This is a genomic window from Pedobacter jeongneungensis (genome assembly GCF_000633455.1).
GTDB classification, from domain to species: domain Bacteria; phylum Bacteroidota; class Bacteroidia; order Sphingobacteriales; family Sphingobacteriaceae; genus Pedobacter; species Pedobacter jeongneungensis_A.
Genome location: NZ_AYMG01000020.1, coordinates 1 through 57,671, shown reverse-complemented (window position 1 = coordinate 57,671; position 57,671 = coordinate 1). Strand labels below are relative to the sequence as shown.

46 protein-coding genes (1 of these 46 running past the window's edge) are annotated in these 57,671 nt (G+C 38.8%); 19 read left to right on the top strand and 27 right to left on the bottom strand.

Annotated features, from left to right (window positions below; translation table 11 throughout):
• From U859_RS0118790 to U859_RS0118760, 6 genes are all read right to left on the bottom strand, one after another.
• Nucleotides 1-593, bottom strand: partial view of a metallophosphoesterase gene (locus tag U859_RS0118790; RefSeq protein WP_025144868.1) — the 5' portion only. 163 nt of this gene lie to the left of the window's left edge; 593 of the gene's 756 nt are visible here — the first part of the coding sequence; the start codon lies at nt 591-593; its stop codon lies off the left edge, out of view.
• A gap of 120 nt (nt 594-713) precedes the next feature.
• On the bottom strand, nt 714-1,280 hold the full coding sequence (locus U859_RS0118785; protein WP_025144867.1) for a hypothetical protein: 567 nt from the start codon (nt 1,278-1,280) through the stop codon (nt 714-716).
• Between the two features lie 195 nt (nt 1,281-1,475).
• Nucleotides 1,476-3,416, bottom strand: a complete 1,941-nt coding sequence (locus tag U859_RS0118780; RefSeq protein ID WP_025144866.1) for a site-specific DNA-methyltransferase — start codon at nt 3,414-3,416, stop codon at nt 1,476-1,478.
• 4 nt (nt 3,417-3,420) lie between these two features.
• Nucleotides 3,421-6,342, bottom strand: coding sequence for a DEAD/DEAH box helicase family protein (locus tag U859_RS0118775; RefSeq protein WP_025144865.1), 2,922 nt, complete (start codon nt 6,340-6,342; stop codon nt 3,421-3,423).
• Nucleotides 6,343-6,608: 266 nt separating this feature from the next.
• Nucleotides 6,609-7,538, bottom strand: coding sequence for an HNH endonuclease (locus U859_RS31230; protein ID WP_025144864.1), 930 nt, complete (start codon nt 7,536-7,538; stop codon nt 6,609-6,611).
• The gene (locus tag U859_RS0118760) at nt 7,535-9,220 is read right to left on the bottom strand and encodes an AAA family ATPase (protein ID WP_025144863.1); all 1,686 of its coding nucleotides are present in this window, start codon (nt 9,218-9,220) and stop codon (nt 7,535-7,537) included. Before U859_RS0118760 ends, U859_RS31230 begins: the two co-directional genes overlap by 4 nt.
• Nucleotides 9,221-9,901: 681 nt before the next feature.
• On the opposite strand from U859_RS0118760, the gene U859_RS0118750 reads away from it, so the two are divergent.
• Nucleotides 9,902-10,174, top strand: a complete 273-nt coding sequence (locus tag U859_RS0118750; protein WP_025144861.1) for a hypothetical protein — start codon at nt 9,902-9,904, stop codon at nt 10,172-10,174.
• A 71-nt stretch (nt 10,175-10,245) separates the two neighbouring features.
• Here U859_RS0118750 and U859_RS0118745 read toward each other — a convergent pair whose 3' ends face one another.
• From U859_RS0118745 to U859_RS0118725, 4 genes are all read right to left on the bottom strand, one after another.
• Nucleotides 10,246-10,854, bottom strand: a complete 609-nt coding sequence (locus U859_RS0118745) for a hypothetical protein (protein ID WP_025144860.1) — start codon at nt 10,852-10,854, stop codon at nt 10,246-10,248.
• Nucleotides 10,847-11,785, bottom strand: a complete 939-nt coding sequence (locus U859_RS0118740; protein WP_025144859.1) for a RimK family alpha-L-glutamate ligase — start codon at nt 11,783-11,785, stop codon at nt 10,847-10,849. Before U859_RS0118740 ends, U859_RS0118745 begins: the two co-directional genes overlap by 8 nt.
• 770 nt (nt 11,786-12,555) lie before the next feature.
• Nucleotides 12,556-13,491: a DUF3078 domain-containing protein gene (locus U859_RS0118730; RefSeq protein ID WP_025144857.1), complete on the bottom strand. Its 936-nt coding sequence runs from the start codon at nt 13,489-13,491 to the stop codon at nt 12,556-12,558.
• A 291-nt stretch (nt 13,492-13,782) separates the two neighbouring features.
• Nucleotides 13,783-14,658 (bottom strand): LysR family transcriptional regulator, encoded by an 876-nt coding sequence (locus U859_RS0118725; RefSeq protein WP_025144856.1) that lies wholly within the window; start codon nt 14,656-14,658, stop codon nt 13,783-13,785.
• An 87-nt stretch (nt 14,659-14,745) separates the two neighbouring features.
• Here U859_RS0118725 and U859_RS0118720 point away from each other — a divergent pair, with 87 nt between their 5' ends.
• Both U859_RS0118720 and U859_RS0118715 read left to right on the top strand, forming a co-directional pair.
• Nucleotides 14,746-15,708: an alpha/beta fold hydrolase gene (locus U859_RS0118720; protein ID WP_025144855.1), complete on the top strand. Its 963-nt coding sequence runs from the start codon at nt 14,746-14,748 to the stop codon at nt 15,706-15,708.
• Nucleotides 15,709-15,786: 78 nt separating this feature from the next.
• Nucleotides 15,787-16,197 (top strand): DUF1348 family protein, encoded by a 411-nt coding sequence (locus U859_RS0118715; RefSeq protein WP_025144854.1) that lies wholly within the window; start codon nt 15,787-15,789, stop codon nt 16,195-16,197.
• An 84-nt stretch (nt 16,198-16,281) separates the two neighbouring features.
• Here U859_RS0118715 and U859_RS0118710 read toward each other — a convergent pair whose 3' ends face one another.
• The 10 genes from U859_RS0118710 to U859_RS0118665 all read right to left on the bottom strand — a co-directional run bounded on the left by U859_RS0118710 (nt 16,282) and on the right by U859_RS0118665 (nt 31,760).
• The gene (locus tag U859_RS0118710; protein ID WP_025144853.1) at nt 16,282-17,259 is read right to left on the bottom strand and encodes a YeiH family protein; all 978 of its coding nucleotides are present in this window, start codon (nt 17,257-17,259) and stop codon (nt 16,282-16,284) included.
• A 100-nt stretch (nt 17,260-17,359) separates the two neighbouring features.
• Entirely contained in the window at nt 17,360-18,256 is an 897-nt protein-coding gene (locus tag U859_RS0118705; protein WP_025144852.1) for a LysR family transcriptional regulator, read from the bottom strand.
• A gap of 205 nt (nt 18,257-18,461) precedes the next feature.
• Complete coding sequence (locus U859_RS0118700; RefSeq protein WP_025144851.1) at nt 18,462-19,655, bottom strand: AGE family epimerase/isomerase; 1,194 nt, start codon at nt 19,653-19,655, stop codon at nt 18,462-18,464.
• 5 nt (nt 19,656-19,660) lie between these two features.
• A complete protein-coding gene (locus tag U859_RS0118695) occupies nt 19,661-21,733 on the bottom strand; it encodes a GDSL-type esterase/lipase family protein (protein ID WP_025144850.1) in 2,073 nt (690 codons plus the stop codon).
• 6 nt (nt 21,734-21,739) lie between these two features.
• On the bottom strand, nt 21,740-23,293 hold the full coding sequence (locus U859_RS0118690) for a sialidase family protein (RefSeq protein WP_025144849.1): 1,554 nt from the start codon (nt 23,291-23,293) through the stop codon (nt 21,740-21,742).
• Nucleotides 23,294-23,307: 14 nt separating this feature from the next.
• On the bottom strand, nt 23,308-24,537 hold the full coding sequence (locus U859_RS0118685; protein WP_025144848.1) for an MFS transporter: 1,230 nt from the start codon (nt 24,535-24,537) through the stop codon (nt 23,308-23,310).
• Nucleotides 24,534-25,688 carry a kelch repeat-containing protein gene (locus tag U859_RS0118680; RefSeq protein WP_025144847.1) on the bottom strand — a complete coding sequence of 385 codons (1,155 nt, stop codon included), beginning with the start codon at nt 25,686-25,688 and terminating at the stop codon, nt 24,534-24,536. The genes U859_RS0118685 and U859_RS0118680 overlap by 4 nt, the downstream gene beginning before the upstream one ends.
• A gap of 127 nt (nt 25,689-25,815) precedes the next feature.
• Nucleotides 25,816-26,763, bottom strand: a complete 948-nt coding sequence (locus tag U859_RS0118675; protein ID WP_025144846.1) for a dihydrodipicolinate synthase family protein — start codon at nt 26,761-26,763, stop codon at nt 25,816-25,818.
• 158 nt (nt 26,764-26,921) lie between these two features.
• Nucleotides 26,922-28,463 (bottom strand): SusD family outer membrane lipoprotein NanU, encoded by a 1,542-nt coding sequence (nanU, locus tag U859_RS0118670; RefSeq protein ID WP_025144845.1) that lies wholly within the window; start codon nt 28,461-28,463, stop codon nt 26,922-26,924.
• An 18-nt stretch (nt 28,464-28,481) separates the two neighbouring features.
• Nucleotides 28,482-31,760, bottom strand: coding sequence for a SusC/RagA family TonB-linked outer membrane protein (locus U859_RS0118665; protein WP_025144844.1), 3,279 nt, complete (start codon nt 31,758-31,760; stop codon nt 28,482-28,484).
• A gap of 178 nt (nt 31,761-31,938) precedes the next feature.
• Between U859_RS0118665 and U859_RS0118660 the strand changes: the two genes are divergently transcribed.
• Entirely contained in the window at nt 31,939-32,643 is a 705-nt protein-coding gene (locus tag U859_RS0118660; protein WP_025144843.1) for a FadR/GntR family transcriptional regulator, read from the top strand.
• 205 nt (nt 32,644-32,848) lie between these two features.
• Nucleotides 32,849-33,358, top strand: coding sequence for a peptide-methionine (R)-S-oxide reductase MsrB (gene msrB / locus U859_RS0118655; protein ID WP_025144842.1), 510 nt, complete (start codon nt 32,849-32,851; stop codon nt 33,356-33,358).
• Between the two features lie 63 nt (nt 33,359-33,421).
• Here msrB and U859_RS0118650 read toward each other — a convergent pair whose 3' ends face one another.
• The gene (locus tag U859_RS0118650) at nt 33,422-33,676 is read right to left on the bottom strand and encodes a hypothetical protein (protein ID WP_025144841.1); all 255 of its coding nucleotides are present in this window, start codon (nt 33,674-33,676) and stop codon (nt 33,422-33,424) included.
• Between the two features lie 308 nt (nt 33,677-33,984).
• Here U859_RS0118650 and U859_RS0118645 point away from each other — a divergent pair, with 308 nt between their 5' ends.
• Nucleotides 33,985-34,347: a PleD family two-component system response regulator gene (locus U859_RS0118645; protein WP_025144840.1), complete on the top strand. Its 363-nt coding sequence runs from the start codon at nt 33,985-33,987 to the stop codon at nt 34,345-34,347.
• Here the strand turns inward: U859_RS0118645 and U859_RS0118640 are convergent.
• Nucleotides 34,344-35,162 (bottom strand): alpha/beta hydrolase, encoded by an 819-nt coding sequence (locus U859_RS0118640; RefSeq protein WP_025144839.1) that lies wholly within the window; start codon nt 35,160-35,162, stop codon nt 34,344-34,346. The two genes, U859_RS0118645 and U859_RS0118640, sit on opposite strands and share 4 nt — an antisense overlap.
• Nucleotides 35,163-35,347: 185 nt before the next feature.
• Between U859_RS0118640 and U859_RS0118635 the strand changes: the two genes are divergently transcribed.
• Nucleotides 35,348-36,439, top strand: coding sequence for an AI-2E family transporter (locus U859_RS0118635; protein ID WP_025144838.1), 1,092 nt, complete (start codon nt 35,348-35,350; stop codon nt 36,437-36,439).
• A 371-nt stretch (nt 36,440-36,810) separates the two neighbouring features.
• Here U859_RS0118635 and U859_RS0118630 read toward each other — a convergent pair whose 3' ends face one another.
• On the bottom strand, nt 36,811-37,356 hold the full coding sequence (locus tag U859_RS0118630) for a peroxiredoxin (RefSeq protein WP_115684167.1): 546 nt from the start codon (nt 37,354-37,356) through the stop codon (nt 36,811-36,813).
• Between the two features lie 602 nt (nt 37,357-37,958).
• On the opposite strand from U859_RS0118630, the gene U859_RS0118620 reads away from it, so the two are divergent.
• The 7 genes from U859_RS0118620 (at nt 37,959) to U859_RS0118590 (ending at nt 47,537) form a co-directional block, all read left to right on the top strand.
• The gene (locus tag U859_RS0118620) at nt 37,959-39,152 is read left to right on the top strand and encodes an SGNH/GDSL hydrolase family protein (RefSeq protein ID WP_025144835.1); all 1,194 of its coding nucleotides are present in this window, start codon (nt 37,959-37,961) and stop codon (nt 39,150-39,152) included.
• A gap of 144 nt (nt 39,153-39,296) precedes the next feature.
• The gene (locus U859_RS0118615) at nt 39,297-39,818 is read left to right on the top strand and encodes a hypothetical protein (RefSeq protein ID WP_025144834.1); all 522 of its coding nucleotides are present in this window, start codon (nt 39,297-39,299) and stop codon (nt 39,816-39,818) included.
• Between the two features lie 210 nt (nt 39,819-40,028).
• Complete coding sequence (locus tag U859_RS0118610; protein ID WP_025144833.1) at nt 40,029-40,448, top strand: SRPBCC family protein; 420 nt, start codon at nt 40,029-40,031, stop codon at nt 40,446-40,448.
• A gap of 322 nt (nt 40,449-40,770) precedes the next feature.
• Entirely contained in the window at nt 40,771-42,159 is a 1,389-nt protein-coding gene (locus U859_RS0118605; RefSeq protein WP_025144832.1) for a TolC family protein, read from the top strand.
• A gap of 13 nt (nt 42,160-42,172) precedes the next feature.
• Complete coding sequence (locus tag U859_RS0118600) at nt 42,173-45,457, top strand: efflux RND transporter permease subunit (protein ID WP_025144831.1); 3,285 nt, start codon at nt 42,173-42,175, stop codon at nt 45,455-45,457.
• A 14-nt stretch (nt 45,458-45,471) separates the two neighbouring features.
• Nucleotides 45,472-46,572, top strand: a complete 1,101-nt coding sequence (locus U859_RS0118595) for an efflux RND transporter periplasmic adaptor subunit (RefSeq protein WP_025144830.1) — start codon at nt 45,472-45,474, stop codon at nt 46,570-46,572.
• A gap of 23 nt (nt 46,573-46,595) precedes the next feature.
• A complete protein-coding gene (locus tag U859_RS0118590) occupies nt 46,596-47,537 on the top strand; it encodes a helix-turn-helix domain-containing protein (protein WP_051584731.1) in 942 nt (313 codons plus the stop codon).
• 205 nt (nt 47,538-47,742) lie between these two features.
• On the opposite strand, the gene U859_RS0118585 is transcribed toward U859_RS0118590, so the two are convergent.
• A complete protein-coding gene (locus tag U859_RS0118585; RefSeq protein WP_025144829.1) occupies nt 47,743-51,261 on the bottom strand; it encodes a M1 family aminopeptidase in 3,519 nt (1,172 codons plus the stop codon).
• Nucleotides 51,258-52,157 carry an ABC transporter ATP-binding protein gene (locus U859_RS0118580; protein WP_025144828.1) on the bottom strand — a complete coding sequence of 300 codons (900 nt, stop codon included), beginning with the start codon at nt 52,155-52,157 and terminating at the stop codon, nt 51,258-51,260. Before U859_RS0118580 ends, U859_RS0118585 begins: the two co-directional genes overlap by 4 nt.
• A 686-nt stretch (nt 52,158-52,843) precedes the next feature.
• Between U859_RS0118580 and U859_RS32045 the strand changes: the two genes are divergently transcribed.
• The 3 genes from U859_RS32045 to U859_RS0118565 are packed head-to-tail and all read left to right on the top strand — an operon-like array spanning nt 52,844 to nt 54,747.
• Nucleotides 52,844-53,125 (top strand): hypothetical protein, encoded by a 282-nt coding sequence (locus U859_RS32045; RefSeq protein WP_162799990.1) that lies wholly within the window; start codon nt 52,844-52,846, stop codon nt 53,123-53,125.
• A gap of 39 nt (nt 53,126-53,164) precedes the next feature.
• Nucleotides 53,165-54,007, top strand: coding sequence for a sensor histidine kinase (locus tag U859_RS0118570; protein WP_025144826.1), 843 nt, complete (start codon nt 53,165-53,167; stop codon nt 54,005-54,007).
• Nucleotides 54,004-54,747 (top strand): LytR/AlgR family response regulator transcription factor, encoded by a 744-nt coding sequence (locus tag U859_RS0118565; RefSeq protein ID WP_025144825.1) that lies wholly within the window; start codon nt 54,004-54,006, stop codon nt 54,745-54,747. Before U859_RS0118570 ends, U859_RS0118565 begins: the two co-directional genes overlap by 4 nt.
• Here U859_RS0118565 and U859_RS0118560 read toward each other — a convergent pair.
• Complete coding sequence (locus tag U859_RS0118560; protein WP_025144824.1) at nt 54,733-55,326, bottom strand: 2OG-Fe(II) oxygenase; 594 nt, start codon at nt 55,324-55,326, stop codon at nt 54,733-54,735. The genes U859_RS0118565 and U859_RS0118560 overlap by 15 nt on opposite strands.
• Before the next feature lie 110 nt (nt 55,327-55,436).
• Between U859_RS0118560 and U859_RS0118555 the strand changes: the two genes are divergently transcribed.
• A complete protein-coding gene (locus U859_RS0118555; protein ID WP_025144823.1) occupies nt 55,437-56,441 on the top strand; it encodes a phosphotransferase in 1,005 nt (334 codons plus the stop codon).
• A gap of 61 nt (nt 56,442-56,502) precedes the next feature.
• A complete protein-coding gene (locus U859_RS0118550) occupies nt 56,503-57,366 on the top strand; it encodes a dienelactone hydrolase family protein (protein WP_025144822.1) in 864 nt (287 codons plus the stop codon).
• A 69-nt stretch (nt 57,367-57,435) separates the two neighbouring features.
• Here the strand turns inward: U859_RS0118550 and U859_RS32240 are convergent.
• Nucleotides 57,436-57,671, bottom strand: a 236-nt coding sequence (locus U859_RS32240; protein WP_205314419.1) for a hypothetical protein, incomplete at its 5' end; no start/stop codon positions are given.

Sequence of the window (57,671 nt, the reverse complement as noted above, 5' to 3'; positions counted from 1 at the left end):
GTATGACCAATATATATTTCCTTAAATTTTGTTTTTATGTGAAATTCCTTTTTCAGTTCGGCATCAGAACTGTACTTAAGGGCATCATTCCAAAGCTGCCTGTCCCAACAATATTCGGCAATTGTTTGGCTTTTGAATGGGGAATCACGTTTAAAACCTGCATGTAGAAAACACCGTTTTTTATCGTCAATATAGTAGAGTATCTGGTCGCGGAATAAGTCTTTATGGGTTTGGGGGATGTCGTCAGCAACCAGTGCTGTTTTATAACCGCTACCGGTGGCGAAGAATCGGCCTGTTTTGCCACAATTATTCAGGTAGGATACAAGCGTTCCTTTCCCACCATAAGTCCAGTAATAGGGATGAAATTCGTTTCTGATAAATTCAGCAAACCAATCGTCGTGGTTTCCTTTTACAGCGATAAGGTTCTCAATTTTTAACAGTTCTTCGACACATTCATAAACATCGGGGTACCCATCTGTGATGTCGCCAAGCTGTATCAAACGATCATTTTTAAAATCAAATTCTGATCTTTCCAAGCATTGACGCAGCGCTTTATAGCCTCCATGAATATCACCCATAACCAGTGTTCGCATCCCTAGTACCTCCGTTTTACAGTTTCTTATTCAAATATCATACAATATTAGTTGGCATCAAAAGCAAGTTATCAACGTGATCTACTTACTTAAATAATTAAAAGAATACATTCTATAACATCATTGCCAACTGTATGTAAACCTTCTTTTACTGTGCGTACCGGCATGTGATACAGCATTTCTGATCAGCGGTTGATACCCTGCGAAAATTGCTGGCTTTTGCAATTTGGACTTTGCAAAATCCCACTTTTGCGATTCTGACATCGACAGGTTCGCGTTGGTAAAACTTGTAAAATTGCCTTCACGCATCTTCAGACAAGCAACAATGATTGCAAGTGCCGGATCATAAAGTTCGGCTACTATACTGCGATACACATTGATCACCCTTATCTGCCACCTTTTATCTTTTGGTTTTGCCGCATCCTTCAAAAGCCTGTCTACATCTTCAAGGATCAGGTCGCGATGATCGTAGGTGTTTCTTAATACACGCTGGTTTTCATAGAATATTTCTGTTAGAAACATGGTTCTATCCATGTCATAACAGCTATGGAATAATTGTAAAAGGTCGTTAATCATCGACGCTCCATTTACCGGATCGGTAAAGTAAAATTCCGCTTCTTTTTTAACGGTATCTAATGCTGCTAGGTCTTTCTTCTTGGTGATTTTGAGAAACTTTTTGTATTCCATATCAAATCCTGTTCCTACAAAGATAAATTTGCATCTGCGCAGCCTAACTGCGCAGATATTTTTTTATTTTTTTCCTGCGCAGGTGTAGTGCTAACATAGTTTTTATTTTTTTAATGTTGATTTGTATGTCGGCAAAAAATAAAAGGTGCATACAACTGCGTTGACGTGTTTATGTATTGTACCTGTTGTTATCAGTTAAAACACTATTTTCACATCTTCTTTATAGTTCTGCAATGTTCCATTCAAACTCGCAGTCCAACCATCAATAAATACTTTGCCGTTTTTGATAGCGTTTGAATAATCATCAATGGTTATTTTCTCGCTGTTGGTTATGTAGTAGTGGTTACCGATTTTGTAAATACATTTTTTTACTACTTCTTCGGGAACTTGTGATGGTTCGTCTAAACCAACGTTGAAAATCATATTGTAAATGCGACTTAAAGGTTCGGTTTCAAATTCAGTTATTGAAATTTGTCCTTTTTCATCCACTTTCAATTTTGGAGCTTCTACGCTGTCAAAAACCTTAAACCCTACATCGGGAATTTGTTTTTTGTCTTCCTTCAATAATTCTGGTTTATTATTTTCTGCTTTAATTTCTTTAGCAATTTTTTCTCCTGCTCTTTTTATCCGTTCAATGGTTATACTTGAAATGAAATGTGGTAAATTATTTGAAGTGCAAAAGTCATAAGCATCTTTTTTCTTAACTGGGTCTATAGATTCGTCAATTTGGCATAGAATAAATTTTCGCTTGCCTCCATCTTTGTTCAGTTCCATTATTGCTTGTCCTGTTGTCCCTGAACCTGCGAAGAAGTCAAGAATTATAAAATCTTCTTTATTTATTAGCTTTAATAACTGAATTATCAATTCAGGCGGTTTTGTATATTCAAAAACTCCTTTTCCAATTATTTCATCAATGGCTTTAGTAGCATTGTCATTTGAATATTTGTTCTCCGTAAACTCTAAGGTTGATAATGGCTTTGAACGTTCGATTTTAACAATATTGTATACATTCCCTTCTTTGGTTATTTTTACGTTTTGGTAAGTTTTAGTATAAATACGAGGGCGATTACCCCCCCTTTTAACTTCAATGAATCCATTTCGTAAGCCAAACTCATATAGATCTTTGCTCCATCTCCAAGCCCAATCAGCTCTACCGTAATTGCCGCTTTGCCTTGATTCCCAAATATCTTTATCGCCGCCTGGATAAAAAGTTTCTCCGTCAATTTCTATAGGATAATCAAGTGATTTAACATAGCTCAAACTGTCATAGTCAAGAGTTTGATTGATTTTGTAAAACCCTCTTTCTTCAAAATGTTCATCTTGATTAGAATATCCATCATCATTATGTGAAACACCTTGTAGCTTTGCGTGGTTAATATTTTTCACATAAGCCAAAACGTAATCATGGTTCTTTGCTGTTGCGTCTGAGGACTTACCTCCTTTTTTTGTTACTCTTGTGAATGAAGTTAAAAAATTCTCTTCGCCAAAGATATCATTGTCACAGAGGAGCTTTAGGTTTGCTTGTTCATTTTCATCTATGCTTATGAATATTACTCCATCCTCACTCAATAAATCTCTTGCTAACAAAAGGCGAGGATACATAAAAGCCAACCAACCGTTGTGACTTTTCTTAGTTTTAAAGCTAAAGTCCATACGTGCAAAATCACTTTCATTTAGGTTTGCCAAACCCAATACTTCAGCTTCTTCTTTGTCGAACTTATCTGGATATACAAATTCTTCACTTGTAGTATTGTAAGGTGGGTCAATATAGATACAGTTGATTTGTCCGCTGTAATAGTTTTTCAGAATTTTTAGGCTGTCTAGATTATCACCTTTAAGTACCAAATTTTGTGTCGTATCAATTCCTTTGCTTAAAGTGGTATTGAGACGTAATTCCTTTTCTGTTTTTTGAGTATATTTAGCTCTGGCAAAGTTTCTGCCAACAAAATTTAAACCGTAACCGTTTACTTTTTCGTCAATTGGTAATCCCAAAACGGTTTTCAGCTCTTCAATGTTTATTTCGGCGTCACGAATTACGTTTGGATAATTCTCTTTCAGAAAACTCAACAATTTGTTTTCGCTGTTTTCTGTGCCAACAACTTTGAATCCTGCATTTATAAAATCTTGTTCTGCCATTGTCTTATGCGTTGTTTATCAATGCCGCTAATTGCGTTTTATTGATACGTTCTTTAAATGAAATTTTAATGTTTTGGTCTTTGTAGTGTTCACCTAATGCCTCAAAATACTTTTTGGCAAAGTCAATTTTTCCTTTTTCATCTACGGGTATTGCTGTTGACGATTTATAACCTTTTGCTTCCACTACAAGGAATATTTTGTTGCCTTCGTTGCTTTTGATAGCATAGCAAAAGTCGGGGTTGTAATCGCCTAACGGTGTTTTGATTTTCAGGCGTGGAAGTTTGCCGAAAATTTCAATACTGTCAATGTCGGGGTCTTGTTCCACAATTTCCAATTCAAAATCACTGTCGTATTCAATTACTTCTTCAAATACCCATTTGGTTTTCAAAGAAAAATCGCCTGCAATTTCTTTTTGAAATTTGCCAACGCTTCCTGTGTCTAAATATGTTTTTCCTTTTTCGGTTTTGAATACATTTGGCAAACCTGTTCCGTTAATTCCGTCATATTTAATGTTTGTTTTAAGCATTGCAACTAAGTTCTTATTGATTATTTCGGAAATTTCTCTTTGTGCCTGTTCAGGATTGTTACAAAGCATTTTAGTTTTGAAATCATCACTCAAGGCATTGAAAACCTTAACCACAAATGAAATAGGTGTTTTGGTGTTGTTGGACAAAGTGCGAACCAATTCTAAGTAATCAACTTTGCTTTTATATGAAACTGTGTCGGTTAGCTTTTCTGTAATTGCTCCATGCTTACCAATCTTGTTCACGTTTAGTTCTGCACGAATAGTCTGCAACAAAATTTCCTCAATGTTTACGACTTCTATTTGCGTTTTAATGTTTTGTATCAATTGGCTTTCTTGTTCTTCGGTCAAAGTTTCTATAACATAAAAAGCATTTTTATTGATAGCGTTCCATAAATTTTGGAACTCTTGCAGGTGTGTTGCCTTTATGAAAACTTTCTTTTTCTCTTTTTGCTTCTCGGCTTTCTGAACATACGTGTTTGTGTCAGTTGCAAACAAGCTTTCAATTGCTTTTACTTGTTCTTCGGGCAAATTTTGTTCTTTCAAAATCAAAGAGAAGTCAGGCGATTTTTCATAAATCTTTTGTCCATCAACAATTGCCTTGCGGACAATCATTTTCTTGTCCTTCAACACATCATCAACCAACGTAACTATCGTATCATCATCAAAACCGGATTTTTCTTTAAGTGTTTTAATCAGTTCCTGCTCTGTAAATGTTTCAGAAATCAGGAAAGAGTTACTTAAAATTTCATTTTGAATTGCCTCAACAAAACCTTGTTCTTTGCTTGAAACAACCACGTCAAGGTTGTTGATCTTCCAAAATTCTTCTTGGTCGTCATTGAGGTTTTTCAGCGTGTATCGTTGTAGGTTTTGATTTACACAAATGCGTAAACCACGCCCAATTTGTTGCATTTTGGAAATTTCGCTTCCTTGATTGGAAAGTTTGCAAATGGTAAAAACATTCGGGTTGTCCCAACCTTCTTGCAACGCCCAAATTGAAAAAATGAAACGTGAAGGACTTTCAAACGAAAGTAATTTCTTTTTGTCTTTCAGTATTTCATCAACTCCTGCTTTTACTTTTTCGTCAGCGTTGCCTTTGTCGCCCGAGAAATATCCCTTGTGAACCTGTAAAGTGTTGTCGCTGTCAAAATCATTTTGTAAGAATTTATAGTAATCGCTTGTTTGGTCAAGTTTACTTACAATTTCGGTGTATTGCTTTTTGTATTCTTCTTCAAATATGTTTTTGACTTTTGGATTTTCGCCACGAAACAAACTGGTGTCAGCTTCCATAAAAAACAAAGTGAGTGCTTTTACGCCTTGCTCAAACAATGTTTTTTCTTTCTCAAAATGTATTTTGATTGTTTCTTTAATCATTGCCCGTAATGATTCGTCCGACAATGAATAATCAACTTTCTCAATGGTGTCGTCCGCTAAAACAATATTGTCTTTGTTTATTTTCTTTATGCTTTTACTGTTGAAAACTGCCCCAACGCCTAATTCCCGTCTCGCAATAATTCCGTTTGTTAATGTGCTAACAAAGGCTTTATTAACTGTTCCAGCTTTTTCAATTCCAATGAGTGTATCTGTATTTTCAATTACGTCTTGCGTGTAAACCACAATTTTCTTTACTAAGTTTTGTCGGAAAGAAGAAATGCTATCTAATACATACGCCACGTTTGATAAAGGCAAACTGCCTGTCTTCTTTGGAAATGTTGCACCAAAACGCAAATAGAAGTTATCAAAACCTTCAAAATAGGTTTTAAAGGCATTGCCTTCGAAACGGTGAGGCTCGTCCATTATCACGATTGGATTTAAGCGTTTCAAACATTCCAAATACGATTTTGGCGGTTCCTGATTATTTACAAATAATTCAGGTGCGTTCATTTCTCGTTCTAACGGTCGATTCAGAATATTGTCATTTCTGTGAAACGAGCTTGGTGTCATTACCAAAACCGATAAATGCGAAGTGCCTATAAATTGCTTTACCGTAGAAATATTTCCGCCTTCGTAAACGAAGGTTTCAATTTCCTTTTCTCTTTCATTGGCATAAAAGCTCTTAAAATAATCCTTAGTGTCTTCTAAGTTTGTTTTTGTTCCTTCACGGATTGGAACGGTCGGAATAAGAACAATAAATTTCTTGTAACCAAAGTTTTTGCTCAGTTCAAAAATAGATTTGATAAACGTGAAGGTTTTACCCGTTCCCGTTTCCATCATTATGTCAATGTTTTTGTTGTCTTGAACAGGAAAATTGTATTTATTTTTTTTATGGTGTGCCGTTAATACATCACCAAAATTTGCTTTTTGGCGAAGGCTTTCAAAAAGACTGATAATGTTATTTACGCAGTCCTCTTGATAGGCTTGTATTTCATATTGAAACTGTTTCGTTTCTATTTTAGTTGTCATTTTACTACTTCAATTTTCCGATTGGCAAAGTTAATTTTTTCAAGTTCTTTTCTCTCTAAAGTTGCCTCTAAATTATCAACCATTTATCTTTTGGTTGGTGGGTGGGATTTGGATAAAGTTGGGCAAAATTATGTGTGCTGCAAAAGCGTCGGTTTCTGTGTAGACTTGCAGTTCTTTTAACTTTACGAGGGATCGGCATTTTCCTCGGTTTTTCTGTCAACTAATTCTCATTTTACAATTCTTCCCCGATTGGCTGATGTTTCTAACTAAGGATTTACAACCAACAACCCATTGTATACTTCCCTAAAAATATCAGCGTAGAAGTTATCTATTTCCTGTAAAAAATCTGCCAGGTTATCATTAATAAACCGTCCCCAAAGTGTGTATTCTTCTGTTGGCAATTTCCTTATCAATAATTTGTTTGCGATGTTCCGAAAACAGTATCTAAGGGCCTGCTCATTCAATTCCAGCATCCGATGCCCGGCGATACATAGATTGATTTCATTTTTTAAATCATTCCAAACTTTCTGGCGACAGACAACAAGCTCATCTCTGTTCAGCCGGTAAGTATCCTTGCTGATTTCTCCCCGATCCGCGTCATTCCCGAACCCCTCAATGTTACCAAGAAGGTCAAAGGTGAGATACAGTTCTGGATGGTCAATTTCTGGATTAAGCAGGATAGCCTGTTCCTGCTGCAATGGGCCAACATCTGCATAACAATTTACTCTGACCAGCACATTATTATTATTGTGTTGTTCGACCGGACTGTGGGCTGGGGCTCTGTTGCCCCGTATTGGAAATTTGCTGCCTTTTGCATCTTTTCCGTTGCACTTGGGGCATGCCAACAATAGGTTCGTCCATTCAAGGCCTAACCAATAATATCCTGGCAATTCGATATGATCATTTTCTCCAGCCTCCACTTTTGCTTTAGGCCGATAATGCTCCACCTGTAAAGTTACCGCGTGCTCGATCTGTGATTCGCAATAATTACATTTAGGCCTGTCACCTGGCTCTAACTCTACTTTGTGTATAGAATAAGCGCGCAATAAACCTACAACCTCATTATGCGGATAATAGCTGGCATTGTAAACCTCTCCATCTAAAGCTTCTATTGCTCTGCAAATCTGTCGCAGCGCACCGGGTACCGATAACCTTGCCGGTGGCAGATCCCTGTCTTTGATTGGCAAATGGATCATCTATTCGGATTTATATTATGTTCCCTCAGTTTCCTTTCAAGTATCCTGTAAAAGACTGCATCATCGTAATCATCTTCTGTCATTAGTCGCTCCGCCCTATCATGATTTTCATTTATCAATTCACCAAAGTTGAAAATTGGTGAGGTCAGAATTGAATTAGGAAGCAGATTAGCGATATCTATTTCCAATTTCGTCGCGTTAATATTATTTTCTTCGTCTTTATAAACATTAATAAATGTCGAATTTGGTGGTGCACCCAGCATTGGTATTGGACTATGAGTTGTCACGATGAACTGTATATTGGGGAAAGTTTCGGCTAATTGTACAATAATCTCTTTTTGCATCTTTGGATGTAAATGAAGATCAATTTCGTCAATCAGTACAGTTCCAACAAAGTCCGAAATATCTGATACCTCTTGCTGTTCAGTAAAACGAAGCAATAAGTCAAGTATTAGGGCTGCAAAATTTCTGGTGCCAGATGGCAGCTGATCGAAACCAACAGGCTCTTGTGTATTTTTAGGGTTGATTCCTCGCTGGTGATATTGAATACTACGCCCGGATTCAGAGTCAACGATATTTACCTTATCTATATTGGGCAGTATTATCTCAAGATTCCTTTCAATATTCTCAAGAAAATCATTCAGGGTCATTTCGTGATACTTAGGTCTTACCTTAAACACAAAATCGTCGCTCAAATCCCTGAGTATACCAATCGGATTGAAAAGGCCGAATGTTGCTCTTTGACTAATGCGGTCTTTGTCGAAACCCATCAGACTTCCGTTTAAACTTCCTTGGCTCAATAATCTTACAGGACCATATGCAGCAAATCCCTTTGTTAGTTTGGCCTTGTCGTGAAAGTCGTCTACCCCTTTGACGGTTTTACGTACTATACCGGTTGCTGTTTCAAGGCCGAGCTGTACATTAAAGTCCCTATAATTTTCGGCTGCTTCATTTCCGTCATCATTATTACTGACTATAGCAGCAGCCAACGCCCGTAAAATTGACGTTTTACCTGACCCATTTTCACCCGTGAGGAATACCCATCTACATCCTTGTGGAATATCTTTCATTTTTAGATTTGCAATCCTACCAAATTTTCTGATATTGAAACTTCTCACGTACCCTGTTTTTCGCTCCTTTTCTTCATGTATTTTTTGATACTTGCCAATGATCCTAAGTTGCTTCTCGAAACTGCCTGGCCAAATGAAGTCGATCCCGCGTTTGGAAAGCATTTCATCAGGCATTGAGAGTACCTTTTGCTGCACGAACTCATCAATAATGCTTTTGTCACCATCAATAAAGGATTTTAGAGAATTCATATAATCTTCTCCAAAGCTTTTATAGACTTTTTGATTAATTTGATCGGAAGAAAGCTGGGTAAATCCTAATTTTTCGAAAAAGTCTGAGGTAAAAAACGGCTTATCTGAAGATTTCGAATTTATTTCAAGATAGGATGTCCCATCTAATCGAATTATAAAGGATGTCCTTGGCGATTTTGTGGCATCATCCCTACCCATCCAAAATGAAACACAAACGTAGTTATCCCCTCCAAGTAGCCAATAGCCTTTTTCTAGCCTTGCATTCCGGTTCAGTTGGCGTGTCAAAAAGAAGAAATCTTTTCTTGTCCGGTGTTCTTCCATTAAAAAGTCAAAGACATTTTGATGGATTTCTGAAATTAACATATTGGTAGTCAAATAATGGTCAACACAAAAAAATAAAAATAAGTAAAAAAAACAGACATTCAATTCTAGTAATTACTACTTACCTAATATTTTCCATCTTGTTGCCTCCGGGTATCATTTCAGAGCTGGAAAATCTTAATGAATTCTGTGAAGAAAATAAGGTTTATTATTTCAGGGTTGTAGAGCATTAGCCTTACCGTATAAAGCCAACATATATAAGTATAACAGCGCTGCAATACCTACTAGGATACGCATTGTTTTCAAAAAGTTGATGCGAATAGATTTTCTTTCCAGACTTATAGAGAACCCTATAATCCCAACCAAAATAATAGTTAAAAGCCCTGCCAGCACAGCCCATAATAAGCTAATAATGCTAACTTGTGCTTATCTGTTACCGCTTTTTCCGCGCGACTACCGATGCGAACGATTTTAGTTTACTCTCCTCGAGTGCTCTGAAATTTACCCATACGTTAGCCTCCTGTCGATTTCTATATATCTTTCCACCGTGGAAGAGATCTTCGATGCTGGCTTTGCGCACCAGAAAATCTCTAATATCATTACCCTGCAGCCATACTTGATAAGCGTCGCCCCATTCCTGCGGCACCTCTTCAATCAGGAAAGACCTGTCTCGGGGGTAATTCAATAGACGGCCAAAAAAACCAATCTGAAATTTTGTAATTGTTGAAAAACGAGTTTGCAAAAGGCCTAGCGCCAACTTTTAATCCGCCACCAACTGATTTTTTTCAAGTTTTTTTAAAAGCCGAAATGGAGAGAATTTGCGAAGAAATAAATTACGTAAGCGAGTGCCTTAATCTTGGAATTTATTTAGATAGTGACTATCATAAAGAATATGTCAGGAACAAGCTTAAAGAAAATAGTATATACGAAAATTTAAAAAATAACAATAAGTCTTCGGAAATTAATTCTATTATTAGTGAGTTATTTAATCTTTGAGGCACTAATTCGGGGCTCTAAAACGTAGCTAAAAATAAATTCCGGACCACACAAATTTTATAATATCGTGGCTAAGTTGGAATAAGGCCCCAACGTGAAAAAAGTTCAAGGAAAAAGAACAACCCAAAAAGAATAATACCATTCCTTACTAAAATATAGGCTGCGTATGTACTATTAGCAATCTTACTAAGGATAAGATCGTTAAGAACTTTGAAGCGAATCAACTTTTCAAAGTCGGCATCTTGCTCATTTTGCTCATAGTGGATGTGGTACCTCGTTATCGTGATACCTGTTTCATAAGTGTAAAAAGCCCTTAAGTTCAACCCTTGTATTGCCCTGATTGTTGCTGCTACGAAATTAATCACACTTAGAATCAGTATAATGCCAGTATAACTAAAACCACTTTTAAGTCCCTGAAATCCGAGACTAAAGGTAATTGCAGTAATAGAAATTGAGATTGTGCCCAATATGCTCTTCGCTTTATCTTCTAAGTTTTTTTTTCTTTCTGTCTGTTTAGCGAAATCAAGTTTAAGCCTTTCAAAAGCCTTATCATCTGAAGGTTTTAAAAGTCCTAATATCTTTTTCTTCGAATTGACCACAATTAAGCGGTCTAACTTTCGATTGGCATGATCAGCATACCATCCAGGAACACATTGTTGCTTAAGGAATTCGCTAATCATTTTGGATAAGTGCTTTGGTAATTACTAAATCTATCTCTTGAGCGGTATTTTCCTGAATGAAAGACCACTCTCCAGTTGGATTGATCTCAATGAAATAATAATTGTCGTCAAAGAAAACCAGGTCCATCGCGCAATATGGAAGGTTGAAAAAACGCACATATTCCCTGCAACGAGTTAAGGTATCAATAGGGAGATCAATCACTTTGTACGTCAATGGTAAGCCGTGTTTGCGCCAATCACCACCAATTCTTTCCTCCGCAGTTATCGACACAGCGAGTAGCCAATCTCCAACTATTGTTACCCGGATATCCGTTTTAGGAACTAGGGCTTGTTGTATGAAAAAAGGAGAACTAAAATGCTCACGCGGCAGCTCATTTAAGTCGTATATTTGTGTATAGACAAACTTCTCGTAGGATGAATTTCCAACAATGGCTGTATCAATGGATTTTACAGCCACAGTATTTGCGCCATATTCCGCAAGAGTTGAATTTGTAATTTTTGATATAGGGACAGCGAAACCCAATTTATTGGCAATGCGCAACTGGTACGCTTTGTTCTCTGCCCTATAGGTATCTACGGGATGATTAAACCATCGGGCTAGATCGAAGATGATCAAACCGCGCATGAAAGCCGCCCATTGCGTGCGAAAAAGCTGCTGCTCTTCATTAAGTCCTTCCTGATATATGTCCCGAAGGAAAGTTGGTGCCCTGTAGTAAATTGCTAATACTGCAGAATTTTCCACCCTATAATTTAGGCCCTCAATACTGACATTCATGATAGAAGATATTGGATCAAGTTCGATGTGGTACTTGTCAAATTCATCACGATTAAGCCTTAGAAACGGGATGTTTTTTTTATAAAGGAGAATGGCAATTCTGTCAGTGGCAAAATCTAAAGTAGTGGATATAATCAGTACGAGCGGATTGATCATTGGCCCTTTTGGTCTTCCCCAGTCTCAATATCGTTCTTCTTCGTTCCACCACCAGGATACCCCGGCCTTTCGACGAGGTGGGTACCATCGACTGTTGAGTACCATGCTCCTAATGAACGGCTGAAAACAAAGCCTTCCGGAACGCTAATATCGTGGTCCCTAGTATAGGGTACTGCGCGATCCAATAATATATGTGCCATATCTTTTTTTGTGTAAAATACAACTTTTGTCAATTTATTACAAACAATAAGTTGGTATTCCAGACCTATAATCTATTACTAATTTTATAATTCTTTTCTGGTCAGTCCGGATCATACCTTTCCTTGCAACGATCTCGGAATACTACATGCCATATCAAATAATAGGTGGAGGTGTACACTAACGTTTTCAATGACCTTTTCATATATCGACAAAATTTAAATATCGGTCGCGTATATTAAGCTAGGAATTCGTAACTTTGAATTGATAAGGATTGTAGTGACTTGAATCAATAATTTAAGTATTGCAGGCTTTTTAGTAACAAGTAATTTGATATCCTGACCATATGAGGCTCTAGTGCGTCATCCGTGCTTCCAACGTTTTGAACACAAAGATATCTTTGTAAATCAACCACTTAAGGACACAGTTCGATTCCCGCCCCGAGTACATCAAAAAAATCGATAAAAAAAGCCATCAGAAATGATGGCTTTTTTATTGCATTACGAATTTTAACAGATGCACCTGGAGTTGTACTTCCAGATAGAAATTAGAATCAATCTCCCCTTTATCCTTTAATATTTCCCAAATTTATAAGTTAAGCCTACACCCAAAGTTTCTTTAAGCTGCAGCTTACCAATTTGATTATTATCATAAAATAAATCTGCGGTAATTTGTGTAGAAATATAGCGGTTTACTTTCATATCAAGAATGGCAGAATAGGCCACCACTAAATTCTGCGGATCTTTCAGGTAATTACTAAAAACACCTAAACGGTTATCTAAAAGGATATTTTCCATCAGTTTAGCTTTGTATCTTCCACCTACATAAGCACCAAATTGATAAACAAAATGTTTGCCCGGCTCAACACCAAAAGCTTCTGTTGGCACACCATCTCTGTTTGGATCGAAAACGGCATCATCCTTCACAAAAGTTAAACGTGAAGTAAGCGGATGGATACTGATCTGGAAATTATCATTTGGTATATAATCAACGCCAAAACCAAATGTTAAATAACCAGGCGATAAAAAGTTAGACAGATACCCCTGTTCCGGCTTGCTGTAATCATAACCTTTGCTGAACTGGGTTTTTATATTGAGTGCAGCAGCAGCAAACCAATTGCTTTGATTAATCTGGTAACCATATTTTGAAGTTAAATCGATAACATCTTCTACTTTTGTGGTTTGGCTTTTCTGCTCAGAGCGTAAGCCATAACCTGCTAAAAGACGGTTTTCCCAAAGGTTTTTCCCTCGTTTCAGGTTAAATTCATAATCAGCTCTGGCTGTTAGTGCAACCGAGTTGATCCCTCCAGCTACCCAGTTAGAAAATGCGGCCTGATTTAACAATAAGGTATTTGTTCCACGTACTGTCCAACCCTCCTGTTTTTTAGCAGAATCGAGTTTGTTCAACATTTTACCGCTCTCGGTATCAACTTTTCCGTCTTTTACGGTTTGGCCAAAGCTATAAATGCTTATTAATGATGATAGTGTTAATAGTAAATGTTTTTTCATAAATCAGGTAGTTTTCAGGTTTAGCGTTTACAATATTTGAATTTCATTTTTTGATTAGAGAGGAATCTTGTTCCTCAACAAAAAGAATAATTCAAGATCGATATGCACAGTCAATTTTAAAAGGCATAATCGATGGATGACCTTTTTGTTGCTGTGAAAAGCTACTTTGATTCTTTAACAAGGTAATTTAGGGAAATACCGTTTTAATTTTCTGGACATAAAAATCCTAAAAAAAGCCATCAGAAATGATGACCTTTTTTAGGACCAGCTGAGGGATTTAGTTTTGCAAATTTATAACTGAGCTTTATCCTTATCAAACAGACTGATAAACCCCTGTAATGCTGGCGAAGGCGGCACATCTTTCCGGTACACAAATAAGGTGGTCATTAATCCAAGTTCGCGTGGGAGGGCAAAAGTTTTGATTTTTTTGCTGCTATAAAAAGTAGTGATGATTTCTTTGGGCAGGAAACTAAAACCAATGCCCGATTCAATAAAATTAACCACCCCTTCGATAGAGTTCATCACCGTTTTATGATACTGATCGACCCCCTTACTCACCAGCCACGAATCGAGCCTTGCCCTAAATACACAGCCCTGATCAAACACGATGGTTCTGATTGGTTTCTTTTCGAGTAGTTCCTCTAAACTTTTGCAATTGCCCGGTGCAACCACAACAATCTCCTCTTCTTTAATCCTGATCTGTTCCAGTTCTGGATGATCAATCGGCGAGGGTACAAAGGCTGCATCTAACCTATAATTTAGCACATCACTCAACAAACTCGGACGCATGGCGGATCTAAATTCAAGGTCGACATGGGGGAATTTAACGGCAAGTTCATTAACCATTTTTGGCCCTTCAAGTGTCATCATTGTTTCCAGAAAGCCTATTTTAACCTGTCCTTTAACGCGGTCATTTTTACCAATTGTTCTCTTAGCTTCATCTATAATATGATTAAGCTGCTTGCTATAACGCATTAAGGTCTCCCCTGCTGCCGTTAGCGCTACTTTTCTGGATGTTCTTGTAAAAAGCGGTGTACCGAATTCTTCTTCAAGGTTTTTAATCCTGGCAGTAACGTTCGATTGTACAGTAAACATGGCTTCGGCTGCTTTGGTAAAACTGCCATAATGGGCAACTGCCTCGAACAAATTCAGATCATTGGTATTCATAAATCACAAATTACGATTTATAATATCATTATAAATCATTTTTAATGATTAAATATACTATATAGTTTTGGTAAAAATAAATGATAAATGAAAAACCTAAAATTAGCCGGCATTATTCTGGCTGTTTTGTTAACAAAATTAAACGTTATGGCACAATCAACTCCAGCAACACATCCAACTACATCATCAACTAATGTTCATTATCGCCATATAAGTGTTAATGGCCTGAGTATTTTTTATCGCGAAGCCGGTCCTGTAAATGCGCCGACCATTTTACTGCTTCACGGTTACCCAACTTCATCGCACATGTTCCGTAACCTCATCCCGATGCTGAGTGAAAAACACCATGTAATTGCACCTGATTTGCCAGGCTTTGGTTATACAGAGCTTCCTGAGCGTTCTAAATTCGATTATACTTTTGATAACCTGGCCAAAACCATGCAGGGTTTTATCGAAGGATTAAAACTGAACCGTTTCGCGGTATATGTTTTTGATTATGGAGCACCTACCGGATACCGCCTCGCTTTGGCTAATCCAGAAAAAATCACAGGAATTATTTCGCAAAATGGAAATGCTTATGAAGAAGGTCTAAGCGAAGGTTGGAACCCCATACAACGCTATTGGAAAAATGATACACCAGCCAACAGAGCAGCATTAAAGGAATTTTTAACCCATGATGCAACTAAATTCCAATATCTTACCGGAGTTACTGATCCATCTGTTATTGCTCCAGAATCGTATACTTTAGACCAATATTTTCTCGACCGCCCGGGTGTGGCAGAGATTCAGCTGGATTTTTTAAAGGACTATAAAAGCAATGTAGCACTATATCCCAAATTCCAGGAATATTTTAGAACATACAAACCAAAAATCTTAGCCGTTTGGGGCAATAAAGATCCTTTCTTTTTACCTGCAGGAGCAGAAGCTTATAAAAAAGACGTGCCTGATGCAATTGTTAAATTTTATAACACCGGGCATTTTGCATTAGAATCGCATGGATATGAAATAGGAAATGAGATCCTGAAATTTTTAGCGACTTTACCTAAATAATCCACCATGCCACAATTGTTTACTTAAAGCAGGCAATTGTGGCAATAAAAATTACTTTTATCTCTAATAAATAAAACCATGGAACAAAAACCTCCAATGCCACCATTTACCTATGAAACTGCTTTACAGAAAGTGCAAATGGCAGAAGATGCCTGGAACAGCCGTGATCCGGAGAAAGTATGTTTGGCTTACACGATTGATACAGAATGGCGCAACCGAAATGAGTTTATCAATGGCCGCGAAGAAGTTAAAGCCTTTTTAGCCACCAAATGGGCAAATGAACTGGATTACAAACTCAAAAAAGAGTTATGGACCTTTGCCGAAAACCGTATAGCAGTGAGGTTCGAATATGAATGGCGTAATGGCGCTGGCCAATGGCACCGCAGTTATGGCAACGAGCTGTGGGAATTTGACGAAAATGGCTTGATGCAGAAACGTTATGCCAGTATTAATGATCTGGAGATTACAGAAGAGGATCGTTATTTGTAATTTGCAATGGTTGGCAGGGAAATGAGAAACAAAATCTTTGAACGATAACCTGGTGGTTCAAAGATTTTGTAATTGTCTTCATTTCTATCCTAAATGTATTACAGCGTAAAGCGCTACTACAGAAATCGTCGTCCAAAGCAACAAACCCTGAAGCAGGGGTCTGAAACCTACCGCTAATAAGATTTTACGTGAAAGTCCGGCTCCTATTAAAAAGAGTGTAAGGGTGAGCCCTGCCTTAGCAATGGCAATTAAATAAGGGCTCCATATTGCAACTACAGGCAGATAAGTATTGGCAACAATGGCAATAACAAACAGGATGATGAAATAAGGAAAACTGATTTTCTTAGATGGGTTTTTAAATAAAAAGGTAGAAAGAAAGGCTACCGGGATAATCCATAATGCACGTGCCAGTTTTACGGTTGTGGTTACTTCGAGTGCTTTTTCTCCAAATTTACTTGCAGCCCCTACTACAGAGCTGGTATCGTGTATGGCAATGGCGCACCATAAACCAAACTGCGTTTGCGAAAGGTTTAAATAATGTCCTAAAAAGGGGAAAATAAAAAGCGCTAAAGCATTGAAAATGAACACGCAGCCCAAAGCAACTGAAACCTCTTTTTCTTCTGCCAAAATTACGGGTGAAATTGCTGCAATAGCACTTCCGCCACAAATTGCCGTACCGGATGAGATGAGGTAAGAAGTTTTCTTCCCGATCTTAAGCCATTTCCCGATAAAGTAACCTAAAATCAGGGTGCCTATAATTGAAAAAATGGTAAAAATGATACCCTCCCTACCTGCCTGAAGTGCTGAATGTACATTCATGCCAAAACCCAGCCCTACAACAGAAAACTGAAGCAATAAACTGGTGCCTTTGTGGTTAAGCGCGAGGTAAGGATGATCGGTAAACTGCGCAATGATAAACCCAAGCAGCAAAGCAATTGTAGGACTTATGAACGGTGATAGGCAAAGCGCTGCACAAATTATAAATATGATCTTTTTGGTTGAAGGCCCTACTTTTAGGATAAGTCCGTCATCTGAGGAAGCTGCATGGGTATGAATATTCATTTTGTTATTTTTTCGATATCCAAATATCCATCACAATAAACGCAAATTTTTATCACAACTATTAATCATCCATAACTAATAGTTATCGAAATTCATTTAATTAATCAATTTTCTGGTTTTTAGCAAACCGAATAAACAGTTCTGCAAGCGAAGAGGGTTGCCCGTGCTGGCGGATAAAATGAAAAGGCCTTTCGATATCCATTCCTCTAATGTCGATAATCCGGAGTTCATTATCCCTGAGTTCTTTTAATATGGCATATACCGAAACAAAAGCTAAACAATCGCTATGGCTTAAATAGGCTTTAATACTCTCTGTACCACCCAACTGCATTTCCATTTTCAGATCAGCAAGTTTGATGCCGTGCTTAGCCAGGGCAATACCGATTACCTCACGCGTACCAGAACCTGGCTCTCTTAACAGAAATGGATAATTGAGCAGTTCTTCCGGCTTTACAGTGTCTTTTTTGATTTTGTTGTTGTTTGAGGCGGCTACCAATACAATTTCATCACGCAGATAAGGCTCATAACTCATCTGCGAACTACGCGAAAAACCTTCTATGATGCCGATTTCGACCTCTTTAGCCAGCAAGGCTTGTTCAATGTCTTCTGTATTGCCGGTAAGCAACTGAATATTGACAGAAGCAAATTTTTTATGGAACAGGGCAAGTACCTTTGGCAAAATATACTGTGCAACGGTTGTGCTGGCGCCTATCCTCAATATGCCGCCATGCTCTTTGTTCAACAGGTTTATATCGTACTCCAGCTCGGCATAAACCGAAATTAATTGCTCTACGTAGGCTAGCAGCACTTTTCCCGCAGCAGTTAATTCTATTTTTTTATTTCCGCTACGCTCAAAAAGTGTTGTTTTATATTGTGCCTCCAATTCTTTAACATGTTTGGTTACTGCAGGTTGTGAAATAAATAGTTCAGCCGCCGCACGGGTAAAATTGAGGCGCTTGGCCACGGCATAAAAAACCTGCAATCTGAAATCAAGCATATAAATTATAAATATTTACAAGCATATGGATTCTGGTTTGTTAGTTCATTAGCCATTAGTTCATTAGTCATTAGTTCATTAGTCATTAGTAATTCGTTAATTGGCTTGATTGATTATTAGTTATTAGTTATTATCCATCGTTTATTGTTTATTGGTGATTATTCAAATACTTGTTTAAAAGCAATATCAACTCTAACCTGCCAACTCAGGATTCTGCACTAAAACCCAATTCTTCCAATAACTTTGCACAATACCACTCTTGCCTTGGCAAATGAAAAGGTCCTTTAAATAAGTTGCCTTTAGCGGTTTGTGCGACGGTTCCATCGCGGTGCAGGTAGCCGAACCATTCACCATGTTCTTTATCGTGAAATTTATCGTAAGCATAATCATGAACCATTTTATGCCAGCGGGCATATTTTTCATCGCCGGTTAACGTATAGGCCAGTAATGTCGCAATTATGGTTTCGTTCTGCGGCCACCATAATTTCATATCCTGCCAATATTCCTGCACCGGTTTATTGTACACATCTTTAAAATACAAAATCCCGCCATATTCTTTGTCCCAGCCACGTTCCCACATATAATCGAGCATTTTACAGCCGAGTTTAATCAGTTCGGGATCGTTATTGCGGTATTTTGCTTCGTGCAAGATAAACCAGGCACCTTCTATGGCATGGCCGGGATTTAAAGTTCTTCCGTCTATATGATCGATTATACTGCCATCTGGCGCTACCTGTTCCATCACACAGTGGATATCATCTTTCACAAAATCGTTTTTTATTTCTTCAATCCATTTCGAAATCCATTCATCGCAACGGGGATCGCCAATGGTTTCTCTCAGCTGCTGGGCAGTATTCATCATAATCATGGGCACTCCAATACCTTTTGCTGGCCTGGTACCAGTAAATTTTGCTGGTAATAAACCTGGTGTTGTGGCATATTCGATACACTTTCCAAACAGATACCTCGCTTTTTCCGCAGCGGTTTCATCACCACTTGCCTGTGCATAAGCAGCATTGGCAATCACCGCAAAGGTTTCAGAAAAATAATAGCGCCTTTTGCGAATCGGTTGCCCATCATGGGTTACATGAAAAAACATCTGTCCGTCAGTGTCAAAACAATGGTTATTTAAAAAGTCGATACCAGATTTGGCTCCATCTAACCATTCTTTTTTATGTTCAATTGTATTACAAAGGGTTGATAACAACCATGCAGCACGGCCCTGGATCCACACCGCTTTATCGTCGTCGATCAAACTTCCATCCCGGTCTCGCATGAGCAGGTAACCGCCATGTTCCTGATCAATTGATCTTGGAAACCAAAATGGAACCGTGTTATTTAATAACTGGTTTTTATAGAATACAGCAAGATTTTGCAGTTCTTCGGCAGTATAACTCATATTTTTTAATTTATAGAAATGGAAAAAGTTGAAGCCGGCAGTTTGGCCTCGTTCATTAAATTGGCACGTGTAAAGGGCTGCCAGGCATATAAAACTTGTATGATCTTTAACTTCGCAGGTACAGTTAAATGCACGGTATTGTTAAAAATAACTGCTTTAACAGGCCAATGATTGCCTTTCTCATCTTCTACTTCAAAACCTTTTACGGCTAAGCCGGAACCAGCCATCAGTTTTTTAGCATGAGCAAAGTGAATAATGATGGTATGCTCAATCCTTCTGGCTGCCACCGCTACGGGACCACTGGCTTGAATCTGCCTATGATAATTGTTTTTTATGGCTAATAAAGCCAGCCGTTCGCCTATTTCTTTTTTATGTGCAGGGTGAACATTTAGCGAATCGCCCAGATCGGAACTTACCGCCATGCCCGAATTTGGGATAATGGCCTGCAGTTTCCGTTGCGCATCTCTAAAACAGGGCCATGAAGGGCGATCAATAGAAGAAAGTTGAACATAATAAAAAGGAAAATTATCATTCCATTTTTTGCGCCAGCTTTTAACCAACAGCGGAAATTCATGATTAAATAACTCCACATTTTGCGCATTGCTCTCTCCCTGGTACCATATCACCCCTTTTATCGGAAATTCGGTTAAAGTTGAGATCCCCGCTTCATTATTGTAAGCAGGTTCGTAAGGGTGCCGCTGTTTTGGATTAATCGCATTTTTAAGGTTTACCGCTGCCCTGTCACGTGCCCAATCCTGGATAAAGTCGGATTTACGCCAGTTGGCTAACAGATCAATCAGGAGATCATCATGTTCTAATGTTGTTCGATCCATCCACGATTCTAATGTTGATCCTCCAACCGCCATTTGAATAAGTCCAACCGGAACCTGTTCGCTCAGAGCTAACTTTTCTCCAAAATAATAAGCCACTGCAGAGAAATCGCCCACTGTGTTTTCTTCAGGTTTGGCCCAGCTTCCGGAAAAATAATTAAGCGCATTTACTGCGTCCAGTGTTTTGATGTCCCAGGTAATGTTATCTGTTTCGGCAAGTGGATTAAACTTCAATAACCTGATGGGAAGATTTTTATTTAAATGGCTTAAGGTAGCCTCGGCAGTTGCCGATGATTTTAATGGGAAAGCCATGTTCGATTGACCGGAACATAACCATACGTCGCCAATCATCACATCATTTAATAAAATACGTTGTTTACCTGCCTTAACTTTAAGGGTATAAGGCCCGCCAAATTTCATTGGTTTAAAAAATACTTTCCACTTCCCGTTAACATTTGCCGTGGTTCGTAGTGTAAGGTGGTTAAACTCAACTTCAACCTGATCTCCGGCATTCGCTCTTCCATAAACCGGGATTTGTTTATCGCGCTGCAAAACCATGTGATCGGTGAACAATGGGTGTAATTTGAAGCCGCCAAAATTCCCTGTTAAATGTGCATATACGGTTTTAGCAATTATAGCTGCTCCGGTAGTATCCGGGTGCAAGTAATCAGCAAATAAGTCAGGACGGTTATTCAATGCTGTATTGAGGTCGATGAGTTCAAATCCATTTGCTTTTGCTACCTGTACAATTTTACCCTGAATCTGCCAGTACCAATCCCGTGTTCCGGATTTAAACCTCGGATGACCGCTAAAAACGGGGCTTAGTTTGCAGATATAAATTTTAAGCTTAGGGTTTCCCTGTTTTAAGCTGTCTATCAGCCATTGGTAATCCGATTGAAAATCGCCTTTATAATTTGGCCAGTTCCGCGGATCGGTATCATTTAAACCAAGGTGGATAATCGCAATATCGGGGCGAAAATTTAATACCTCACTAAATTCTTTTGTTTTATAGTATGGATTATGGCCCTTTTTCAGCAATGTAGCCCCGCTATGACCAAAATTACCCACCAAATATTGCTCACCCAAAAGCTGTTGCAATTGCGCGGGGTAAGCTTCTTTTCTCGGTTCTGGCAGCAAATAACCCGCTGTTACAGAATTTCCGATGCAGGCTATTTTTATTTTTTGTGCATAAGTATTTGCGCCGAACAGTAAGATCAGCCCGATTGATAGTCTTAAAAAAGCTTTCATTGAAGGTTATTTAACAATTTCGCTCACCGGAATGCGGACAAAATATAGATCTTTCAACCCTTCGTAAAAGAAACCTATGGTTTTCTCATCAATCTTTGTTATGGAAGAATAACCATAAAACTTTCTGTCATCGATAAGGAGTTCATTTTTCCTGTTCCAGCTTTCACCCAGATCCAAACTGGCTTTTATGGTTAAATTATAGCGGTTAAACTGTGTATTATTATTTCCGAAAAACACTACCTCTTTCTGTCTGCCCTTTACCAATACATTTGCTTTAATAAAACTTGCCATACAAACCGGATCTTGGAGGGCATTATAAGAGGTATGGTGCTCTGTCCAGGTTTTACCCAGATCTGTAGTGGTGGCTACACTTCTAAAACTGCCGCGGTTATCGCGCATGTTGAGCATTAAAGCACCTGGCGTGGTTTCAATAATCTGACTTTCTGTAGTATTTGGCTTTGGCCCGTCTTCTGTTTTCCAGGTTGCACCATGATCATTACTGTACAACAAAGTAGAATAAGGCATGGCATTTTCATCCCAGTATTGCGCTGCAAAAACCAGTTTACCATCTGCCATTGCGATACCGCTACCCGGCCCATTAAAAAACAGGTTCCATTCAGGATCTTTAACATTTTTGGTGATGCTTTTAGGTGCCGACCAGGTTAATCCGTCATCATCACTGCTCACCAACACCAACTGGCCGGTAACATCTTCTGATAAACCGGGTTTTGATCCTGCAATAGATCTGTTTCCTTTACTCCATAGTGCTGCCACCCAAATCTTTTTAGTAACGGGATCGAAAAGTATGGCCGGATCGCCAACCCCATTGTTTTCGTTCGGCTCGCCCATGTCCATAATCACTTTCAATGGCGCCCAGTTTTTGCCCCCATCAGTACTTCGGCTCATCCCTACATCAATATTTCCGGGCAGGTCTCCTGAATTTTTATAACGGATATCGTAAACGGCAATTAATGAGCCTTTATCTGTAGTGGTTATCCCGGGAATCCGAAAGGTATTGATACCGTTTTCACCAGCTTTTTTTACGGCGACACCTAATCTTTTTACGTAGCCCTGCCCCTCCTCTTTCACTAGGTATTTTTTTGCACCTGTGTCTTCAACCAGGCTAACATGAAATTCGATTTTCGAATCGATATCGGCATCCTCTCTAAGCTTAGCACTAAACCAAATGTAATGCATCCCTGGCTTAAGGTTAATGTTCACCTCAAAGCCAATATTTACAGTGGCAGGGTTTATGGTAGTTAACTTATTTTTAGCTGCAAAAAGCGGTTCCTGATCGGTAAAATACACATCGATTTTTTCTACAGATTTAAGCCCTGCGGGATTGAGCCTGGCAGCTATCTTATTAAATGAAATTTCTTTTTCACCAGCCGGGATATAAATCAATACCCGCAAAAGCGGATTCGTTTCCAATCCTTTTAAAACAGGAACCACAGGTGATGAGACTGTAATCGTGATTCCTTTTGGCGGTGAGGCTTTTAATGCAAATGAAGCGAATAGGAGCAGCAAAGCTAAGCCTGCTTTTATTTTAAATTTTCTCATAATTTTCTGTTGATTTAAGCATCTTCAAAATCGTTAAATTTCGGACGCAGGAAATAAAGCTGAATCATCAGGGCGATAAAAACAATGATGGATAACATGGCGAAATCTTTCCCCAGACTGCCTGAATCAGTTGATTTACCCAATAAATCGGTAATAAAAGCCCCTGCAAAAACACCGGTCATATTCATTATGCCATAAGCCGTAGCCCTGTATTTTGAAGGAACAAACTGACAAAGAATAGGCATATTATTGGCATCGAACATGCCATAGCCAAAACCGAAACAAAAGGCCGCTCCTATGATATTGAACAAAGAATGACCAAAACCGATCAGCAATAAAGACGGAATGGTTAAGCCCAGGCCAATGGCGCTGGTATAAATACGCCCTTTAATGTTTTTCTGCACCCACCTGTCGGATAAAATGCCTCCAAAAATTACTCCTAAAAATGAAGAGGCCGCAATGGTAATGGTCGAAATTGGTCCTGCCTGTGCCATATCGATTCCTAAATTATTGGCAAATAAAGTGGGAAGCCAATTTTTAGTTGCCCAACCGGGTAAACTAGGGATGGCAAAATAGATGAGGATTATCCAGAAAGAAATATTGCTAAACAAAAGCGCCAGTCCTTTAAAAAGCGAGGGTTTTGGTTGAACAGACTCTTTTTCCTGCAATAGCACCTTCTTTTTTTCTCTTAGAAAGAATACCAAAATCAATGCGTAAACAATCCCGACAAAACCAAAAGAATGGAAAGTAGCCTGCCATGAAAATTTTGAAGCAATGGTTGCACCAAAACCGCCCAGTGCCTGCCCTATGTAAAGGCCCGTCATGTGGATGCCAATGGCTACCGATCTGGTTTTCGAACTGTGGTAATCGGCTATTAGTGATAAACCTGCCGGGATATAAAGTGCCTCACTTACCCCCATTAATGCCCTTAACCAGTAAATCTGATTAAAAGTAGTAGCGTAGCCCATTAAAAAAGTAACCAGCGACCAAACCAGTAAACTGCCCACAATTAGCCATTTCCGGTTTAATTTATCGGCAATAATTCCAGATATGGGGCTCATTAAGCCATAAATCCATAGAAAAATAGCCATCAGATAGCCAAAATTGGTAGCCGATTGCAGTTCGGCAATATCCATCTGCATGGCAGGCTTCATGGTTGAAAGCATTTGACGGTCCATGTAATTTAACAAGGCTACAAACCAAAGCAGTGCAACTACCACCCATGCGTATCTTTTCTCTCTCATCTGTTAGACATTAATTTCCCCACCAAAATATTGGGCGTTCTTATTCCTGCTTTAATTTCTCCCCCCGCTATAATCACCTCATGATCTGAAACCACTGCATTGGTGGTAACTGTACCATAAGGCATCATGTTTTTTAAGGTCTGCCAGGTGTTGTTTGTAATATCATATTTTAAAACTGACCTGTTAAAACCGGGATGATTAGATTGCAGTTTAATTTTCTGTTGATTTAAGTTCTCTTTTTTAACGGGATCTTGCTCCTGTTCGATTGCTGCTATCAGTTTTTCTGCCTGATGAAAAGTTTGGCCATGATCGCCACTGAAGATTAAAAGATCTTTTCTGTTTGCAATACCGGCAGCCGCAGATAAAACACAAGGCAATGATTTTTTTACCGTCCAGCTTTGTTTATCTATATTAAAGGCATATACACTATTATAAATGGTGCTGGTATCACCCTGGTTTCGTTTTCGCCCTCCAATGAGGAAAATTTCATGAGTATCTTCAGGATGCAGCAAAACGGTATGGGAAACGGAATGAGGCAGATTGGTCATTTTTTTCCATCCCTCCTGCGGTTTTGATAAATTTAATGATAAAAACAGATCGGTTGCCCCATTTTCCACTTCACCCCCTGCCAGGTAGATTACATCTCCAATTACGGTTAAAGCAGCATTGCTTAAGGCATTTGGCAAATCAGGAAGAAAGTTAACATGTAATTGTTGAGCTTTCCAATTTAAGATCAATATCTTATTACTCAGTCCGTTTTCATTTTCGCCGCCAGCAACAACAATTCCATGCGAAGTGCTACAAACTGCAGCGTAAGCCAGATTAAAAGGTAATTTCAAGTTTTCCTTAGTAGTCATTAAACGTAGATTACCTGCAGTTTTAAGATATAGAAAAACATCATTGTAATATTTCTTTTTGCCTCCGTTCCAAGGCATGCCGTCAGGAAAATTTGTTCCGCCAGCAATAAGTACAACATTGTGATTAATACCCGAAATTGCACCTGCTAAACCAATAGCTGCTTTTTGTTTAGGCGCAGGTGGTATTTTGGCGGCAACACTCCAGGTTATATTTTCTACATGTTGCTGTGCCAATAATTCTGGTGATATGATAGATGTAAGCAAGAAAGTAAGGTATAAAATAAAGTTTTTCATTAATATTTAATTTGGGCACAAATAAAGATAACCATTACTTGTTGCTTTCAATTTCATCATGCTCCACCCTTTCAGGTAAACATAATTTAATCCCTGATCAAGAGGATACACAGAGATAAAATCCGTGTTAGCGGTGTACATCTGTGGTTAAAGAAGCTTTCGATTTAAAAGCCTGAAAATCTAAATTTTCAACATCTGTTTTAAATTGTACGAATGCTGCTGCATCCATGTTTCTAACAGGTAATCTGAATTCGCCACAATCTAACCCGATCATTTTCATATAAGCTTTACCTGTTGCAATTCCACCATATTTACCCAATAATCGGATAAAATCGATCGATTTCTGCTGCAATGCAACGGCAGTTTTCAGGTCGTTTTGTTCAAAAGCTTCAATCAATTGATTATACAAAGGAGCAAGGTAATTAAATGTACTTCCTACAGCACCTTTTGCATCTAAAACCAGTGCAGAAAGTATATTTTCGTCGCGACCCCAAAGCATATCGTATTTGTTATTTTTGAAACTCATACAGGAAAGAAAATCCATAAAATCCTCATGAGTGTATTTTATGCCTGCGAAATTTGGTATTTTACCATCTACGGCTTCCAATAAATCGATCATATTGTGGTTTGCCCCTGTTAGTACCGGAATATGATAGTAATAAAATGGCATATCGGGTACAACAGCAGCAATTTCGGCACACATTTCGGCCAAAACCTCAACAGTTGCGGGTTTAAAATAAGATGGCGCAGTAAATGAAACGCCATAAAGGCCTATTTCTGAGGCGTGTTTCGCCAATACTTTGCAATCAGCCAGGCAGGTTCCCCCAAGTAAGGTCATTACTTTAAAATGCGTATCGCTTTTGCAGGCATCAGCCCATGCTGCGGCTACTTTCATTTTTTCATCAAGCGTAAGCGAAACCCCTTCTCCGGTTGATCCACAGATAAAAGCACCTGTAACACCGTTCTTTTTTAAAAATGAATAATATTCCGGAATCAGCTGCAGGTTTAATTCACCATCCTGATGAAACGGAGTAAATGGCGCAGCAATAAGTCCTTGTAATTTAATGTTTTGCATATTGTATTTCTGTATAATTTAAAAGATAGTACTGAACGTTGCCAATTTCTACTGACTTCAGCATTAAGAATTAATGGAGAAACCTTTAGGTTCAAAGATTTCTCCGTTCCGCTTCACTCCATCCGATCGCTATCAAATCGAAAAGACGTTCCATTTCTTTAAAAAACCGGATAACCCGGGTTTTGTACCAGCGCCCTGTTGTTGGTAAGCGTACTCCGATCTAAAGGCCATAACAGCTTATAGGAAGTTGCCGCGGTAATGCTTGTATATTCGTAAACGAAACTATCGCCCATGCGCCTTAAATCGTACCAACGTTTTCCTTCACCAACAAACTCCAGAAAACGTTCTTTTAAAATGGCTTCATTTGCGTTTACATCCACCGCCTGGTTTGGATAACCCAAAGTAGCTGCATTATAATTTGCGCCATATCCCCTCGCCCTAACCAGGTTAATTTCTGCCACCGGACTTTCACCTAAAATCACCTTTGCCTCAGCCAGTAAAAGTAACAGGTCTGCATAGCGATAAATCAAAAAATCGTTTGTATAAACCCTGTTACCCGCGTTTTGCTCGCCCTGATATTTTTTAAGAAAAGCACCTGCAATTGAATAAGTTCCGGCAGTATTTTTAGTATAGGCGGCCTGAATAGAAACATTTTTTCGCAGATCGAGGTTATTAAACTTGCGGTATGTCGCAATTTTGGTTGGCGCCCTTAACAAGCCGCCATAATTATCGGTAGCTACATCAAATTTACGGTTGCCCACCGAATCGTAAAAATTAACAATTAAACCTGTTTGAGGTACATAATTACCAATGAAACCCAATGTAGCCTCGTCTAATTTATTTTTGGAAGAGAATATAATTTCGTTGTTATCCTTGTTTGTGGTCGAAAAAACATCGGTAAAATTTGGCAATAATGATAATGTAACATTTGCCTGGATATCGGTTAATGCCGTTTTAGCTGTTGTAGCATCGGCTAACCCTCCGCTCCGGTGTGCATTCCACAGGTAAACTTCGGCTTTCAACATTTGGGTAGCTGCTTTTGACCAAAATCCTTTTTTATTTTTAGCATCAAAAACATAGCTTGATCCAAAATTTGAATTAGAAAGCTCAATATCTGCTTTAATAAGTGCCATTACATCGGCCTTGCTTGATGCAGCTTTAGCCAGGTTGGATACATCAACTGAAGTTGTGGGCGCTGTTTGGATAATGGTTTTGCCCCAGGTTCTATACATCTGGAAATAATAAAAAGCACGTAAACCATAGGCCATCCCAAGATAATTTTTCTTTTTTGCATCTGGCAGAATACTGGTTTCATTCAGTTTTTGGATCAGTAAATTAATCTGGTTGATATTGGTATAAAAACCACCAAAACCACTAACGCCTGCGTTATCGGCATCGAGTGTTTGCAGCCACATACGCTCTAAACCCTGCGTTGCCTCGCCTGTAAAAGTTGCTGTAGAACCGGGATCAGTACCGAAAATATCGGAACGCAACTCTCCCAAATATTGAAAATTAGCATTGTGCCCCCTAAAACGGGTATATACGCCATTTACGAAAGCATCAAACTGATCGGCAGTTTGCCAATAACTTGCATCGCTTAAACTACTCACCGGACTTAAGTCCAGTTCATTTTTACATCCGGTAAAGATCAGGCCAGACAGGCTTAACAGTACCAATATATTTCTAAATATCGTTTTCATCTTTTGATCGTTTTTTTGTTAAAAGCCCACCTGAAGTCCCATTATAAATGTCCTCGGTGTTGGATATGTTCCTGAATAAATACCTGTAATGGTTGTTCCCGATACCGGTGGCTCTGGCGATGGACCTGAAAATTTGGTGATGTACAAGAGGTTGCTTCCGGTTACATAAATCCTTGCATTGTTAAAGAATTTTGATTTCTGTAACAGTCCTTTGGGCAGGTCGTAAGAAAGGGTAACCTCTCTCAGGCACAAATAATCGCCTTTTTCATAAAACCGCGAATTGTTTCCGTTCAATGCGGCATTTCCGTTGTTGGCACGGGTATAATTTTGTTTAGAACCCGCCACCTGGTCGGCATAATAAACCTTTGGAATATCGGTATCGGTGTTGGTTGGCGACCAGGCCTGCGCCTGTAGATCGATATAGTTGAAAGTACCCTGATAGTTACCCAATGTACGGGCCACAAGATCGTTGTAAATGGTATGTCCTAAAGCAAAATCCCATCTGTTATAAAACCCAAACCCCTTGTAACTGGCATTGAAATTAAAACCACCCGTCCATTTTGGATAAATGTTACCCAAATAAACCTGATCCCTTGAATCGATGATGTTATCACCGTTTACATCCTGCCAGTTCACATCTCCGGGGGTAATTCTTCCGTTAACTCCTGGAGCTAAATTGGGTCCGGTTACACCAGCTATAGCATCGGTTCTGTTGCCGGCAACTGCAGCAACCTCGGCGGCATCTTTAAAAATAGAAACCTGACGGTAACCGTACATATTGCCAAGGGGCTGGCCTTCCTGTAAACCACCTACCCATATCACCTGACCTGATGCAGGATCGTAAATCTGTAAACCGCCTTGTCTGTTGTTCTCATTTCCGTTGAAAGGCAATTTCAGGATTTTGTTTTTTACGAATGAAGCATTGGCACCTGCATTTAATTTAAAATCGCCTTTGCTTAAGATTTTTGCATCTATTCCAATTTCAACTCCTTTGTTCTGAAATGTGCCTAAATTGGTTCTGAAACTTGAAAATCCGGTATAACTCGGCAGGTCAAGATTGGTTAACAGATCACTCGTTTTACGGTCGTAATAATCAAATATAACAGTAATGCGGTCGTTTAATAAACCCATGTCTAAACCCAGATCTGTGGTTTTACTTTTTTCCCATCTTAAATCCTTATTAATGATCCCGGTGTTCAAAAAACCTGCACTTCCATTATAATTTCCCTGTAAGCTGTAAACACCTTGCGTTTCGTACCGGCCCAAACCTGCAATATTTCCATTCTGACCATAGCTGATCCTTGGTTTCAGGCTCGAAATAACCTGACTGATTTTAGAATCCTTAAAAAATTCTTCGCGGTGCACGTTCCAGCCTGCAGAAATCCCGGGAAAGAAACCATTTCTATTTTCGCTGGCCAAACTAGATGCACCATCAAGCCTAAACACAGCCGTAAACAGGTATTTCTGATCGAAATCGTAAGCAAAGCGGCTAAAAGCTGATAAAATCTTATATTCTGTTCTGGTTGTGTAATTAGATCCCGCAGCGAATGTTGTAGAGGCATTTGCGGTCGGAATATCATCTGTTGGTGCATTTTGCCCCAAAACCTGGGAAGCATAAGATTTTACATCAAAATATTCGCCACCGCCCATCAGGTTAAAATTGTGTTTTCCGAAAGATTTGGTATAATTTAAAATTCCGTTGTATTGTGTTTGAAAATCCCTGCCAAAACTACTTGTTGAGTTCCTCGTGGTACTGCTACCCGAATTGGCAAAAATCTGCGCATAAGTCTGGGTTGATTTTTGGAAAGATTGATCCAATGTTTCAAACAGGTAGGCGTTACCCGTGGCTTTGAAATAAAGACCTGGAATAATATCCCATTTTACGGCAGCATTGGCTACAACCCTGTTTACTTCATTCGAGCGGTCTAACCTGCCTAACCAATATAAAGGATTACCATCGCTGCTGCTGTTGCCGGGATTAGCTACCATTTTTGCTTCATCAATCCAGGGGTTAAAAGTTGGCCAGATGGCTAAGCTTCTGTATAAAGTATTTACCTCACCACCTATGGTGCCCAGTTGAGAAGATGTTGATAAGGTTACGCCTGAGCTGATTTCGACATTCGGCTTAATTTTATAGGATCCGTTAATGTCGCCAGTGTACCTTTTGTATTTCGAACCTACAATTACACCATCCTCATTATAGGCATCGAAGGCTGCAAAATATTTCCCCTTTTCATTTCCGCCGCTTGCACTCACATAATGATCTTTAGTATAGGTATTCTGAAAAACTAAGTCCTCCACTTCTCCACCATGATCTTTATACATGATTTGTCCACCGTACGGATCGTTAACCAGCTGCCAGCCACTTGGCAAAACCGTAGTACCAGGTATGTAGGTCCTGATATCAAAACTGGCCAGATCTGCCGCATTTGTCGACAAGCCCAAACCCCTCGAGCCATTTGCCTGGGCCAATGTTCTGCCCGCATTTAAATAACCCAAACGGGTATAGTAGATATAATCGCCGGCGCCCATATATTGGTATCCTTTGCGCTCCTGGTTATAACCTCCTGTAAATTTATAGGCGATCTGCGAACTGCCTGCTTTGCCGGTTTTAGTGGTTACCAATATTACCCCATTGTTTGCCCTGGCGCCATAAATGGCTGTTGCAGAAGCATCTTTTAAAGTTTCGATCGATTCGATGTTTTCGGAAGAAATGTCGCTTAATGACCTGATTACCCCATCAACAATCACAAGGGGTGCGCCCGGACTGTTGATAGAAGCTCCGCCACGCAGCAATATTGAAGGTGCGGCTCCAGGCTGTCCGGATGCAGTAACTACCTGTAGCCCCGGAACGGTACCCTGCAAAGCTGAAGCGGCGTTTGATCGTGGCGTATTGGCCAATACTTCTTTATCTAATTTAGAAATAGAACTGGTAACGCTCCTCCTGTTTTGTGTACCATAGCCCACTACCACTACTTCATCTAAACCTTTGCTATCTTCTAAAAGCTTTACGTTAACGTTAGCCTGATCCTGAATGGTTACTTCTTGCGACAAGTAGCCGATTAAACTAAAAACCAACACGTCGCCTTTATTAACCTTAATGGTATAAGTACCTCCCGGACTGGTTGATGTTCCGTTTTTAGTGCCCTTAACCAAAACGGTAGTACTTGGGATTCCTTGTCCTGAGGCATCTGTAACTTTCCCGGTAACGGTTTGCTGTGCAAATGCCGGAATTGTTACCATTATCATTACAAATGGTAAACAATGCCTGATGAGTTTAAAGTAAATTTCTTTCATAATTTGGTTATATCAATTTGTATTATGTTATACATAATAATACTAAGTACCGATTTATTTTATTTATTTGCAAGTGGTTTCGATTAAATTTCTACAAAAATTTAGTTGCTTAACTTTATATTTGCTCAGAAACCTATTTAAAGCCAGATTTCAACAGAAAAATAAATTATACATAATAATGGAAAGCATCAGTAATTTTAAACAAGTGGATACCAGTTCGTTGGTAGATCGTGTAGAAGATAAGCTTGTTCAGCTTTTACAGGAGCGGAAGCTGAAGGTTGGAGACAGCATCCCTACCGAGCTTGAACTGTGTGCAGCCCTTGGCGTAAGCAGAACCGTTGTACGTGAGGCCATGTTGAGATTACGGATGATGGGGTTAATCGAATCGAAAAAGAAAAAAGGAGCAGTAATCACCAGTCCAGATTTATTTGGCATCCTTTCTAAAAGTATGAATCCACATATTTTAGATCAGGGAACCCTCAAAGAAATTTTTGAGATCAGGTTGGTGCTCGAAATCGGAATGGCCGATTTTCTTTTTCAGCGCATTACAGATGAGGACCTTAAAGAACTGAGGACCATTGTTAACAATGAACCCGAAGCTTCGCAGGATCACCTTTTTAATATCGAACACGAGATTGCTTTCCATGGAAAACTCTACGATATTACGGGAAATGAAACCCTAAGAAAATTCCAGAGCATGCTATTGCCGATATTTGATTTTGTGCACAATAGCGGCCTGCTTAAAAAACAGGGACAGCTGCATAAATTTGTATCCCACAAAGGCCTGGTTGATATTTTGGAAAACGGATCACCTGAACTTTTCCGCAATGCGATGAGAAACCACCTGGAAAATCATTTTAACCGTTTGTTTGCAGAAGAATAGGTTGGTTCAATAGTTCATTAGCCACTGGTTCAGTGGTTTATTAGACAATGGTTCATTGGCTATTGGTAACTGATCATTGCTCATCGGTTATTGTTCGAAAAAATTTTTTAAGAATAATTGACTTCAGACTAAAGACTCCGGACTCTCAAACAACTAAATCCATTTGGACTTGTTATTCGTTTATTTACATATAAAAACACATACAATGAAAATATTAATTGCACTATCATTCCTGTTAAGTTTTGGTTTTAATGCCAACAGTCAGGAAAGTAAAACACTGATAAAAAATCCATATTACTCCCGAACAGATACCAAAAAACTAAATGTTAAAAATTCGGAATGGAAAAAGATTTTATCGCCGGCTTTATATGCAGTTGCGCGCGAAGCAAATACGGAAAGGGCATTTACAGGAAAATTATGGAACGCCAACCAAAAAGGAACCTATTATTGCGCCGTTTGTGGCAATGCCTTATTTAAATCGGACGCTAAGTTTGCCAGCGAATGCGGCTGGCCAAGCTTTTTCGAAACGATCCGCAAGGGAAGCACCATTTACAAAGAAGATAACAGTTTAGGCATGGAACGCATAGAAGTAGAATGTGGACGCTGTAATTCGCACCTGGGACATATTTTCGATGATGGGCCTGCTCCAACACATAAACGTTATTGCATGAATTCGATAGCGCTCGATTTCGAACCTGATGGTTTCGCACAGTAATGGCATAAAACAAAAAAGGCTTTCTTTGCCATAAAGAAAGCCTTGCCCAGAAAAAACACCTATTTAGCTTAGGATAATCTGGTAATTTACATTTACTCTTTTCGGATAATTGCTTTCCTCATTGTTTAGGGAAACAAATGCAGCATTTCCATGAACTTCATTTTTCAATGCATGTTCGTAATGCGCCTGGATAGTTTCCTGATAATTCTGCTGAACGCTTTTTGTAGTTTCGGCTAAAAGATTTCTGTCATTCAGGTTTTCCGGCAATAAAGTGATATCGCAGTTTCCTTCACTGATTTCTTTGACTAAGTATTTCATTTTTGGTTTTAAATCTTCGTTTCCTGTTTTATGAATAACATTTCGAGAACGGTCAAAAATATGGTAACGATTTATTTTTCATGTAATCTAAAAGTTAATTTTTAGACTGAAATCATGTATTAATTTAAATTCAACATGTATAATTCTAACGACAACAGGCTGATATGATTTAAATAGTGCCCGCAGGGCATTCAAATCATCTGGTTGTGAACGATTATTAAAATACTGAAACTTTTAGTTAATGCCTTTGTTAATTATACAGAACGTATTTATTTACAATATGTTAATCTAAATTAGAGGATAAGGAAATGAAAAAGATATTGGTGGTTGATGATAATAAGGAGATATTAGAAGTTATAGAACTGATTTTAGGTTTAGAAGGGTACCAGGTAAATGGACTATGGGATGCCAGTAAACTGAATCAACGAATTACAGATTTTAAACCAGATTTAATTTTACTCGACGTAATGTTGGGTGTTCTAGATGGCCGAGACCTTTGTAACCTGCTCAAAAAAGATAAATCGACTGATCATATCCCCGTGATTATGATCTCAGCCAGTCATACCCTTGGCGACATGAACAATCACACTTGTCACCCAAATGATTTTATTGCCAAACCATTCGATATCAATAACCTGATCAATAAGGTGGGCGCCCAACTGGTGGCTTAAGGTTTTTGTCCAAAGAAATTATTCATAAACACACTCTGAAATTTGATAGCGTTTGCCCAATATTCCCAATTGTGTACGCCAGGTCTTGTCGTAAAATCGTGAGGAATATTATTATATAACAGCTCATCATGCAAACGCATATTAACTTTATAGAAAAAGTCTTCTGTGCCACAATCAATGGTAATAGCCAGCGATTTAGGTTTAATCAGATATATCAGATCAATTACACTGTGCTGTTTCCAGCGCTCAGGAAATTCATCCTCAGGCCCTAATCTTTTCGGAATATTCCACCCATTCGGAAAAGGTTTAATATCCACCCCGCCGCTCATACTGCCTGCAGCGCCATAAACATCCTGATGTTTAAAAGCTAAATAAAGTGCTCCATGTCCACCCATACTTAAACCTGTTATGGCCCTTCCCCTTTTCTCCGCAATGGTTTTATAATGTTCATCTATATAGGCCACCAGTTCTTTGGCAACATAGGTTTCGTACTTCCATTCGGGATCTACCGGACTATCAAAATACCAGCTGGTTACATTCCCATCAGGGCATACGATAATGAACTGGTACTGGTCTGCCAGGTTTTTGATTTCCGGTACTTTTTTAACCCATTCGGCATAGCTGCCTCCAGCACCATGAAGCAGATACATTACCGGAAAAGTTTTTCCTGTTTTATAACTATCGGGTTTAATTACCACTGCTTTAATGTTTTTTTTCATCGATTTACTAAAGGTTAAAGCAGTATCTACTTCGGCAGCATAAACGATCTTTGTAAATAAAAATAAACAGAGGGTAATTAAAAATCGGTTCTTCATTGGTAAATTAAAATATAGTGTGGCAATATGATGCTAAATTTATAAAATAACTCTTCATTTTTTGCCATTTCAATGGAGTAAAATAAAAAACATCATACAGGCCTTACCAAGCGCTCTTAAAAGATGTTAAAACTTTAAAACAATTTTGTTACATTATGGTTGTTGAACGGATGAACCTACAAAACATGAATAAAACCTACCCATTTTACATCAAAGCGCCTGTAATCCTTTTAGGATTGGTAATTATCGTATTTATGATGAGCGTATTGAGAGACATCCTGGTACCATTAGCATTTGCTGCCTTAATTGCCATTTTGCTCAATCCGCTTACCAACCGTTTCGAAAGAAAAATGCCGAAAATATTAAGTATCATCCTTTCCATGCTCATTGGCTTACTGGTTGTGGTAGCAATACTTTATTTTTTATCTTCACAGGTTGCCCACTTTTTTGATGACCTGGATAGCATTAAACAGAAATTATCGCAGTTGCTCGAACAGATCAGAAGCTGGTTACAAGGCACCTTTGGTATTTCTACACAAAAGCAGATGCAAATGGTTAATGATGCCGCAAATGGCAGTAAAGCCCTGATCGGTCAAACACTTAGTGGTTTGATGGGTGTTTTAAGTGTGGTTTTCCTGATTCCGGTATATACCTTTTTAATTTTGTTATATAAAACGCTGATCCTTAATTTCATTTACGAAGTATTTTCAGAAGAAAACAAACAAAAAGTTGCAGAGATTCTGGGCGAAACGAAAGCGGCCATCCAAAGTTATATCATTGGTTTATTGATCGAAACCTCTATCGTGGCGGTAATGAACTCTGCTGCCTTATTAATTCTCGGTGTACAAAATGCAATTCTAATTGGCGTTATCGGTGCCATATTAAACCTGCTCCCTTATATTGGAGGTATTATTGCCATTGCATTGCCGGTATTAATGGCCACCCTAACCAAAGATGGCTTTACGACTCAATTATTAATTATAGCAGCATACGCTTTAATCCAGTTTATCGACAATAACATCCTTGTACCGCGTATTGTTTCGAGCAAGGTGCAGATTAACGCCTTAATTTCTATCGTAATTGTATTAATGGGTGCTGCACTTTGGGGCATACCGGGTATGTTCCTATCCATCCCTTTTATTGCGGTATTGAAAATCATTTTCGACCGGATAGATGGCCTTAAACCCTGGGGTAAATTGCTGGGCGATAATATACCCACAGAACACATGGGACAGATGAAAAGGTTTAGGAGAAAGAAAAAATTGGCAACGAGCTAATTTCATATTCTTTCTATTTTTTGGAAATGAGTGTTTAGTAGTACTTCGGTAACTGTAGTCCCGTTATTCGCTAATTCCGATGAAGAACCGGAACCGCTACTACCGGGTTTATTGAATAAAGGTTGCTGCATAAATATATAATTCGCCCAAAAAACATCTCACTCATGCTTAAACACCCAACCTATAATCGTATGACAGGCTGGGCCACCTAGCCTGATCCGATAGCTATCGGATGAAGTGGGCGCGAAGCAAAACGGAAAGCGGGGAGAAACAATGATAGCAGTACCAAATTGCTCTCCCATTTATCATTAAAAAATTCAGAAAAAGAAAAGCCCGCCAAAAGTGACGGGCTTCAAATTAATCGGAAAAAATTACTTCTTTTTCAGGAAAGCCAAAACGCTGCTGGCATGCTCATCTCCTTTTAACATTCCTTTAAATTTAAACACCACTTTCCCATCCAGATCTATCAAAAAAGTTTCTCTTCCGGTTAAAAACATCACGTCTTTAACGCCAAACATTTTTAAAACTTTATTATCTGGGTCGCTCAATAGTGTAAAAGGCAGATTATGGTGTTTCTTAAAATCAGCATGGCTTTGCACCGTACCAGAATTTATGCCGATAATCATCGCATCGGTTGATTTAAACTCCTCGTAACTATCTCTAAATGCGCAGGCCTCTTTGGTACAAACACTGCTTTCATCTTTTGGATAAAAATAGATCACCAGCTTTTTCTTTCCAATGTAGTTACTCACTTTAAAATCTTTTCCATTATCATCTTTAAGGGTAAAATCGGGGATTTTGCTCCCAACTTCCAGCTGTGGGTTTTTACCTTTAGGTTTCGATTCCTGCGCATGAGTTCCTATTCCGATCAGGCCTAAAAGAACTACCATAGCTGCTACGATATTTGTTTTCATCATTTTTATTTAAGGATTTATCCCTACATACGTTTAAGCTAATCAAATGGATGAAAAAATAATAATTTTAATGGTTTGAAGTTTTTTATTTGAAGCTCCCCTATCAATTATTTATTTTGATTACAGCACTAAACCGCTCTACTAATCCTTTAATACCACTAATTACCCTTCGACTCCGCTACCATGACGTTATTTTGTAATTATTTATTAATGAGCAATTTGATGAACTATGCATTTCCCTTCCAGCTAAGCCAAAGCACCACATCTCCGTTCTACTTAAATCCGGCCTAACAAATTTTTCGGGCTCCACTGCCACTGTCACCCTACTGGCTTTGAAAGAAAAATTTTCAGCCGGCATTTTTTGTTTCTTTTTGATGCCAAAAAGAAAGAGCCCTTCGGCGGCGGCGAGCCGAGGCAAGACTAAGCAGATGGCAGAAAATAATTAACTGAATACGCCATTTTTATCGATTATTATACAATAAATTATCCATCAGGGTGATAACCAAATACAGATAATCCACGGACAATTACATAGTAAAACCAAAATTATTACCAGCTGTACCGATCAAAGTTAATTTTACTACTTTTGGTTTATTCTGATCAATATGAAACTAACCTCTTTTCTGTGCTTCACATTACTGGTAACAGCACTAATTTCTAAAAGTTTTGCCCAAAACAAACTTCAATCTGCCTCATTTATTACTTTTAATGGCTATAGTACCACTTTTGCCGAAAAACTCGAAAAAAGCGAACCTTTAACGGTCGCATTTTTAGGTGGATCGATCACTAATATGGAAGGCTGGCGTGGACTAGTGTGCAATTATTTGACTAAAACTTATCCGCAAACCAAATTTAAGTTCATTAATGCGGGCATCCCATCATTGGGCAGTTTGCCACATGCTTTCCGCTTGCAGCGTGATGTACTCGACAGTGGGAAAATAGATTTATTATTTGTAGAATCGGCCGTTAATGATCATGTAAACAAAACCGCCGAACAAACACAACGCCGGGCTTTAGAGGGTATTATCAGGCATACGCTAAGCAAGAATCAGAAAACCAATATCGTATTGATGGCTTTTGCCGATGAAGATAAGAACAATGATTTCGACAAGGGTAAAACACCAGTTGAGGTAAAAGTACACAGCGATTTAGCCGAATATTACCATTTGCCATTTATTAATCTGGCTTTAGAGGTGGATAAACGTATTGCCAATAAAGAATTTACCTGGGCTACCGATTTTAAAGATCTCCATCCGGCACCTTTTGGTCAGCAGCTTTATTTTAATACAATTAAAACTTATCTGGAAGAAAATCAGAAAAACACCAATAGAAAAGCAAATGCTGGCCTGCCTAAAATCATCGATAAATTTGCCTATACCAAAGGTCAATATATAAATGTTAACTCTGCAGAAAACCTCAATACTTTTAGCATCAACAAAAACTGGAAACCAAGCGATGGTTTAGAAACCAGACCTGGTTTTGTAAATATACCTGTACTGGAAAGCAGTACGCGAAACAGTGGCTTCGACTTAGTTTTTAAGGGCAATGCTGTGGGTATTGCCATTTTATCAGGTCCTGATGCAGGTATGCTGCATTACCGGATTGATGGCGGAGAAGAAAAAACAATCGATCTGTATACCCAATGGAGCGCAAGTTTGCATTTACCCTGGTATTTATTATTGGGCGACCAGTTAGGTGGTGGCGAACACAAACTGAGCGTACGCACCAGCGAATATCATCATCCAAAATCTACAGGATATACCTGCCGCATTGCTTATTTCCTGGTAAATAGTAATTAACTATTGGTCTGGATTTCTAATCCAGACCGATTGAACCGCAGCCTTGTAAGATGTGAATCAATTAACTTATATTATCATACTTAATCGATTTAGTTTAAAGCAAACAATATCCCTCCTTATTTGCTTATATAACAAAAACAGTTCATGAAAAACATCAAATTAATTATCCCTGCACTTCTGGTTTTATTTTCAGCCTGTAGCGAAGCCACAAGAAATACAGCAAGCAGCAAGAGCGAAAGCACAGCACAATCCACTACATCAAGTAAAAACGATTCGCTTGAAGCCAAAATAAAAATTAATGGTAATGTTGCTCCCGGCGATCCATTATTGTTAAGGTTTGTGGTATACAATAACAGCGATACTGTTAAAAGTTTCTGTATCTGGCATACACCGTTTGAACCCTTAATGAGCAGTTATTTAAGCATCACCGATGAAAAAGGAGAAGAAGCACAGTACAAGGGTGCAATGGCAAAAAGGGTAATGCCGCCACCTGCATCTAGTTATTCGAAAGTAAATGCCGGAGACAGCCTCGTTGCAAATGCAGATCTGCTTAAAGCCTACGACCTGAAAAAAGGATCGAGTTACAAAGTAGTTTACACGGGTGGCAATATGAGTGGACTGGCATCAAAAGATACGGTAACCTTTATTTATACTGAAGTACACTAAAAGAAGCAAACATTTTATCTTTCGGTTTAAAAAAGTGCTGGCATTAAAATAAATGCGAATATTTCCATCTGTGTTTATCCTTTTTAGCTGTGGTTAATTAAAAAGTTAGATAGCAATAGTGGTATTTCACCCCCACTTTTGTCGCATTTACACTTTCGGGGCTGTAAAAGTTCGTATAACTTTACCATACAATTTAAAACAACTAAGAAAATGGAAAACACCACAGCAATCACAGTAGAAACAACAGTAAATGCACCAGTAGAAAAAGTTTGGGAATTCTGGAACAATCCGGATCACATTACCAAATGGAGTTTTGCTTCTCCGGACTGGCATACCCCTTATTCGGAAAACGATTTAAAAGTTGGTGGTAAATTTAAAAGCACCATGGCCGCAAAAGATGGCAGCATGAGCTTTGATTTTGGCGGAACTTATACCACAGTTGATACCAATAAAAAAATTGAATACAGTTTAGAAGACGGCAGAAAAGTAAGCATCATTTTCGAGCCTTTAAGCGAACAGACCAGGGTAATTGAAACTTTTGATCCGGAATCTACCAATCCGATCGAAATGCAGCGTGGCGGATGGCAGGCTATTCTGGATAATTTCAAAAAATATACAGAAGAGGGGTAAATAGAAAACTCGTCATTGCGAGGAGGAACGACGAAGCAATCTTAATGCGCACGCTGTAGCGAATGTTGTAAGATTGCTTCGTCAGCTGAAAAAGCTTCCTCGCAATGACGAGTTTTTTAATTTGAAGTAGCTTAGCTTTGTAATCCTTTTGTCTTATTTTAATACATGTATCAAAAATTACCACTAAAAATTGGTTCAAAGGGTGTTTTCATTGGTCATTAAGTAACATTTCGATTATTATTTGATTCGCATAATTTTTGATTTGAACTGAATACTTTGATATTGCCGCCATAATTTACATTTGCCGTGTAAATTATACACTATGTCTCGTACATCTTTATTTTATTTCCCGCTATTATTATTTATCAATTCCATCGGTGTTAGTGCCCAAACACTCAGCCTTAAACAAGCTGTTAACACTGCAATTACCAATTACGGCACCATTAAGGCAAAAGATAATTATGCAAATGCCTCAAAATCTTCCGTACAACAGGCCAAAAGAGAGTACCTGCCAAATTTCAGTTTAAGTGCTCAACAGGATTATGGAACCATTAACGGACAAAATGGTCCGCAATATGGCTTAGGAGGTTTAGGAACAGCTTCATCCGGTCCATCTTTAGACAAACAAAACTGGAATGCTGCATTTGGCGGTTTGTATTTAGCTAATGTAAACTGGGATTTCTTCACTTTCGGAAGAATCAGAGACCGCATAAAAGTGGCCAATGCGGCTTACCAGAGGGATAAAAATGATCTGGAACAGGAAAAATTCCAGCAGGAAATCCGCGTTTCAGGCGCATATTTAAACTTATTGGCTGCTCAAAGGTTAACCAGGTCTCAGCAGAAAAATCTCGACCGTGCTGTCACTTTTCAAAATACAGCCATCATCAGGGCTAAAAACGGATTAATTGCAGGGGTAGATTCTTCATTTGCAAAAGCAGAAGTTTCGAATGCAAAAATTGCCTTAACAAAGGCAAAAGATTTAGAGCAGGAACAAGCTAACCGTTTAGGGGTTTTAATGGGCTTAACGGCTACTTCCTACGATTTGGATACGGCTTCTATCACCCGTATCCCAGGCAATCTGCTGCAAGATACCGCGGTTAAAAGTTCACATCCGCTTTTAAAGTTTTATCAAAACCGGGTTGATGTAAGTGATCAGCAGGTTAACTATTTCAAAAAACTCTACTATCCAACCTTTACTTTCTTTGGCGTAATGCAGGGACGGGGATCGGGATTTAGCTCAGGTTATGCCTTAGATCAAAGTGCATATTCTACCAGTTATGCGGATGGTATCAATCCCACCCGTGGAAACTATTTGATTGGCATAGGAATGACCTGGAATTTATCCACTTTATTAAAAAACCGTCCGCAAGTACGTGCACAAGAATACATTAGCCAGGGTTTAAAAGAAGAATACAATCTGGTCGATCAGCAATTAAGGGCGCAACTGGCACTTGCCGAAACCAAACTGAACAATGCATTGGCCAATTATAGGGAAGCACCTATCCAGGTAAAAGCCGCATCTGATGCCTATTTACAAAAAAACACCCTTTACAAAAACGGATTGACTACGCTGGTTGATCTTACCCAGGCGCTTTTCACGCTAAACAGGGCTGAAACGGATCGGGATATTGCCTTTACCAATGTTTGGCAGGCTTTACTGTTAAAATCGGCCGCTCTTGGCAATTACGATATATTTATCAACGAATTTTAATCTGGCTATATAAATGAATTTAATACGTTTCGCACTCCGCAAACCCATATCCATCTTAGTTTTAGTAGCTGGACTGTTCTTTTTCGGTATAGGGGCCATCAACCAGATCAAGGTTGATATCCTGCCGCAGATGAACCTTCCGGTAATTTATATTGCCCACCCTTTTGGCGGTTATACTCCCGATCAGATGGAGGCTTATTTTGGTAAACAATACGTTAACATCCTGCTTTTTGCAAACGGTATCAAAAGTATCGAAACCAAAAACATACAGGGTTTAATGCTGATGAAATTAACCTATTACGAGGGCACCAACATGGCCCAGGCCGCGGCCGAGCTCAGTGCGCTGTCTACCAGGGCACAGGCCATTTTCCCGCCGGGCTCGCAACCTCCATTCGTCATTCGTTTCGATGCTTCTTCGCTACCGGTTGGTCAATTGGTATTGAGCAGCCCGATACGCACCAACAACGAATTGCAGGATCTGGCCAATACCTATGTTCGCCCAAGTTTCTCTGCTATCCCGGGTTTGCTCTCTCCGGCACCTTTTGGTGGTAGCCCCAGAACGATAGAAATTAACGTAAATCCATCTTTACTCCGCTCGCACAATTTAACGGTAGATCAGGTAGTGGAAGCCATCAGGTTAAATAACCAGACTGCACCTTCAGGAAACGTGAGGATTGGTGATAAAAACTACCTTACGCCAACCAATTACACCATTAAAAAAGTAAAGGATTTTGAAAACATTCCTTTGTTTAAAGGCAGTGTACAGAATTTACAGCTCCGCGACGTGGCTACGGTTAAAGATGGGGCCGATTTGGTTGCAGGTTATGCTTTAATCAACGGTAAACGCTCGGTGTATTTAAGTATCGCCAAATCAGGAGATGCTTCTACCTGGGATGTGGTGAAAAATTTAAAGAAAAACCTGCCGAATATCCAAAGTTCATTACCAGAAGATGTTAAACTTTCTTACGAGTTTGACCAGTCTGTTTATGTAATTAATGCGGTAAAAAGTTTAATCAGTGAAGGTGCTATTGGTGCCATATTAACAGGATTAATGGTTTTACTTTTCCTTGGTGATAAACGCGCAGCCTTGATTGTAATCCTCACCATTCCAACTTCTATTATTGCAGGCGTTTTGTTCCTGAAACTATTTGGACAAACGATCAACATCATGACTTTGAGCGGATTGGCTCTGGCCATCGGTATTTTGGTGGATGAATCGACTGTAACGATAGAAAACATCCACCAGCATTTTGATATGGGGAAACCCAAGGCCCTGGCGATCTGGGATGCCTGTAAGGAAATCGCTTTCCCGAAATTGCTGATCCTGTTCTGTATCCTTGCCGTATTTGCCCCTGCTTTTACCATGACTGGTATTCCGGGTGCATTATTTTTACCATTGGCACTCGCAATCGGCTTTTCGATGGTGGTATCGTTTTTATTATCGCAAACTTTTGTGCCGATTATGGCCAACTGGCTGATGGTGGCGCATCCTAAAAAAGGAGCTGAACACCATCCCGGCATTACACAGGATGAGGCAGATTTTAAAGCAACCGGAATTACACTCGAATCGGAAAAAGATACCCTCAACCAAAAAAGGGTTCTGGTTGAACGGGAAGATTTTAGCGGAGATGGCAAAATTGGCTTTTTTGATAAATTCAGAAACCGTTTTATGCGTTTTCTAGACCGCATACTCCCTTACAAAAAATCTGTCGTACTAATTTATCTGGTGGTAATTATTGGCTCTGCAGCCCTGTTATTGGTCAACATTGGCCGTGATGTTTTACCAAGGGTAAATTCAAGCCAATTCCAGTTGCGTTTACGCGCTCCTGATGGAACACGTTTAGAGCGTACCGAAGAAAAAGCAAATGTTGTTTTGGCAGAATTGAAAAAAATGGTTGGCGAAGAGCATGTAGGCATTTCTTCCGTTTATGTTGGTCAGCACCCGGCACAGTTTTCGGTAAATCCGATCTACCAATTCATGGCCGGTCCGCATGAAGCTGTTTTTCAGGTAAGTTTAAAAGATTTTGAAGAAGATATGGACGATTTCAAGGATCAGTTCAGGGAAAAAATCAAAAACCTTTTGCCTGATGTTAAACTTTCTTTCGAGCCTATAGAATTAACAGATAAAGTATTGAGCCAGGGATCTCCTACCCCGGTTGAGATCCGCATTGCTGGTAAAAACAAAAAACTGAACGAAAAATACGCCAATAAAATACTGGCTGAATTAAAAGAAATCCCCTATATGAGGGACGTTCAGATTGCCCAGCCCATTAAATATCCATCTTTGAACATTGATATCGACAGAACCCGCGCTGCGCAAATTGGTGTAGATATGGCTGATATTTCGAGATCGTTGATTGCTTCCACCTCATCATCGCGTTATACTGATAAAAATATCTGGCTGGATGAAAAAGCAGCTTTGCCATACAATGTGCAGGTTCAGGTACCACTTAACCAGATGACCAGTAAAGATGATATCGGAGAAATTCCTTTATTAAAAAATTCTGCACGGCCTGTACTGAGCGACGTGGCAAAAATCACCCCAGATACTACCGCCGGTGAAAATGATAACATTGGGGCTATGCCTTTCCTATCGGTAACTGCAAACCTTTACCATACCGATTTGGGAACTGCATCAAAAGATATGCAAAAAGCAATTAAAGATCTGGGCGAATTACCAAGGGGATTAAATGTTACCGCAATCGGAATGAGCAAAGTATTAGGTGATACCTTAGATAGTTTGCAATCGGGATTATTAGTTGCCATTGTGGTAATATTCCTGATGCTGGCCGCAAACTTCCAGTCGTTTAAAGTTCCATTGGTTATTTTAGCAACGGTGCCTGCAGTAATTCTGGGATCTTTATTATTATTAACCCTAACTGGATCAACCTTAAACCTTCAATCGTATATGGGGATTATCATGTCCGTTGGGGTATCTATAGCCAATGCGGTGTTACTCATTACCAATGCAGAACAATTGAGGAAGCACAATGGCAATGCACTCGAATCGGCACGTGAGGCAGCGGCTTTACGTTTACGCCCGATTATTATGACCAGTATTGCCATGATTGCAGGTATGTTACCAATGGCCATCGGTCATGGCGAAGGTGGCGGGGCTGTTTCGCCACTGGGTAGGGCAGTAATTGGAGGTTTATTGGCTTCCACATTCGCTGTATTGATTATATTGCCATTGGTATTTGCATGGGTTCAGGGAAAACAGACGACCAACTCGATGTCGCTTGATCCGGAAGATACAGATAGCATCCACTACATTAAAGGTTTAGAAGAAAACGAATAAAATCATCATCACAAATGAATACAAAGATATTTTCAACAGGATTATTAAGTACCGGTTTTTTAATGCTAACGGCTATATATGGCTGTGGGCATACAGAATCAAAAGCTCCGGCAAAAAAAGAAAAAGAAGCAGCCATAGCAACCTTTGATCTTAAAAAAGAAAAGTTATCAACCCAACTCAACTTGCCAGGCGAACTAATTGCCTATCAACAAGTTGATTTATATGCTAAAGTAAGCAGTTTTGTTAAATCGTTAAAAGTTGATATTGGATCAGAAGTGAGCAAAGGCCAGTTATTAATGACTTTGGAAGCACCGGAAATGACTTCGCAACTGGCTGCAACACAATCTAGGATTAAAGCACAGGAAGCGATTTACACCGCCAGCAAAGCCAATTATAACCGTTTATACGAAACCAGTAAAACCCCCGGCACCATTTCTACCAACGACCTTGACCAGGCGATGGCCAAAAAGAACTCCGATCTGGCACAACTCGAAGCTGCAAAAGCTGCTTATAAAGAAGTAGGTTCGGTTCAGGATTATTTAACCATCAGGGCACCGTTCAGCGGGATTATCTCTGCCAGAAATGTAAATTTAGGTGCTTATGTTGGTCCAACAGGAAAAGGTTCTGATCTGCCTTTATTTACGCTGCAGGATCAAAAAAACCTTCGCTTGGCCGTTTCCATTCCAGAGGTTTACACCGGCTATTTAAAAGCTGGCGACGAAATCAGTTTCACTGTTAAATCATTGCCTAATCAAACTTTTAAAGCAAAAGCCAAACGTTTATCGGGCGCTTTAGATGTTCGCTTACGTTCAGAACGCGTGGAAATGGATGTTCCAAACGCTTCAAAAATTTTATTGCCAGGTATGGTAGCCGAACTGAATATCCCGCTTCCGGCCAATGCCAGTACTTTCATCATCTCTAAAAAAGCATTATTAGATACCAGCGAAGGATTATTTGTATTAAAAGTAGCTGATAACAAAGCTGTTAAAGTAGCTGTAAAAAAAGGCAGGGAAACTGAAGATAAAGTTGAAGTTTTCGGAGAGTTGGCAGAAGGTGACAAATTAGTGGCAGAACCTACGGAGGAAATGCATGAAGGAATGGTGATTAAACCATAACTTTACGTTACTAAGGATTAATTATGTTATCAAAAAACCAAGAGCTTTCTACGCTTCAAAAAAAGGAAACTTTAGAGGATTTTTATAATAGGCTGAAAATTACAAGGCCAGAGATCCCTACGCCAAGCTTAGGGATGATTAATGATATTGGGCATTTTAATGTTTTTAACAGAAGCGTGGTTTGCACCAACATCCCCTCTGCTTTTAGCCGCAGGGATTTTTATAAAATTTCGCTGATTATTGGCAATGGAATTTTGCATTATGCCGATGCTGACATAGAAATTAAAGGTAGGGCGCTATTGTTTACCAACCCGAATATTCCATATTCCTGGGAAAGTACTTCGCCTAAGCCTGCAGGTTTTTTCTGTCTATTTACCGAGAATTTTATACATAACCGCAACGAAACCCTTCGCGATTCGTTATTGTGGCGCATAAACGATAGTCCGGTAATTCATATTGATGAGGATCAGGAAGTAACCTTAAGGGATATCTTTTGCAAAATGATGAAAGAAATGGATGGCGATTATATCCATAAATACGATCTGTTAAGGAATTATGTGCAACTGATCGTTCACGAAGCATTAAAGGTAAAACCACAGGATATTTTATTTAAACAGAACAATGCATCGGCGCGTTTAACCGCATTGTTTCTCGAACTGTTGGAAAGGCAATTCCCTATTGGTTCTACTGAACACATTTTAGAATTAAAAACAGCCCACGACTTTGCCTGCAGGTTACTGGTACATGTAAATCACCTCAACCACGCTGTAAAAGAAGTAACGGGAAAAACCACTTCAGAGCATATTTCAAGAAGAATAGCGACTGAAGCGGTAGCATTATTAAAGCACACCGAATGGAATATTGCACAGATTGCATACTGTCTGGGTTTTGAATATCCGGCTAACTTTAATATATTTTTTAAACGCCAGACGCAGTGCACCCCAAAGGGGTTTAGGGCAAATTGAGTAATCATAATTTAGACGCAATCTGGTCTTAGCGTCTCGCTAAGACCCTATAAAAATAATCGCATTCGTAGTGAGACGCTACAATTAGAATGGATTTCTTGTAATCTATTAAGATAAATGTCATCCTGAGCCTGTCGAAGGACTTTTATAGGTGTTTCGACAAGCTCAACATGACAAACTAAATCTAATTTAATATGAAATACTTTTATTTCACATCCACAACATGATCACTTCCATCAGCATCCAATAAATACCCATAAGGATCAATGGCTAACGTTTTAGGTTTACGATCGACCACAATAGAAAATTTAGTCTTATTCTGGCTGATGTGGTATTTCTTAAAATAAGCAGGTTTTGTATTAGCATCCCAATCACTTTCCAATTCATCGAAACAGGCTAAATCTAATTCCAGATCAGGCTTTTGTTTAGCACCATCGCTAAATCTATCTGCAGAAACCACTACATCAATTTTATATTTCCCGTTCTTCAAGGCAGTGTACCTAAGTAATTTGATCCCCAGATTGTAAGTCACCACGTCATTAAAACAATCGTTTATAAATTTCTTTTGTTCAGACGAAGCCTGATTTAAAAGTGCATTAACTAAGTCAGCGGCTTTGGCCTTCGGTTTTGGATTTTCGTGTTCAACAATAAACTGATGCAATACCGCATTAAATTGCTGCTCCCCTATCATTTCTTTCACCGCATACATCATCAATCCACCCTTTTGGTAATGCACATAAGACTGATCTAAAGTTTTGGCCAGTGGCAATTCTTTTTCGCTGTTGTTCCGGTTTAAAAAATAGAGGTTATTATCATAAGCGAGGTATTTCCGCAAATACATTTTACCAAACGTTTTTTCAATCAGCACATTTTCAGTGTATTTAGCAAGCGACTCGGTAAGCATGGCGTAACCCTCCCCATCAACAGGAGCCAATATATTTGCCCACCACTGGTGAGCCGTTTCGTGTGCGGCAATGGCGTAACTTTGATCAATAGTGCCGTTCTGGCTATAATTACCAAGAAAATTAATGTTCTCGGCGCTAAAAACCACACCCGGATAAGCTGTTGCCGCACCTTTATATTGTGGAATTTCGGCGATGGTTAAGTGCTTAAGCGGATATTTCGCAAATTTTTTACAGCCATAATCTATAGCATCCTTAACACCCTTAAACATGCTTTTCAGGTTATATTCTTGCCCGGGTTGATAATAAATACTCAAATCTATTTCCCCATACTTTTCTTTTTTAAACGCATATTTTGCACTGCTTAAGGCAAACATGAAATTTATCGGTTGAGCCGTTTTGTATTTAAAATATCTACGGTTACTGGCCGTCCATTCTTTTTCTAATTCGCCAACTGTGATTACCCTTTGATCTGCTTCAGTTGAAATGATGGTTTCTAAATCAATCAGTTCGTAAGTATTTCCATAATCTGGTTTATTGGCAATTTCAGCTAAGCCTGCTTTTTTTCGTTCTTGTTTATCATCGCTTTCAAAATTATAGCTATAACCCAATTGGGGAACAAATTTTTCCAGTTCGATATAAGTTCCATTTTTAACGATAGAATTTTCACTATCAAAAGTGGTAAATCCAGAGCGGATAATTTCAAAGGAAAAATTCATTTTTAGTTCCTCGTTCGGTTTCAAGGAAGTTTTCAGTGTAATAAACTGCTGATTATAGCGCTCATCTATTTCGCTTTTGTCACCTCCAGCTACGTCAACTGAAAATGAGTTTACAGCGGGGTTGACTGAAATCCATATTTTAGAAATGGGTAAAGTTGTTTCATTTTTTAACAGATAAGTACCTTTAACGGTATATTGGCCTTCACCTGGATACAGATCGACAATGGTTTTAACCGATTTTATTATCGGTTGTGGCAAAGCTGCCATTGATTTATATCTCTTTTCGTAACCCAGTCTCCATGCTAATTGTGCTTCTTTATTTTGATACTTTCCGATAATATTGGTTTGATGGTAAATAAAGGTGCCGCAGGAAACCCAGGTCAACAATGCAAAAGCAACAATCCATTTATACTGCTTCAGGCTTTTAGCAATTAACCTAAATCTTTCAAGAACCTTTACTTCGATACTGCGCTGCCACATTCCAATAGTTAAAACAGCAATAATTGCAGCAAAGGCAGTCCAATACAGCATATACCAATTAAATGCATTGGCGTAATAACCAAAACCGTTGAAATAAGAGTGAAGCAGATCTGGAACGGTTGCAAAGCGGAAGAGATAATGCGAGACCCCAAACCTTTCCGCATAAGAAATCAGAAAAACAACAACCATACTTAATACCATGCCGAGGTATTTATTCGTGCTTAAATTCTGAATAAAAATAATGAGCACTACAAAAAGCAACATCGGGAAGGCACTGTAATAGTATAATGTTAAATACAAAGGCAATTCGATGTGGAAATAACCGTGGCTAACCTGTAAAAGAATACCGATAACAATATTTAACGTAACGAGGATAAAAACCAATGTAAAAAGACTCAAAGTCTTGGCCATCCATAATGCTGAATTTTGTACAGGAGTGCTATAAATTAACGAGTGAATATTTACCGATTTTTCCCTGCTCATGGTTTCTGCAGCATAAAATAAAATCAGGATCAGTCCGAATTTCATCGAACGCATTTCTTCGATAATAATACCGGTTGCGGGACAACTATGGATACCGTAAACCCCACTGAACAATTGATCTTTTAATTCTACACCATACAAAAACACCCAGAGTAAAAGCATCACCATAATGGGGATATTCTTAAAGAGAAATATCATTTCAAATTTAAACCGGGCTTTGAAGGTATTGAAATCATACCGGAAACCATTCGGCCAAACCCTAAATACACGATATGGAATAAAATCAACATGTTCTGATTTAACCGTTTTTAACTTTACCCGACGCTGGTGTTCCAACCGAAAATGGAATAACCGGTAAGTGACAAATGTAATTAAAGCGGTTATCCCAATCCACAGCAACCTGTTAAACAAAAACGCACCCTGTAAAGAGAATAATTGCTGATTGCGTTGCACATCCGTCCAGGTTCTGGTTTCTCCAAAAAACGAAGCAAGGGCAAAAGGATCAAGCAATAAAGGCAAAATATCCGGGCTACTTGCTTTCATTGTGGAAGTGGCCAGCAAGGGAGAATTTCCGAATATCGAAGCCAGCATGTATAAAATATAGATCAACACGCCCGCTACGTAAATCGTTCTAACACTTTTGGTTAATATAGCGGTACAAAATAGAATTCCGGCCGAGAACAATACATTTGGCAGTGCAAAGATTAGGAGTGGCTGTAAGAAATAAGTAATATGAAACGGTCCTAAACGATCAGCATCAATAAAAAAGGTTCCTGTATAAATACCTAAGGTAACGAGTACAAATAGGCTGAAAACTGCAATAAGTAAGCCTATAAGCCTCACAGAAAAATAAGGCGTTTTTTTAACTGAGGTTGTAAAAATAACAGCTTCCATCCTGTACATCGCATCTCTCAATACTACATTAGCACTAAATAATGTTCCCGAAAAAATGGAGAAAAGCGAAAGCAAGGCTATAATATTGGTAATTACGTAAGGTGAATTCTTATGCACTTCTTCTGAACCAAAACCACCTTGTACTACGCAAAAAAAGCCCAGTACAAAAAACAAAAGCGCTGCCACTTTGAAAGAAATCTGCCCGAAATGATATTTCAATTCAAACTTTAGTAAATCTAGTATCATGACTTTTCCTCCACATTTTGATTAATCGAACTAAATAATGAAGAGAAGTAAACATCTTCCAAACCAGGGTATACAGTTTCGAAACCAGTGGCAGGGATATGATCTGCGAGTACAAATACATGTAATTTACCTGAAATAATTTTAGTAGAGATCACATTAAATGCAGACGAATATGAAGTTAAATCTACCTTATCGATTACCTTCCGCCAGATTTTCCCGTTTAAGTTTTGGGTTAATTCAGCAGGTTTGCCTTGTAAAATCAGCTTACCACTGGCCATCACTGCCATTTCGGGGCAAAGATCATTCACATCCTCTACAATATGGGTAGATAAGATTACTACCCGATCTTCTCCTATTTCATTTAAAAGATCATGGAAACGGTTACGCTCCTGCGGATCAAGGCCAGCAGTAGGCTCATCGACAATGATGAGCTGTGGATTGCCCAATAGTGCCTGTGCAATGCCAAATCGCTGCCTCATGCCGCCGGAAAAAGTGCTGACTGATCTTTTCCTTACTTCAAATAAATTGGTTTGTTGCAAGAGTGAAAGCACCTGCTCTTTTCTCTCGTTCTTATTTTGCAGACCTTTTAAAACCGCCAGGTGGCTTAAGAGATCAAAAGCTGAAACTTTAGGATAAACACCAAAGTCCTGTGGTAAATAACCCAACTTATTCCGCATTTTCTGAGGATTTTGCAGTACATCATTTCCATCAAAATGGATCTGTCCCGCATCCGGCATTTGCAAAGTAGCGAGTGTGCGCATGAGCGATGATTTACCCGCTCCATTTGGGCCCAATAAACCAAACATGCCGTTGGTGATGTTCAACGTAATATCATCAAGGGCCTTTACACCATTTTGATAAGATTTTGTAAGTTGCTGTATTTTAAGCCGTGCCATATTTTCTAATATAAGATGGACGCAAATTATACAGGCTAAACCGATCTGTTAAATTTAAGTGACGAAGGAAGCTGAAATGATGATGAAAGGAAAAAATAACCTGATATTCCTTTCGTCATGAAAAACAGGCCTTTCATCATCTATATTTTAAGCAACCTGCAAAGTTTCTTAATTTTAAAACAATAAAAATGGTTCGTGGAGACACGAACCATGGCGATGGGAAAAAGTGGTCTGTGGGGACACAGACTACGGCGACGGAGTCGAAGCCCCACACAATTAAATCAATTAAAAAAGATTGTCCTTCAACTCCACTCAGGATGACATCTTTTAAATAATATATCCTATTTAACAAAATGCCCAGTACAAAAAATTTCAACTACAATTATAAGTACCAAGACTTTTTCATATTTCTTGGCCTTTTGTTGTGGATAGCTATATTTAATACTTACAACTTAACCAGCAAAATTTGGCTTAACTATGCCAGCTGCATTTTGGCTTTGGGCTTTTGTTTGCTCCCTGTACTAGTTTTTTCTTTTCTTAAAGTCAGACTAAAAAACATACTCATTCGAAATCGATACATTGCCCACTGGTGTACTTGCTTCTTCATCCTGCTTCCGCTTTTTACTGATGTTGCATTCTACCTGCAAATTGCGAAGCTTGACCATACTGTTTTTATTTCAACAGCTTTGGCAGCAATTACGCTAGAACTGATGTTAATTGCCAATCAATATTACCAGAAAAAAGTACAGCACATTAAATGGATCAAGAAAATCGGCCTGGAGAATGCGGTACTCATTACCATTATATTATTAGCGGCAACCATTTCGGTTATGGCAGTTTCGAGTTTAGAAAATCCCATTTATCAAAGAAAAGGGTTCCGACTGGTAGGTTTTGAGTTTGATGCTAAAATGCTGCTTCACAATTTTGGCACTTTTCTGGCTTTCTTTTCACAATTCCTGATCATGTAGCTTTGCGGATACCTGCTTTTCTTCATCAACAGCCGGTTTTTGGCATCTAAAATCCTGAAAGAAAAAGGATTGTTAATATACCTCTTAACACTTTCTGCCACCATTGCCATCCTTTATCCATTATTGGCACAATTGTTAATTTCACTCCCTATTAATACGGTGTTCGGACGGAGCATATTCGTACAAAATCCATTCGAGCTCGAAAATGCTTTCGGCGCTTTTGCCATTATGCTCATCAGTTTGCCTGTGGTTTTAGCTTTGCAATGGGGAAAACAGAACAATAGAATTTTAGCACTGGAAAAAGAAAAATCACAAAATGAACTTGATTTATTAAGGCAACAGCTTAATCCGCATTTTTTCTTCAATACGCTGAATAACCTGTATGCATTAAGTCTCCAAAAATCGGAGAAAACACCAGAAAGTATTCTACAGTTATCTGATCTGATGCGTTATACCATTTACAAAGGACAAGAAAAAACGGTTAAACTTTCGCAGGAGCTGGATTATATTGAAGATTACATCCAATTGCAACAGATCCGTTTACGGAAAACCCTGCATTTTGAGTTTGATCAACAGGTTGGTAACGATCAGATTGATATCGCACCACTCCTGCTCATTGTTTTTATTGAAAATGCTTTTAAACATGGTATAGAACCTGCCGAAGATACTGCTATATTGAAGCTTTTATTAGTAAGCAATGATACTACAATCACTTTCACCTGCGAAAACTCATTTGATCCCGAAGAAGTAAATAAAACTAAAGGAATCGGCCTCGATAATTTGAGAAAAAGGCTCGAATTACTCTATCCTAACCATTTCACATTGCATATCACCACAATTGGTAATATCTTTAAAGCAGAACTTAAACTCCAACTGGCATGAGCTTACGTTGCTTAATTGTAGATGATGAACCACTCGCACATGGCGTAATAACCGAATATGCAAAAGATATCCCTTTTCTTACTATAGCGGGACATTGTTATCGTGCTACAGAAGCATTAGATTTTTTGAGCAAACAACAGGTGGACCTGATCTTCCTTGATATCAGAATGCCGAAATTAAATGGACTTGATTTTTTGAGAACATTACAGCATAAACCAATTGTAATCATCACTTCTGCATATGAAGAATATGCGCTAGAAAGTTTCGACCTGGCTGTTTGCGATTACCTTTTAAAACCATTCAGGCTCGATCGTTTTTTGAAAGCGGTTAACCGTGCAATGGAACTTTACCAGCTTAAAAAACAAAACTTAGGCACTGCCGATATCGAGAAAACAATATCCAAAAACGAAGCACAGATTTCACTCAAAGTAGATAAAAAGCATATTTTGATCAAAATTGAAGAAATACAGTTTTTGGAGAGCCTGGGTAATTATGTAAAAGTTTGGAAGGACCTGGAATTTTTGCTCACGCCAAGAACATTGAGCAGTTTTGAAGAACAGCTGTCATCCGATTTTATCCGGATCCACAAATCTTTTATCCTCAATAAAAAATACGTCGATTATCTTGAGGGCAATACTATTGTGCTTAAAAACGGTCAGGAGGTACCTATTGGTAAAAACTTTAAAGGCATTATTAAACAACTCCTCAATATTGAAGATCAGCCATTAGCCGATTTTTAACCAACCCGTAATGCTCATCCGCTTTGTATTGGTGAGCAGCACCTCGTGTGCCAGATCAGAACTTTTAAAGAAAACGCTTTTGCCGTTATTGGGTGGGATATTCTGCGTTTCATTAGCATGATAAATGCGCAACTCTCCGCCATCTTCCACTTTCCAACCGACATTTAAATACATAATCATTGAATATTGCCTGCTTCCATTGTTTTGGAACTGATCGATATGCTTTTTATAAAAAGTACCCGGTTCGTAAAGGGTATAGTGAAATTCGTAACCTGTAATCCCCGTATAACAGGTACGGTTCAAATAAATCACAAATTCGTCCATCAGATCAAAAAAATCATTTTCATACTCATCCTCATGCTTTCTGTCTAACCAATAAATCACATCGCTCCTGATCAGTTTATCCTGATTAATAACCATATCATTCCCCACCCCCGCATTTAAGAGTTTTTTATTTTCAAATAAAGCAATCAGGTTATCTTTAAGGTGAGCAGCTAAAGAGACACTTAAAAAATCCTCTGCAATCCCAACTTTATCTTCGATAAAACTATCGATCAGGCAATCAAATTTTTTTTCCAACAGATTAAGTTAATCCTAAAACAACGTGCCTAAGATGAGTAAGATAGTCTTAATTAACGGCTAAGATGTCGTTTTGAAAATTTATATTTGAAAACGCCAAAGCCAACATCATGCAGAACATTTTCCCAGCACAATACTCTACCTTATCAGCCGCTGCTTTAAAAACTCATTTAATTGAAGCTTACCAGTTAGATCCATCTACAACTTGCCGATTACTCATTAGAAACGTAAGTGATACCTATATTCTCGAAAACGACAGCCAGAAATACATTTTCAAGATTTACCGCGATGCACACCGAAAACGGAACGAAATTGAGGGCGAGGTAGAATTGCTCAACATTTTAAAAGCAAATGGAAATTCAGTTTCTTATCCGATAGCTGATGTGGAAGGAAAACAGATCCAACAGTTTAATGCCATTGAGGGCTTAAGAAATGGCATATTGTTTTCTTATGCCGAAGGGAAAGTGATTTTAGACCTCGAGGATCATCACCTTAATCAGTTAGGACATGATATCGCCAAATTGCATCAAACCACCTCATTAATAAAACTGAACCATCCAAGACCGGTATTCAACTTAGAAACCACCTTATTTGAACCTTTGCGAGATTTAAAACCTCATTTTGCTGAAATGCAAGAGGAATTCGAATACCTGACTAATATCGCAGATAAAGTAGTTAAGAAGTTCGAAGATTTTGACACCTCTAAATTCAGTTATGGTTATTGCCATTACGATTTCTTTCCGAAAAACTTCCACTTTGATGAAAGGGGAAAAATTACTTTTTTCGATTTCGATTTTGCAGGTGAAGGTTACCTGATTAATGATTTAATGACTTTCCTGAATCATTATTTCTTCCACCAGCTCAATAACCTGATCACTAAAGAGCAGGCAGAAAAGGACTTTGATACTTTTTTAAAGGCTTACCAGAAAGTAAGACCATTAACCGATGATGAATTAAAGGCCATTCCTTATCTGGGTATTACCTTTCATATTTTCTTCCTTAAATTCTTTTACGATAATTACGATGACTGGTCGAATGCTTTTTTAACACCCCGATATACCAAACACCGTGTTGAGCTAATTAAAAAATGGGAAGAACTGTATTGTAACTTTTAGGTAACGCTAGGTTAAATCTCAACACCCTTTTTTATCTTGTAATTAAATCAAAATCAATAAGATGGACCAGAAAATAATCAACCTGTACGATGAGTACACCCATAGCCAGATCGGTAGAAAAGATTTTGTGAAAAAGCTGGCTGTATTGGCTGGCAGCACAGCATTGGCCATGACCATTTTACCCATGCTCGAAAACAATTATGCGGCAGCGGCCGATTTTAGCAGTGAGGATATTGAGGTTGAAAACATTACCTATCCGGGTGCTGATGGCGAAATAAAAGCAGTAATTGCAAAACCAAAAGGCAAAAAGAATTTGGGCAGTGTATTGGTTATCCATGAAAACCGTGGATTAAATCCGCATATTATTGATGTAACCAAACGCGTTGCTGCCGAAGGTTTTATTGCACTGGGTGTTGATGCACTTTCGCCCCTTGGCGGAACGCCTGCCGATGAAGATAAAGGTCGCGAACTGATCGGCAAATTGGATCCTGAGAAAAACCTGCAGAATTATTTAAAAGGGTTGGATTATCTACGCAATCGTAAAGATGGGAACGGAAAAGTAGGTTGTGTAGGTTTTTGCTGGGGCGGTGGAATGGCCAATAAACTGGCTGTTAACGACCCGAAACTACAAGCCGCGGTTGCTTATTATGGTGCACAACCTAATGCTGCCGATGTGCTAAAAATTAAAGCCAGTGTAATGCTACATTATGGCGGTTTGGATGAACGGATTAACGCCGGAATACCAGCGTACGAGCAGGCTTTAAAGGAAAACAAGATCGATTATAAAATTTACATCTACGATGGCGTAAACCATGCGTTTAATAACAATACCTCTCCTACCAGGTATAATGAAACTGCTGCAAAATTAGCCTGGGGCAGAACAATTGAATTGTTTAAGCATAAATTGGCGGTGTTAACGAGGTAGTAAGTCAAACCAGCACTGTTCCGTCATTTCGAGCGGAGCGCAGCGAAGTCGAGAAATCTGTTAAAAATGCTAATAAACCCGGTTCAAAGATTTCTCCATTCTGCTGCCGATGAAAAATCGGCATGCTACAGTCGAAATGACGATCGCTCTATTAATTCTTCTTCGAGTGGAGTTTACACTAGTTTCGTCATTTCGAGCGCAGCGCAGCAAAGTCGAGAAATCTTTTAAAAATGCTACTAAACCAGGTTCAAAGATTTCTCCATTTCGCTGCCGATGAAAAATCTGCACGCTACAGTCGAAATGAC

Coding starts and splice junctions, on each gene's coding strand:
- U859_RS0118785 (WP_025144867.1), bottom strand. CDS start 1,280: ATGGAATACAAAAAGTTTCTCAAAATCACCAAGAAGAAAGACCTAGCA.
- U859_RS0118780 (WP_025144866.1), bottom strand. CDS start 3,416: ATGGCAGAACAAGATTTTATAAATGCAGGATTCAAAGTTGTTGGCACA.
- U859_RS0118775 (WP_025144865.1), bottom strand. CDS start 6,342: ATGACAACTAAAATAGAAACGAAACAGTTTCAATATGAAATACAAGCC.
- U859_RS31230 (WP_025144864.1), bottom strand. CDS start 7,538: ATGATCCATTTGCCAATCAAAGACAGGGATCTGCCACCGGCAAGGTTA.
- U859_RS0118760 (WP_025144863.1), bottom strand. CDS start 9,220: ATGTTAATTTCAGAAATCCATCAAAATGTCTTTGACTTTTTAATGGAA.
- U859_RS0118745 (WP_025144860.1), bottom strand. CDS start 10,854: ATGATTAGCGAATTCCTTAAGCAACAATGTGTTCCTGGATGGTATGCT.
- U859_RS0118740 (WP_025144859.1), bottom strand. CDS start 11,785: ATGATCAATCCGCTCGTACTGATTATATCCACTACTTTAGATTTTGCC.
- U859_RS0118730 (WP_025144857.1), bottom strand. CDS start 13,491: ATGAAAAAACATTTACTATTAACACTATCATCATTAATAAGCATTTAT.
- U859_RS0118725 (WP_025144856.1), bottom strand. CDS start 14,658: ATGAATACCAATGATCTGAATTTGTTCGAGGCAGTTGCCCATTATGGC.
- U859_RS0118720 (WP_025144855.1), top strand. CDS start 14,746: ATGAAAAACCTAAAATTAGCCGGCATTATTCTGGCTGTTTTGTTAACA.
- U859_RS0118715 (WP_025144854.1), top strand. CDS start 15,787: ATGGAACAAAAACCTCCAATGCCACCATTTACCTATGAAACTGCTTTA.
- U859_RS0118710 (WP_025144853.1), bottom strand. CDS start 17,259: ATGAATATTCATACCCATGCAGCTTCCTCAGATGACGGACTTATCCTA.
- U859_RS0118705 (WP_025144852.1), bottom strand. CDS start 18,256: ATGCTTGATTTCAGATTGCAGGTTTTTTATGCCGTGGCCAAGCGCCTC.
- U859_RS0118700 (WP_025144851.1), bottom strand. CDS start 19,655: ATGAGTTATACTGCCGAAGAACTGCAAAATCTTGCTGTATTCTATAAA.
- U859_RS0118695 (WP_025144850.1), bottom strand. CDS start 21,733: ATGAAAGCTTTTTTAAGACTATCAATCGGGCTGATCTTACTGTTCGGC.
- U859_RS0118690 (WP_025144849.1), bottom strand. CDS start 23,293: ATGAGAAAATTTAAAATAAAAGCAGGCTTAGCTTTGCTGCTCCTATTC.
- U859_RS0118685 (WP_025144848.1), bottom strand. CDS start 24,537: ATGAGAGAGAAAAGATACGCATGGGTGGTAGTTGCACTGCTTTGGTTT.
- U859_RS0118680 (WP_025144847.1), bottom strand. CDS start 25,688: ATGAAAAACTTTATTTTATACCTTACTTTCTTGCTTACATCTATCATA.
- U859_RS0118675 (WP_025144846.1), bottom strand. CDS start 26,763: ATGCAAAACATTAAATTACAAGGACTTATTGCTGCGCCATTTACTCCG.
- nanU (WP_025144845.1), bottom strand. CDS start 28,463: ATGAAAACGATATTTAGAAATATATTGGTACTGTTAAGCCTGTCTGGC.
- U859_RS0118665 (WP_025144844.1), bottom strand. CDS start 31,760: ATGAAAGAAATTTACTTTAAACTCATCAGGCATTGTTTACCATTTGTA.
- U859_RS0118660 (WP_025144843.1), top strand. CDS start 31,939: ATGGAAAGCATCAGTAATTTTAAACAAGTGGATACCAGTTCGTTGGTA.
- msrB (WP_025144842.1), top strand. CDS start 32,849: ATGAAAATATTAATTGCACTATCATTCCTGTTAAGTTTTGGTTTTAAT.
- U859_RS0118650 (WP_025144841.1), bottom strand. CDS start 33,676: ATGAAATACTTAGTCAAAGAAATCAGTGAAGGAAACTGCGATATCACT.
- U859_RS0118645 (WP_025144840.1), top strand. CDS start 33,985: ATGAAAAAGATATTGGTGGTTGATGATAATAAGGAGATATTAGAAGTT.
- U859_RS0118640 (WP_025144839.1), bottom strand. CDS start 35,162: ATGAAGAACCGATTTTTAATTACCCTCTGTTTATTTTTATTTACAAAG.
- U859_RS0118635 (WP_025144838.1), top strand. CDS start 35,348: ATGAATAAAACCTACCCATTTTACATCAAAGCGCCTGTAATCCTTTTA.
- U859_RS0118630 (WP_115684167.1), bottom strand. CDS start 37,356: ATGATGAAAACAAATATCGTAGCAGCTATGGTAGTTCTTTTAGGCCTG.
- U859_RS0118620 (WP_025144835.1), top strand. CDS start 37,959: ATGAAACTAACCTCTTTTCTGTGCTTCACATTACTGGTAACAGCACTA.
- U859_RS0118615 (WP_025144834.1), top strand. CDS start 39,297: ATGAAAAACATCAAATTAATTATCCCTGCACTTCTGGTTTTATTTTCA.
- U859_RS0118610 (WP_025144833.1), top strand. CDS start 40,029: ATGGAAAACACCACAGCAATCACAGTAGAAACAACAGTAAATGCACCA.
- U859_RS0118605 (WP_025144832.1), top strand. CDS start 40,771: ATGTCTCGTACATCTTTATTTTATTTCCCGCTATTATTATTTATCAAT.
- U859_RS0118600 (WP_025144831.1), top strand. CDS start 42,173: ATGAATTTAATACGTTTCGCACTCCGCAAACCCATATCCATCTTAGTT.
- U859_RS0118595 (WP_025144830.1), top strand. CDS start 45,472: ATGAATACAAAGATATTTTCAACAGGATTATTAAGTACCGGTTTTTTA.
- U859_RS0118590 (WP_051584731.1), top strand. CDS start 46,596: ATGTTATCAAAAAACCAAGAGCTTTCTACGCTTCAAAAAAAGGAAACT.
- U859_RS0118585 (WP_025144829.1), bottom strand. CDS start 51,261: ATGATACTAGATTTACTAAAGTTTGAATTGAAATATCATTTCGGGCAG.
- U859_RS0118580 (WP_025144828.1), bottom strand. CDS start 52,157: ATGGCACGGCTTAAAATACAGCAACTTACAAAATCTTATCAAAATGGT.
- U859_RS0118565 (WP_025144825.1), top strand. CDS start 54,004: ATGAGCTTACGTTGCTTAATTGTAGATGATGAACCACTCGCACATGGC.
- U859_RS0118555 (WP_025144823.1), top strand. CDS start 55,437: ATGCAGAACATTTTCCCAGCACAATACTCTACCTTATCAGCCGCTGCT.
- U859_RS0118550 (WP_025144822.1), top strand. CDS start 56,503: ATGGACCAGAAAATAATCAACCTGTACGATGAGTACACCCATAGCCAG.